This window comes from Marinomonas posidonica (assembly GCF_043643765.1).
GTDB classification, from domain to species: Bacteria; Pseudomonadota; Gammaproteobacteria; order Pseudomonadales; family Marinomonadaceae; genus Marinomonas; species Marinomonas posidonica_A.
In genome coordinates this window covers 124,046-181,716 of record NZ_JBHZSP010000008.1, presented here as the reverse complement: position 1 = coordinate 181,716, position 57,671 = coordinate 124,046, and the positions used below count along the sequence as shown (strand labels likewise).

The 57,671-nt window shown below is 44.7% G+C and carries 55 protein-coding genes, 1 pseudogene and 1 riboswitch; of the genes and pseudogenes, 51 read left to right on the top strand and 5 right to left on the bottom strand.

What is annotated here, in order from left to right:
* The first annotated feature begins 60 nt into the window (after positions 1 to 60).
* From hldE to ACHUFM_RS11015, 7 genes are all read left to right on the top strand, one after another.
* The gene (gene hldE, locus ACHUFM_RS11045; RefSeq protein ID WP_197465400.1) at positions 61 to 1,488 is read left to right on the top strand and encodes a bifunctional D-glycero-beta-D-manno-heptose-7-phosphate kinase/D-glycero-beta-D-manno-heptose 1-phosphate adenylyltransferase HldE; all 1,428 of its coding nucleotides are present in this window, start codon (positions 61 to 63) and stop codon (positions 1,486 to 1,488) included.
* Complete coding sequence (msbA, locus tag ACHUFM_RS11040; protein ID WP_394182299.1) at positions 1,489 to 3,273, top strand: lipid A export permease/ATP-binding protein MsbA; 1,785 nt, start codon at positions 1,489 to 1,491, stop codon at positions 3,271 to 3,273. It abuts the gene before it with no gap.
* A 1-nt stretch (position 3,274) separates the two neighbouring features.
* On the top strand, positions 3,275 to 4,501 hold the full coding sequence (locus ACHUFM_RS11035; RefSeq protein ID WP_394182298.1) for a 3-deoxy-D-manno-octulosonic acid transferase: 1,227 nt from the start codon (positions 3,275 to 3,277) through the stop codon (positions 4,499 to 4,501).
* A 22-nt stretch (positions 4,502 to 4,523) separates the two neighbouring features.
* Positions 4,524 to 4,639: riboswitch (TPP riboswitch) on the top strand.
* A 57-nt stretch (positions 4,640 to 4,696) separates the two neighbouring features.
* A complete protein-coding gene (gene thiB, locus ACHUFM_RS11030) occupies positions 4,697 to 5,710 on the top strand; it encodes a thiamine ABC transporter substrate binding subunit (RefSeq protein ID WP_394182297.1) in 1,014 nt (337 codons plus the stop codon).
* 20 nt (positions 5,711 to 5,730) lie between these two features.
* Positions 5,731 to 7,314, top strand: coding sequence for a thiamine/thiamine pyrophosphate ABC transporter permease (gene thiP, locus ACHUFM_RS11025; protein ID WP_394182296.1), 1,584 nt, complete (start codon positions 5,731 to 5,733; stop codon positions 7,312 to 7,314).
* A complete protein-coding gene (locus ACHUFM_RS11020; protein ID WP_394182295.1) occupies positions 7,301 to 8,008 on the top strand; it encodes a thiamine ABC transporter ATP-binding protein in 708 nt (235 codons plus the stop codon). Before thiP ends, ACHUFM_RS11020 begins: the two co-directional genes overlap by 14 nt.
* A 59-nt stretch (positions 8,009 to 8,067) precedes the next feature.
* The gene (locus ACHUFM_RS11015; RefSeq protein WP_394182293.1) at positions 8,068 to 8,931 is read left to right on the top strand and encodes a DMT family transporter; all 864 of its coding nucleotides are present in this window, start codon (positions 8,068 to 8,070) and stop codon (positions 8,929 to 8,931) included.
* Here the strand turns inward: ACHUFM_RS11015 and ACHUFM_RS11010 are convergent.
* The 3 genes from ACHUFM_RS11010 to ACHUFM_RS11000 are packed head-to-tail and all read right to left on the bottom strand — an operon-like array spanning position 8,928 to position 11,506.
* Positions 8,928 to 9,827: a DMT family transporter gene (locus ACHUFM_RS11010; RefSeq protein WP_394182291.1), complete on the bottom strand. Its 900-nt coding sequence runs from the start codon at positions 9,825 to 9,827 to the stop codon at positions 8,928 to 8,930. The two genes, ACHUFM_RS11015 and ACHUFM_RS11010, sit on opposite strands and share 4 nt — an antisense overlap.
* A 21-nt stretch (positions 9,828 to 9,848) precedes the next feature.
* The gene (locus tag ACHUFM_RS11005; RefSeq protein ID WP_394182289.1) at positions 9,849 to 10,745 is read right to left on the bottom strand and encodes a DMT family transporter; all 897 of its coding nucleotides are present in this window, start codon (positions 10,743 to 10,745) and stop codon (positions 9,849 to 9,851) included.
* A 14-nt stretch (positions 10,746 to 10,759) separates the two neighbouring features.
* Positions 10,760 to 11,506, bottom strand: coding sequence for a MipA/OmpV family protein (locus ACHUFM_RS11000; protein ID WP_394182287.1), 747 nt, complete (start codon positions 11,504 to 11,506; stop codon positions 10,760 to 10,762).
* 228 nt (positions 11,507 to 11,734) lie between these two features.
* On the opposite strand from ACHUFM_RS11000, the gene rpsF reads away from it, so the two are divergent.
* The 6 genes from rpsF (at position 11,735) to ACHUFM_RS10970 (ending at position 16,873) form a co-directional block, all read left to right on the top strand.
* Positions 11,735 to 12,139: a 30S ribosomal protein S6 gene (rpsF, locus tag ACHUFM_RS10995; protein ID WP_113874172.1), complete on the top strand. Its 405-nt coding sequence runs from the start codon at positions 11,735 to 11,737 to the stop codon at positions 12,137 to 12,139.
* 23 nt (positions 12,140 to 12,162) lie between these two features.
* A complete protein-coding gene (gene rpsR / locus ACHUFM_RS10990) occupies positions 12,163 to 12,393 on the top strand; it encodes a 30S ribosomal protein S18 (protein WP_013662377.1) in 231 nt (76 codons plus the stop codon).
* Between the two features lie 18 nt (positions 12,394 to 12,411).
* Positions 12,412 to 13,275, top strand: coding sequence for a hypothetical protein (locus ACHUFM_RS10985; protein WP_394182284.1), 864 nt, complete (start codon positions 12,412 to 12,414; stop codon positions 13,273 to 13,275).
* A gap of 19 nt (positions 13,276 to 13,294) precedes the next feature.
* Entirely contained in the window at positions 13,295 to 13,738 is a 444-nt protein-coding gene (rplI, locus tag ACHUFM_RS10980) for a 50S ribosomal protein L9 (RefSeq protein ID WP_113874174.1), read from the top strand.
* Between the two features lie 122 nt (positions 13,739 to 13,860).
* Complete coding sequence (gene dnaB, locus ACHUFM_RS10975; RefSeq protein WP_394182282.1) at positions 13,861 to 15,237, top strand: replicative DNA helicase; 1,377 nt, start codon at positions 13,861 to 13,863, stop codon at positions 15,235 to 15,237.
* A gap of 73 nt (positions 15,238 to 15,310) precedes the next feature.
* Positions 15,311 to 16,873, top strand: a complete 1,563-nt coding sequence (locus tag ACHUFM_RS10970) for a methyl-accepting chemotaxis protein (protein WP_394182280.1) — start codon at positions 15,311 to 15,313, stop codon at positions 16,871 to 16,873.
* A 75-nt stretch (positions 16,874 to 16,948) separates the two neighbouring features.
* On the opposite strand, the gene bioA is transcribed toward ACHUFM_RS10970, so the two are convergent.
* Both bioA and ACHUFM_RS10960 read right to left on the bottom strand, forming a co-directional pair.
* Positions 16,949 to 18,235, bottom strand: a complete 1,287-nt coding sequence (gene bioA / locus ACHUFM_RS10965) for an adenosylmethionine--8-amino-7-oxononanoate transaminase (protein ID WP_394182278.1) — start codon at positions 18,233 to 18,235, stop codon at positions 16,949 to 16,951.
* A 67-nt stretch (positions 18,236 to 18,302) separates the two neighbouring features.
* On the bottom strand, positions 18,303 to 18,794 hold the full coding sequence (locus ACHUFM_RS10960) for a ComF family protein (protein ID WP_394182276.1): 492 nt from the start codon (positions 18,792 to 18,794) through the stop codon (positions 18,303 to 18,305).
* A gap of 290 nt (positions 18,795 to 19,084) precedes the next feature.
* Here ACHUFM_RS10960 and bioB point away from each other — a divergent pair, with 290 nt between their 5' ends.
* From bioB to ACHUFM_RS10770, 38 genes and pseudogenes are all read left to right on the top strand, one after another.
* On the top strand, positions 19,085 to 20,155 hold the full coding sequence (bioB, locus tag ACHUFM_RS10955; RefSeq protein WP_394182274.1) for a biotin synthase BioB: 1,071 nt from the start codon (positions 19,085 to 19,087) through the stop codon (positions 20,153 to 20,155).
* Positions 20,139 to 21,320 carry an 8-amino-7-oxononanoate synthase gene (gene bioF, locus ACHUFM_RS10950; RefSeq protein ID WP_394182272.1) on the top strand — a complete coding sequence of 394 codons (1,182 nt, stop codon included), beginning with the start codon at positions 20,139 to 20,141 and terminating at the stop codon, positions 21,318 to 21,320. Before bioB ends, bioF begins: the two co-directional genes overlap by 17 nt.
* Before the next feature lie 12 nt (positions 21,321 to 21,332).
* Positions 21,333 to 22,136 (top strand): alpha/beta fold hydrolase, encoded by an 804-nt coding sequence (locus ACHUFM_RS10945; protein ID WP_394182271.1) that lies wholly within the window; start codon positions 21,333 to 21,335, stop codon positions 22,134 to 22,136.
* Entirely contained in the window at positions 22,120 to 22,932 is an 813-nt protein-coding gene (bioC, locus tag ACHUFM_RS10940) for a malonyl-ACP O-methyltransferase BioC (RefSeq protein WP_394182269.1), read from the top strand. The genes ACHUFM_RS10945 and bioC overlap by 17 nt, the downstream gene beginning before the upstream one ends.
* Before the next feature lie 12 nt (positions 22,933 to 22,944).
* Complete coding sequence (gene bioD / locus ACHUFM_RS10935; RefSeq protein ID WP_394182267.1) at positions 22,945 to 23,625, top strand: dethiobiotin synthase; 681 nt, start codon at positions 22,945 to 22,947, stop codon at positions 23,623 to 23,625.
* A 90-nt stretch (positions 23,626 to 23,715) separates the two neighbouring features.
* Complete coding sequence (locus ACHUFM_RS10930) at positions 23,716 to 24,186, top strand: helix-turn-helix domain-containing protein (protein ID WP_063333810.1); 471 nt, start codon at positions 23,716 to 23,718, stop codon at positions 24,184 to 24,186.
* Complete coding sequence (locus ACHUFM_RS10925) at positions 24,186 to 25,340, top strand: sensor histidine kinase (protein ID WP_394182264.1); 1,155 nt, start codon at positions 24,186 to 24,188, stop codon at positions 25,338 to 25,340. Before ACHUFM_RS10930 ends, ACHUFM_RS10925 begins: the two co-directional genes overlap by 1 nt.
* 1 nt (position 25,341) lies before the next feature.
* The gene (locus ACHUFM_RS10920; protein ID WP_394182262.1) at positions 25,342 to 26,691 is read left to right on the top strand and encodes a sigma-54-dependent transcriptional regulator; all 1,350 of its coding nucleotides are present in this window, start codon (positions 25,342 to 25,344) and stop codon (positions 26,689 to 26,691) included.
* 66 nt (positions 26,692 to 26,757) lie between these two features.
* Complete coding sequence (gene fliE / locus ACHUFM_RS10915; protein ID WP_394182260.1) at positions 26,758 to 27,120, top strand: flagellar hook-basal body complex protein FliE; 363 nt, start codon at positions 26,758 to 26,760, stop codon at positions 27,118 to 27,120.
* Positions 27,121 to 27,147: 27 nt separating this feature from the next.
* On the top strand, positions 27,148 to 28,821 hold the full coding sequence (gene fliF / locus ACHUFM_RS10910) for a flagellar basal-body MS-ring/collar protein FliF (RefSeq protein WP_394182258.1): 1,674 nt from the start codon (positions 27,148 to 27,150) through the stop codon (positions 28,819 to 28,821).
* The gene (fliG, locus tag ACHUFM_RS10905) at positions 28,821 to 29,834 is read left to right on the top strand and encodes a flagellar motor switch protein FliG (protein ID WP_063333805.1); all 1,014 of its coding nucleotides are present in this window, start codon (positions 28,821 to 28,823) and stop codon (positions 29,832 to 29,834) included. Before fliF ends, fliG begins: the two co-directional genes overlap by 1 nt.
* Positions 29,835 to 29,841: 7 nt before the next feature.
* A complete protein-coding gene (locus ACHUFM_RS10900) occupies positions 29,842 to 30,645 on the top strand; it encodes a FliH/SctL family protein (RefSeq protein WP_394182256.1) in 804 nt (267 codons plus the stop codon).
* A gap of 2 nt (positions 30,646 to 30,647) precedes the next feature.
* Entirely contained in the window at positions 30,648 to 31,979 is a 1,332-nt protein-coding gene (gene fliI, locus ACHUFM_RS10895; RefSeq protein ID WP_013795338.1) for a flagellar protein export ATPase FliI, read from the top strand.
* A 54-nt stretch (positions 31,980 to 32,033) separates the two neighbouring features.
* The gene (gene fliJ / locus ACHUFM_RS10890; RefSeq protein WP_113874189.1) at positions 32,034 to 32,468 is read left to right on the top strand and encodes a flagellar export protein FliJ; all 435 of its coding nucleotides are present in this window, start codon (positions 32,034 to 32,036) and stop codon (positions 32,466 to 32,468) included.
* A 45-nt stretch (positions 32,469 to 32,513) separates the two neighbouring features.
* Positions 32,514 to 34,409, top strand: coding sequence for a hypothetical protein (locus ACHUFM_RS10885; RefSeq protein ID WP_394182253.1), 1,896 nt, complete (start codon positions 32,514 to 32,516; stop codon positions 34,407 to 34,409).
* A gap of 9 nt (positions 34,410 to 34,418) precedes the next feature.
* Complete coding sequence (locus ACHUFM_RS10880; protein WP_394182251.1) at positions 34,419 to 36,296, top strand: hypothetical protein; 1,878 nt, start codon at positions 34,419 to 34,421, stop codon at positions 36,294 to 36,296.
* Positions 36,297 to 36,326: 30 nt separating this feature from the next.
* On the top strand, positions 36,327 to 36,632 hold the full coding sequence (locus ACHUFM_RS10875; protein WP_113874192.1) for an STAS domain-containing protein: 306 nt from the start codon (positions 36,327 to 36,329) through the stop codon (positions 36,630 to 36,632).
* Between the two features lie 5 nt (positions 36,633 to 36,637).
* On the top strand, positions 36,638 to 38,347 hold the full coding sequence (locus ACHUFM_RS10870; protein WP_394182249.1) for a SpoIIE family protein phosphatase: 1,710 nt from the start codon (positions 36,638 to 36,640) through the stop codon (positions 38,345 to 38,347).
* A gap of 45 nt (positions 38,348 to 38,392) precedes the next feature.
* On the top strand, positions 38,393 to 40,261 hold the full coding sequence (locus ACHUFM_RS10865; RefSeq protein WP_394182247.1) for a flagellar hook-length control protein FliK: 1,869 nt from the start codon (positions 38,393 to 38,395) through the stop codon (positions 40,259 to 40,261).
* A 129-nt stretch (positions 40,262 to 40,390) separates the two neighbouring features.
* Complete coding sequence (locus tag ACHUFM_RS10860) at positions 40,391 to 40,900, top strand: flagellar basal body-associated FliL family protein (protein ID WP_113874195.1); 510 nt, start codon at positions 40,391 to 40,393, stop codon at positions 40,898 to 40,900.
* 5 nt (positions 40,901 to 40,905) lie between these two features.
* Complete coding sequence (gene fliM, locus ACHUFM_RS10855) at positions 40,906 to 41,883, top strand: flagellar motor switch protein FliM (RefSeq protein WP_113874196.1); 978 nt, start codon at positions 40,906 to 40,908, stop codon at positions 41,881 to 41,883.
* A gap of 1 nt (position 41,884) precedes the next feature.
* Entirely contained in the window at positions 41,885 to 42,352 is a 468-nt protein-coding gene (gene fliN, locus ACHUFM_RS10850; RefSeq protein ID WP_394182244.1) for a flagellar motor switch protein FliN, read from the top strand.
* A gap of 22 nt (positions 42,353 to 42,374) precedes the next feature.
* A complete protein-coding gene (gene fliO, locus ACHUFM_RS10845) occupies positions 42,375 to 42,779 on the top strand; it encodes a flagellar biosynthetic protein FliO (RefSeq protein ID WP_394182242.1) in 405 nt (134 codons plus the stop codon).
* Positions 42,776 to 43,516 (top strand): flagellar type III secretion system pore protein FliP, encoded by a 741-nt coding sequence (gene fliP / locus ACHUFM_RS10840; protein WP_394182240.1) that lies wholly within the window; start codon positions 42,776 to 42,778, stop codon positions 43,514 to 43,516. The genes fliO and fliP overlap by 4 nt, the downstream gene beginning before the upstream one ends.
* 2 nt (positions 43,517 to 43,518) lie before the next feature.
* Entirely contained in the window at positions 43,519 to 43,788 is a 270-nt protein-coding gene (gene fliQ / locus ACHUFM_RS10835; protein ID WP_013795350.1) for a flagellar biosynthesis protein FliQ, read from the top strand.
* On the top strand, positions 43,788 to 44,570 hold the full coding sequence (gene fliR, locus ACHUFM_RS10830) for a flagellar biosynthetic protein FliR (RefSeq protein WP_113874199.1): 783 nt from the start codon (positions 43,788 to 43,790) through the stop codon (positions 44,568 to 44,570). Before fliQ ends, fliR begins: the two co-directional genes overlap by 1 nt.
* Positions 44,563 to 45,699 carry a flagellar biosynthesis protein FlhB gene (gene flhB, locus ACHUFM_RS10825; RefSeq protein ID WP_394182238.1) on the top strand — a complete coding sequence of 379 codons (1,137 nt, stop codon included), beginning with the start codon at positions 44,563 to 44,565 and terminating at the stop codon, positions 45,697 to 45,699. The genes fliR and flhB overlap by 8 nt, the downstream gene beginning before the upstream one ends.
* Positions 45,700 to 45,733: 34 nt before the next feature.
* The gene (gene flhA, locus ACHUFM_RS10820; RefSeq protein ID WP_113874201.1) at positions 45,734 to 47,851 is read left to right on the top strand and encodes a flagellar biosynthesis protein FlhA; all 2,118 of its coding nucleotides are present in this window, start codon (positions 45,734 to 45,736) and stop codon (positions 47,849 to 47,851) included.
* 101 nt (positions 47,852 to 47,952) lie between these two features.
* Complete coding sequence (gene flhF / locus ACHUFM_RS10815) at positions 47,953 to 49,350, top strand: flagellar biosynthesis protein FlhF (RefSeq protein ID WP_394182236.1); 1,398 nt, start codon at positions 47,953 to 47,955, stop codon at positions 49,348 to 49,350.
* A 96-nt stretch (positions 49,351 to 49,446) separates the two neighbouring features.
* Positions 49,447 to 50,184 carry an RNA polymerase sigma factor FliA gene (locus tag ACHUFM_RS10810; protein ID WP_394182234.1) on the top strand — a complete coding sequence of 246 codons (738 nt, stop codon included), beginning with the start codon at positions 49,447 to 49,449 and terminating at the stop codon, positions 50,182 to 50,184.
* Positions 50,185 to 50,239: 55 nt separating this feature from the next.
* Entirely contained in the window at positions 50,240 to 50,620 is a 381-nt protein-coding gene (locus ACHUFM_RS10805; RefSeq protein ID WP_012071097.1) for a chemotaxis response regulator CheY, read from the top strand.
* 10 nt (positions 50,621 to 50,630) lie between these two features.
* Positions 50,631 to 51,416 carry a protein phosphatase CheZ gene (locus tag ACHUFM_RS10800; protein ID WP_394182232.1) on the top strand — a complete coding sequence of 262 codons (786 nt, stop codon included), beginning with the start codon at positions 50,631 to 50,633 and terminating at the stop codon, positions 51,414 to 51,416.
* Positions 51,417 to 51,428: 12 nt separating this feature from the next.
* Positions 51,429 to 53,747: a chemotaxis protein CheA gene (locus ACHUFM_RS10795; RefSeq protein ID WP_394182230.1), complete on the top strand. Its 2,319-nt coding sequence runs from the start codon at positions 51,429 to 51,431 to the stop codon at positions 53,745 to 53,747.
* A gap of 30 nt (positions 53,748 to 53,777) precedes the next feature.
* Complete coding sequence (locus ACHUFM_RS10790; RefSeq protein ID WP_394182228.1) at positions 53,778 to 54,842, top strand: protein-glutamate methylesterase/protein-glutamine glutaminase; 1,065 nt, start codon at positions 53,778 to 53,780, stop codon at positions 54,840 to 54,842.
* Positions 54,842 to 55,579, top strand: a complete 738-nt coding sequence (locus ACHUFM_RS10785) for a flagellar motor protein (RefSeq protein ID WP_394182226.1) — start codon at positions 54,842 to 54,844, stop codon at positions 55,577 to 55,579. The genes ACHUFM_RS10790 and ACHUFM_RS10785 overlap by 1 nt, the downstream gene beginning before the upstream one ends.
* The gene (locus ACHUFM_RS10780) at positions 55,572 to 56,387 is read left to right on the top strand and encodes an OmpA family protein (protein ID WP_394182224.1); all 816 of its coding nucleotides are present in this window, start codon (positions 55,572 to 55,574) and stop codon (positions 56,385 to 56,387) included. Before ACHUFM_RS10785 ends, ACHUFM_RS10780 begins: the two co-directional genes overlap by 8 nt.
* Before the next feature lie 71 nt (positions 56,388 to 56,458).
* Positions 56,459 to 57,232 (top strand): ParA family protein, encoded by a 774-nt coding sequence (locus ACHUFM_RS10775; protein WP_394182223.1) that lies wholly within the window; start codon positions 56,459 to 56,461, stop codon positions 57,230 to 57,232.
* 9 nt (positions 57,233 to 57,241) lie between these two features.
* A pseudogene (locus ACHUFM_RS10770) lies at positions 57,242 to 57,671 on the top strand (chemotaxis protein CheW); the annotation flags it as partial.

The following is a 57,671-nucleotide window of genomic DNA, read 5'->3' as shown; positions in this document are numbered from 1 at the left end:
CCAACTTAATGGGGGAGTATGATAAGATGGGCGCTTTGAAAAATCGATGATTAAATGGCTATGATCTCCTCTTATTTGAATTTTAAGGATAAACACATTCTAGTTGTTGGGGATGTGATGTTGGACCGTTATTGGCATGGCGGGACGTCTAGAATATCGCCAGAAGCGCCTGTACAAGTGGTAAAAGTCTCTAATGTTGAAGACCGTCCAGGTGGTGCTGCCAACGTTGCATTGGGGTTGGCTAAACTAGGTGTTCCGGTTACTTTGGTTGGTGTCGTAGGGCAAGATGAAAACGCCGATATTCTTGAAAAATGCCTAGAAGCGTCAGGAGTAAAGTGCCGTTTTGTTCGTTCTGATACGCTTCCAACCATTACCAAATTGAGAGTGATGAGTCGTCATCAGCAGCTAATTCGTTTGGATTTTGAAGAGCGTGAAGACAGCTTGTCACAAAACAAAGCGTTAGCTGAAGTGGTTGAGAGTGTGCTGCCGACGGCTGATGCGGTCATCTTTTCTGATTATGCGAAAGGCTGTTTAGCAGACGTTTCGAATTTGATTCAATTGGCGAATAAGGCCAATGTACCCAGTTTGGTTGATCCAAAAGGCCATGATTTTTCTATTTATCAAGGCGCCACATTGGTTAAACCGAATTATTCTGAATTTGAAACCATTGTCGGACCTTGTCTGTCAGATCAAGAAATCCAAGATAAAGGTATGGCCTTAAAACAATCCTATGGCTGGCAAGCCTTATTGGTAACTCGTGGTGAAGATGGTTTAGTCTTGTTTGAAGATGGAAAAGCGCCTTTCTCACTTGCTACTACAGCAAAAGAAGTCTACGACGTTACCGGTGCTGGTGACACTGTCATTGCAGTATTAACGGCTATTTATATCACCAGTAAACGTTTTGTTGATGCCGTTGAATACGCCAATCAAGCTGCTGGTTATGTAGTGGGTAAGTTGGGAACGGCGTTTATCACGGCAGAACAACTTGAAGCCATAATGTATCAGCGAACTCATTCCACAAACTTTGGCGTGTTGTCACCAGAAGCGTTACAGCAACAAATCAAGATGGCGCAATCAAATGGGGAAAAAGTGGTTTTTACTAATGGTTGTTTTGATATTCTTCACCCAGGGCATATTGCCTACATGAAGCAAGCAAAAGCCTTAGGAGATCGATTGATTGTCGCAGTCAACACGGATGCTTCTGTGAAGCGTCTGAAGGGAGATAAGCGACCGATTAATGATTTGACTCATCGCATGGCGGTTCTTGAGGGAGTTGGTGCCATTGATTGGGTGACTTGGTTTGATGAAGATACACCGAAAGAAATTATTACGGCTTTGACGCCAGACGTTTTAGTGAAAGGTGGAGATTATACCTTGGATACAATTGTCGGTGCTGACCATGTGTTACAGCAGGGTGGCGAAGTAAAAGTATTGTCTTTTGTTGATGGTTACTCCACTACATCGATTATTGAAAAAGCGAATCTATAAATGCAACAGCCAGACAAGATGACATCAGAAATGGAAAACCCTCCACAGTCAGGAGCAAAAATTTACCTTCGACTCTTGAGTTATGTCGGTGCCTCATGGGGGTATTTGTTATTAAGTTTTATCGGCTATGCTTTGTATTCTTCCATGGAGCCTGCTCTAGCGGCCTTGTTAAAACACATAGTTGACGTTGTTTCAGATGGCAAAATTACAGAAAGCCGTATTCTGATTCCTGCGGCCATTTTAGGGGTTTTTATTGTCCGAGGTATCGGTACTTTCTTGGGTGGCTACTTCATGGCGCAAGTTGCCAATAAAGTTGTGTTTGACCTTAGAACCAGTATGTTTAACAAAATGGTGCAAATGCCATCCAGTTATTTCCACTCAATACCAACGGGGCGTTTACTGGCAAAGCTGACTTACAACACTGAACAGGTAATCGGCTCTATCACCCAAGCGATTCGTATTATTTTGCGAGAAGGGCTTACTGTTGTTGGCTTGTTGGGGTACATGATTTATATGAACTGGAAGCTAACACTACTGTTTTTGTTGGTTATTCCTTTAATCGGTATTATTGTTTCATACGCTTCAAAGCGTTTTCGTCGTCTGAGTGCTCGCATTCAAAATGCTATGGGTGGTGTAACGGATGTGGCATCGGAAGCCATAAAAGGCCATGAAGTGGTGAAAATTTTTGGCGGTAGCGAGTATGAAATTGAGCGTTTCCGACAAGCGGCTCAAGAAAACCGTCGATCGCAACTGAAAATGGAAAAGACTAAGTCGCTTAATGTGCCGATCGTCCAGTTTATTCTGGCGTTAGCAATGGCGATTTTGATTTGGTTTGCACTTAGTCCAACCATTAGTCAGCACATGACGCCAGGAGACTTTATCGCTTTCTTGACCGCGGCAGGTATGCTGGGTAAGCCAATTCGTCAATTAACCGATGTTAACAGTGTTTTGCAAAAAGGCATTGCGGCTTCGCAAAGTATTTTCGAATTTTTGGATATGTCGGTTGAACCTGATGATGGCAAGATTCTCGCACAATCCCTAAAGGGGGATATTGAGTGGAAAGATATGTCTTTCTCCTATCCAAATGCGGAAAAACAGGCTCTTAAGAAGATTACGCTATCCTTGCCTGCAGGGAAAACTCTAGCATTGGTCGGTCGTTCTGGCAGTGGTAAGTCGACTATGGCCAATTTGATTCCACGTTTTTATAACTTGGATGAAGGTGAGTTAAACATTGATGGCGTTTCCATTTCAGATTACCAATTAGATTCTCTAAGAACCAACATTGCTTTGGTGAACCAGCAGGTTGTTTTATTTAATGGCACCATACGTGAAAACATTGCTTACGGGCATTTGCGTGATGCTAGTGATGATCAAGTGATTGAGGCGGCAAAAGCGGCCAATGCGTGGGGCTTCATTCAAGAGTTGGATCAGGGTTTAGCGACCATGGTTGGTGAGAATGGAGTCTTACTGTCTGGTGGTCAGCGTCAGCGTATCGCTATTGCACGAGCCATTTTGAAAAATGCGCCCATTCTCATCCTGGACGAAGCAACGTCAGCATTGGACACAGAGTCTGAGCGGGCGATTCAAATGGCCTTGGATGGATTGATGGAAAATCGTACCACGATTGCCATTGCTCATAGGCTATCGACCATTGAAAATGCCGATATTATTGCGGTGGTTGACCATGGTGAAATTATTGAGCAAGGTTCTCATGCTGATCTATTGGCGATGAATGGCGCTTATGCTCAGTTACATAACCAGCAATTCAGTGAGACGGCTGACTGATATGTGGTTGTATCGTTTCCTTCTAGCTTTACTAACTCCTATCATTTGCTTGAAGGTTCGACGCTTTAAAAAAAATTACCCAGCCTATCGAGCAAAAGAAGCATTTGGTCGTTGGGGGAATGTGGAAGCGGACTTGTGGATTCATTGTGCTTCCGTCGGAGAGGTGTTGGCTGCTCGACCTCTCGTGACACAGTGGCGAAAGAAATACCCGCATCAAACTTTGTTAATAACCACTATGACGCCAACCGGTGCAGCGCAAGTAGCACAGGTGTTTCCATTTGCTTTGCATCGTTATTTGCCGATGGATTGGCGTTTGTCGGTGAGACGGGCATTGCGGCATTTAACCTGTCCTCGATTGTTAATCATAGAAACTGAGCTCTGGCCAAATTTGCTTGAACAAGCGAAATCAAAAGGTTTGCATATTAGCATTGTAAATGCCCGAATGAGTGAGCGCTCGTATCAGCGTTATCAAAAGTTCTCGGTCATTTCTCACCACCTTTTTGCCTTGCCAGATCAGTTTTTAGCTCATGCGCAAGCGGATGCTCAGCGCTTTAAGGAATTGGGTGCGAAAAAAGTGTATGTTACTGGTAGCATTAAATTTGATTTGAGTGTGCCAGAGGAAGTGAAGCAACATCAATGGCGCGATGACTTTGACAAAACCTTTGTCTGGGTTGCGGCCAGTACTCATCAAGGTGAAGATGAGATTATATTGCAATCACATAAAGCGTTGTTGGAGAAGCAGCTGAAAGCATTGTTGATCCTTGTACCGCGACACCCTGAGCGTTTCGAATCTGTACTTGCTTTGGCGCAAGCCTCATTTTCTCGCGTGGGGTTGCGAAGCCAAGTGGCTTTCAATAAGTGGTCTGAATACGATGTGATCATTGGTGATTCAATGGGAGAGCTGATGCAGTATTATCAAACGGCGGATTTGGCTTTCGTTGGTGGCAGTTTGGTGAAGCGAGGTGGACACAATCCAATTGAGCCAGCGTTATTAGCCAAAGCGATCATTGTGGGTCCTCATGTGTTTAATTTCCAAGACATTACCGATCAGCTTCTGTTAGAAAAAGGAGCATTGCAGTGCCAAGACGAAATGCAATTAACCGAGTTCGTGTTGGCATTAGCGTCACAATCATCACAGCGTTTACGGATTGGCCAGTCGGCGCTGCGTTTTGCTGAAAAAAGCCAAGGTGCCGTGACCAGGGTTTTGAATGAAATAGACTTTCATTAGGGGACTCTTTACAATAATCGCTCATTATCTCATGGGGTGCTTGGTTGATATAAAACCAAAGCTGAGAAGCGAAGGCTCGCTAACCCATTGAACCTGATCCAGATTATGCTGGCGTAGGAATTGAGGTAGCAAGTCTGTTTATCCTATCTTGCCGTTTCACCTATACGCCGCTCACTTATTCTTAGGAGCGACACCTTGAAAAAACTTTCTTTTCGCACTTGTTCTAGTATTGCCTTAGCGACGGTTACGCTGTCTTTTTCAGTGCTTTCGTCAGCGGCACAAACGCTTAATGTTTATACCTATGATTCCTTTGCATCCGACTGGGGGCCAGGTCCGAAGATCAAAGAAAACTTCGAGAAACAATGTGATTGTGAGGTCAATTTTGTCGCTTTGGATTCCTCCGTTGGTATTCTGTCTCGTGTGCAATTAGAAGGTAACGCTTCATCTGCCGATGTGCTATTAGGTCTGGATTTGAACTTGATGCACGCCGCCAAAAAAACAGGCTTGTTGGCTGAGCATGGCGTTGATACCTCGGTGGTAAACTTGGAAGGTGGTTGGTCTGATAAAGATTTTGTGCCTTTTGATCATGGACATTTTGCGTTTATTTATAATTCGGAAACATTGGTTAATCCTCCTCAAAGTTTGGCAGGGATTGTAGAAAACCAAGATTTAAGAGTGATTTATCAAGACCCTCGTACGAGTACGCCTGGTTTGGGGTTATTACTTTGGATGAAGTCTGTGTATGGGGATGAAGTTGCATCTGCATGGTCGAAGTTAGCGTCTCACACTGTCACGGTGACTAAGGGCTGGTCTGATGCATATGGTTTGTTTTTGAAAGGTGAAGCGGATGTTGTGTTGAGTTATACCACGTCACCTGCTTATCACATCGTGGCGGAAGGCGAGAGCAAATATCAAGCGATTGAAACGAAAGAAGGTCGTTATCCTCAGGTTGAAGTGGCGGCGATGATGAAATCGGCTCCTAATAAAGCCTTAGCGGAGCGTTTCATGTCATTTATTTTAACTTCCGATTTTCAATCGACAATTGCGACGGGAAACTGGATGTTGCCTGTGATCGATCTAGAGCAGCCTTTGCCTGATGCTTTTGCGTCGGCGATGAAGCCTGCGACGAATTTGGTGTTACCTGCGGACCAAGTGGCCGAGCAACGCAAAGCTTGGGTGAATGAATGGTTGAATGCGACCACGGAATAAGCTGAATTAGTTTGAATCGAATGATTGGAATATCAAGCCTGCTTCCCGCTATGTTGGGAGTGGGCTTGTTTGTTTTTATGGGGGCTTTTAGCCTGATGGCTTTATTACGCTACAGTGATGTAGCTGAATGGTCGTCTTTTTTGTCTCAGCCTTATTTATGGCGTTTGATTCGCTTTTCTTTATGGCAAGCTTTATTAAGCAGTTTGCTTAGTCTTGTTATTGCGGTGCCGGTAGCATCCTGCTTATTTCATCGCTCTTTTTGGGGGCGATCTTTTTTGTTGCAGTTATTTTCCGTGTCTATGGTGGTGCCCAGCATTGTTGCTATTCTGGGGATCGTTGTGGTGTATGGGAGAACGGGTTGGTTGGCACAGATTTCTGGTATTGAGTTTCCATTATATGGTTTGACCGGCATTTTGTTGGCGCACGTGTTTTTTAATATGCCATTGGCGGTTAGGCTGTTATTGCAGGCTTATGCATTGATTCCAACAGGGCAGTGGCGTCAAGCTTACCAGTTAGGTTTTGATCGATGGTCTGCCTTTCGCTTTATCGAATGGCGTTATTTGCGTAAAGCCTTACCCGGTGCATTTGTATTGATCTTTATGCTTTGTTTTTCCAGTTTTGCCGTGGTACTCAGCTTGGGAGGTGGTCCTAAGTCAAGTACCCTTGAGGTTGCCATATATCAAGCATTAAGGTTTGATTTTGATTTGAATAAAGCCAGCTTTTTAGCCCTATTGCAGGTGCTGATTTGTACTGTTATCGCCCTTTTGGTGTACAAACTGGCCCCCGTTAATCATCAGGATTCAAGTTTGTTAGCGCAATCTCGTTTTCCGATTCGAGACTCTTATGGTGCCAAGGCCTTAGACGTGATCGCATTTCTATGCGTACTGGTATTTGTATTGCCGCCTTTTATTGCTATTTTTGATCCGATGTTTTCCACACAATTCCTTCAGACATTAGGGTCCTTGAGGCTTTGGCAGGCGGTTTTAGTATCGCTCAAGATTGCTTTTCCTGCCGCTTTTATAAGCTTACTGCTGGGGCTGAGTTTTAGTATGCTGGCACGTTATTGTATGGGAAGGGGAAAACTCGATATCTGGTCAATCAAGTTAGAGCAATTAGGTAATCTAATTTTAATGGTACCTGGTTTGGTCATCGCGACAGGCTTGTTTTTATGGTTGAGAGATTTGGGGCTGAGCTTTTCATCCAGCTATTGGATCGTGGTGTGGATTAATGCCGTGATGGCTTTGCCGTTTGTGTTACGTTGTATGATGCCCTGTTTTTATCAGCAAGAACGTCGATTTCGGCATCTGTATTCCAGTCTAGGGGTCCAGGCTTGGTCTCGTTGCAAAATAGAATGGCCGCTGGTGCGAAGCTCTGTTGCACAGGCATTTGCGTTTGCTTTACTACTATCGTTAGGAGATATGGGGGTGATCGCGTTATTTGGCAGTCAAAGCATGGTTTCGTTGCCTTTGTATTTGTTTCAATTGATTGGTGCTTATCGCTTAGAAGAAGGGGCCTGTGTTGCCGTGGTGTTGATATTGTTGTGCTTGGGATTGTATGTGTTGTTTTCTCGTATTGTTGGGGGGAAGTGGCATGCTCAAGGTTGATTTAAAATACGATTGGGAGCGTTTCCACGCACATTATCAAGTTCAGATTGATCAAGGTATCACAACGTTACTAGGGGCCAGTGGTGAAGGTAAAAGTACCTTGTTGCACTTGCTGGGCGGCTTTTTACAAGGTCATGGTGTATTGGATTACCAGAGCGAATCTCTGTTGGCTTTGCCTGCTTACCAGCGCCCCATTTCGACCTTGTTTCAAAGCGATAATTTATTTCCGCAGTTGACAGTATGGCAGAATGTGGCCATTGGATTGTCACCGCATCTTCGTTTAAACGAAGAGCAATGCGAAAGGGTGGCTTGGGCATTAGAGCAAACACAGTTAGCCGCCAAAGTGGATGCTTATCCTCAGGCCTTGTCGGGTGGACAAGCGCAGCGTGTTGCCATTGCCAGAGTGCTGGTGAGAAAAAAAACAATCCTATTATTGGATGAGCCATTCAGTGCTCTTGATCCAGCGCTCAGAGAGGAGATGCTGTTTTTAGTGAAGCAAATGACGGAAGACTTTTCGTTAACCACCTTATTGGTTTCTCACTTGCCTAGCGAGGCGTTGTTGGTTGGTGGTCGCGTTATTCTGATAGAGCAAGGTCAGGTTGTTGCCCATGAAGCGTCGGACGTTTTAGCCAGTAAGCAGACTCCCATCGCGTTTTCGCAATATTTGGGTGAGCCGAAAAGCTCGACAAGCTAGATGGATTAAGTTACATATTGCTTAATTATTTAGTGAATTGAAGTAGGCGCTTAGTCTTAATGGACGATAGAGAGTTAATCAAAAAGGGGATTTTAGCGACCATTGCTTATGCCTTTGTTATGTCTTTGACGGCCATGGCGGCCAAGCAAGCGCAAACGACTATTGCGGTATCCACACTGGTTTTTTGGCAAAGCCTTTTTTGTGTCTTGATTCTTTTGCCACAAATGCGTGGTCGCTGGAAAAGGCGTCCTTGGTCGGTTTGGCGTATCCATTTATTACGTAGTTTTGGCGGCTTTATTGGCTTTCTGTTTTATTACTGGGCGCTGAATCATATTCCACTCGTTGAAGCCTCTTTATTGCGAACTTGTGCACCTTTGTGTGTGCCATTTATTGTGTTGGCAATGCATGGTATTCGTATCCCTAAAGCCAGATGGTTTCCTTTGTTGGTCGGCTTTGCTGGGGTTGCGTTCGTTATTCAGCCGACTCCGAGTCATTTAAATCCTTGGCATCTGGTCGGGTTTGTGTCTGCAATCGGCTTGGCCTTATCTATGGTGACAACTCGTATGTTGTCCCATCAGGTGTCTGGTCAAGAAACCTTATTAGTATATTTTGCAGTCTCTTGCCTGCTATCCATACCCTTGATGTTTTGGCAGGGGGATGGGGCAGCTGTGCCATTGGATGTTTGGCCTCTTGTTGGGGCGGTCGTGATAACCCTCTATGTTGGCATGTTTTTGTATAACATGGCTTATACGTATGCTCCCGCCAGTATCGTTTCGCCCGTTAGTTATATTGGTGTGGTCTTTAGTGGTTTTTGGGGACTCGTGATTTGGCACCATGTACCCGATATTTACGCCATTATGGGCGTGGTACTGATTTTTCTGAGTATCTTAATCAGTACCAGAATCGCACGGAATAGAGGTTAGTTCGTTGTGCTTTGTGGCTTTTTATTGTTTAAAACGGTTGCCACAAAGATGCCTGTGAAAATCAATAATATGCCTACGTAATGAAAGCTAAACAATCGCTCACCTAGAAAGATCACTGATAGACTGATGCTGAAGACGGGGAGTAGATGGATGAAGTGTCCTGCTGTGGCGGCGCCAAGTTTTTGAATGCCAATGTTCCAGCATAAGAATGCGCCAATCGAAGCAAAAATTCCCATGTATATGATGCTGCCCCAGTTGGCGTGAGTGAGTTCACTCAGTGCGGTTTCACCAAAAAGTAAAAAGAGCGGAGCCTGAATGCAGGTACCAATAAGAGCGGTGCAGGTAAAGAAACCAATCAATGACATGTCTTTTGGGCGGCGGATAATCATCACAGAGTAAATGGCCCAACTAACGGCCGCTGTTAATATCCATAGGTCACCTTTTGATATGGAGAGATGTGAAAAGGTGTCTAAACTGCCTCGGCTAACAATGATGATGGCGCCCATGGTTGAGATGATGATGCCTGTATTTTGTCGCCAATTTGTTGTGTTACCTAGCAAAATTCGAGCGGTGATGAGAATCATCACTGGCATGATGGAGTTCAATAAGACGGCATTAGTGACAGTTGTTGAAGTTAAACCGATGTACAAAAATAAGTTGTAGTTACAGATCCCTAACCAACCAAAAAGAATGAGCAAAGGCCAGTATTGGCGAATGATGTGTCTTTCCTGGTAAAGCTTTTTATAAGCGAAGGGGAGTAGGATTAGGCAAGCTAAGCTCCAGCGTAGAAATGATATCGTATAAGGGTCAATGCCAGTAGAGACGGTCATGCGGCCTAAGACATAGTTACCTGACCAAAAAAGTATGGGCAGTAGCAAATATACAAATGCTGGCATTGGTGCTTCCCTTTATTATTTTTAAGATGGCTTTCTTTTAGACCAATTTTGTACAAATAAGCCGAGCAAAATACAGCTAAGACCGACTAATGTCGAGGCTAAAATGGGTTCGTTAGCTAGTTGTGACAGCCAAACAATAGACAGTAATGGCGCTAAGAAAATCAGGTTAGCTACTTGGCTGGCATTATTGGTGAGTTTCAGGGCCCGATTCCATAAAACAAAACTGACTCCCATCTCAAATAAACCGATATAAACGGCCCCCCAAATACCTTCTGGTTGCCAATGTGTTAGCTCACCTGTCGATGCAGCAAAGATCAAAATAATGGGTAAAGCAAAGGCAAAGTTGAGTGTCAGTCCAATTAAATTGGGTCGAGTGTCTTTTGTGTTTAATAGCCAATAAAGCGCCCAAATGACGGTGCTCAGTAGTGCGAACCCTACACCAGTGAGATTGGAAAACGCCAGTGTGGTGATTTCGCCTCGGGTGGAAATGTACAAAACACCAAAATAACAACAGGCGGCGGCTAGGTAATCAGCGAGCGTCAGTCGTTGCTTCAAAATAGGGACGGCCATAAAACTTAACATAATCGCCCAAGTGTAATTAATGGCTTGCGCTTCCTGTGCCGGCAATAGGTCATAAGCCTGCAATAAAATGAGGTAATACAAGAAAGGGTTAATAACACCATAGAATAAAGAGGCTTTCCAAGATTGTCTGGCATGATATCTAAGTTGGCTTAGTTGACCGTTATAGCCAAGTGCGGCAAGTAGAAAAATCAGAGAGACAGCGCAGGCAATCAGTAAAAGTTGTGTCGGGGACAGGCTTTTTAATGACAGGGAAAACGCCGTGGCGACTGTTGACCAGAGAAGAACGGCCCCCAGCCCAAAGGCCATGGCTTTTGTATTGTTTGAGATGGATCGCATGGGATTTGATGGCCTTAAAAGTTGTAGATAATGCCTGCAATAATAGAATTAGAGCGCTTTTGGTCGATAATAGGGCTGTCTAATACATTGTCGCTGTATTGGTTGTGTTTAACAGCGAGCATGAAGTTTGTATTGGGTGTGAGTTTATAAATGCTTCTTAAACCAATACTGGAGACGGATGTGGCGTCGGAGTTGAAAGCGGCAATGTTTCCAGAAGTACGGTCTGATTCTGTTTGGGAGACACCGTATAAATATTGACTCATTTTACGACTGGTATATTGATAACTGATAGACGGAATAAATACCCAGTTACCGTTTGGTATGGGTAGGCCAATAGCTAAATGGAGGTAATAACCATCGTGTGTGCCACTAATATCTTGAGCTATTTTGGTGGAGAGTAAGCCTAGCCGGTATTTAGCGAATGCCATGATACTGTCATCGCGGTCATTGAGTTGTTGGATAGCACTATTGTCCGAGTCATCAGGATCAAAGCCTGCTGTTTGATAGGACAGTCCCGCTGACAGCGCTTGCATTTTGGTTTGTGGAATCAAATGGTAGCCGATGTCGGGTATGGTGACGTAAAAGCGTTCACCTTTATAAGAAAGGTTTGGGATGAGTCGAGTGTCGGTTTCAACGCCTTTATAAATGGATTCAGACACGGCACCTAACAGGCCAACACTGCCGTCCGCTTTTACTGTGGTGGTTAATGATAGAGTAATGAATGCGGATATCAAGCTGTACTTTAAAAAGTGTAATTCCATGTTTTTTTCCATCATAAAGCGCGACAAAGTAGAGTGATTCTATGGCCTTTTAATCAGGCTGTAAAATGTGCTTAGAGAGATTCTGTGAAGGTATTGGAAATGTTGTTTAATGCGTTTACTTAATGGTCGACTTTGCTATATAATTCGCGTCCCTGTAAATCAATACTCCTTGTCTCACAGCTTTTTAACAGGGGAAGCGTGGAGACTAAGAACCCATAAGGAGCTTAAATGCGTCATTATGAAATCGTCTTTCTGGTTCACCCAGATCAAAGCGAGCAAGTACCAGCAATGGTTGAGCGCTACACTAACCTAATCACAGAAGATGGTGGTCAAGTACACCGTTTCGAAGATTGGGGTCGTCGTCAACTTGCTTACCCAATCAATAAAATTCACAAAGCACACTATGTTCTTATGAACGTTGAGTGTTCTGATAGTGTTTTGTCTGAACTAAACGAAACGTTCCGCTATAACGATGCCATCATCCGTAACTTGGTGATTCGTCGTAAAGATGCGGTAACAGAAGTTTCTCCTATCAAAGCATCTGAAGGTCGTGAAGAGCGTCGTTCTGCACCACAGCGTGAAGAGCGTAACGTTGAAGCGTCTACAGAAACTACTGAAGAATCTGAAGATTAATCTATTTGAATTAGGAGATACTCATGGCTCGTTTTTTCCGTCGTCGTAAGTTCTGCCGTTTCACAGCAGAAGGCGTTAAAGAGATCGATTACAAAGATCTAGACACACTAAAAGGTTACATCACTGAAACTGGTAAAATCGTACCTAGCCGTATTACTGGCACTAAGGCTCGTTACCAGCGTCAGTTAGCGACTGCTATCAAACGCGCTCGCTACATTGCTTTGCTTCCTTACACTGATAGCCACTTTAATTAATAGGCAAGAAGTACCTTAATGAGCGGTTTAGCTAAATGGGTAATGGATAGACGTCGTAACGCCATCATTGGTGTGTTGGCGTTTGGATTGATCCCGATTATGTTTTGGCTGGCGGCTGCCATTTTAGGCTTAGTGGTACTTCGTAAAGGTGTAAAAGAAGGAATACCGGTTTTTGCTTGGGGCTGTTTGCCAGGTTTTGTTATCTGGATGCTTCAAGGTGATGCGACAGCATTACTGGTTATGTTGGATGTGGCGTTGTTAGCTTATTTGTTAAGAGTAACAATGTCGTGGAGTTGGGTGTTATTAGTCGGCAGTTTACTGGCGTCATTTAATACCTTGATTCAACCCCTGCTTATGTCTGATGTTTTGAACTTTGCTGTTGACTTGGTTCAGACTGTTTTACAGAGAGAAGCGGTTGAAATACCCGAAAGATCTATGATCTTTTCCCAGGCGGTGATGGCAGTGTCCATTTTCCAAGTGGTGATTGCGGTTCTTGCGCTTTTATTGGCGAGAAAATGGCAAGCGGGGCTCTATAATCCAGGAGGGTTACGTAGCGAATTTCATCAATTAAGATTGCCTGTGGCATTCAGTCTAGTGCTCGGCGCTATGATATTGATTGGTGAGAGTGTAGGAGGGGCATTTTCTGTGCTTTCTCAAGCCGCCGTACCTGCTTTGATATTGCCAGGGTTAGCATTAGTACACGGTATTTTAGCAAAAAAAGAAATTGGGGTTGTTGGACTGATCGCATTTTATCTGGTGGGATTTTTTATCCTGAATGTTTATTTTGCGAATCTTTTGATCGCGCTCTGCGTGATTGATAGTTTTGTTGATATACGTTCCAAGATCCAAGGTAAGGCGTCCAACTCAAGTGATAGCGAATGATTAATTAGAGGTGATCGAGATGGAAGTTATTCTACTCGACAAAGTAAACAAGCTAGGCGGTATTGGTGACGTTGCAGTTGTTAAACCAGGCTACGCTCGTAACTTTTTGATTCCAAACAAAAAAGCTGTAATGGCTACAAAAGCTAACTTGGCTAGCTTTGAAGAGCGTCGTGCTGAGCTTGAAGCTCAAGCAGCAGAGCGTAAAGCCGCTGCTGAAACGCGTGCTCAATCACTAGAAGGTAAAACTTTCACAATCGCAGCGAATGCTGGTGATGAAGGTAAGCTTTTTGGTTCTATCGGTACTCGCGACATCGCTGACGTTATTTCTGCAGAAGTAGAAGTATCTAAAGCAGAAGTTCGTCTACCTGAAGGTACAATCCGCCACACAGGTTCTTTCGAGATCGATCTTCAACTTCACTCTGAAGTTGTTGTTACTGTGACATTGGCTGTTACAGCTGAATAATTTATTTCGATAAATTATTTGCTAAAAAAAGGGTGTCTTGCTGATTGCAAGATGCCCTTTTTTTGTGGCCGTGATAAGCTAATCCCATTGTTTTTTGACCTTTTATAGATGGATATTGTTGCGTGCAATTAGATGATTCTGAAGTGGCTTCTATTAAGTTGCCTCCATATTCGGTAGAAGCTGAACGTTCTGTCGTTGGCGGTTTGATGTTGGACCCACAGGCTTGGGAGAAAGTCTCCGAGCTGGTCATTGCTGATGACTTTTATCGTCCCGAGCATAAGCTGATCTTTTCAGTAATTGCCCGGTTAGCAGATGAGTCTGAGCCGGTTGATGTGGTGACCATTGGTGAACGCTTAGATAAGCGAGGGGATCTTGACGCAATTGGTGGGATGGCTTACTTAATCGAAGTGGCTGAAGCGACTCCCAGTGCGTCTAACATTGCTTCGTACGCAGACATCGTGCGCGAACGTTCAATCTTGCGGCGTTTGATTTCGACTACCAATGATATTTCCTCTCGTGCTTTTCATCCTGAAGGGATGACGGCAGCGGAAGTGTTGGATGAGGCGGAGCGTAAGATTTTTCAAATTGCCGAAGGAGGTGAAAAGAAAGGCGGTCCACGCATTGCCTCGGATATTTTGAGTGCGACGGTTGATAAAATTGATGAACTTTATCATCAAGAGGGTGCGATCACTGGACTCAGTACTGGTTTTACCGATCTGGATGCTATGACCGCAGGTTTACAACCGGCGGACTTGGTTATTGTGGCGGGACGTCCATCTATGGGTAAAACGACCTTTGCGATGAACTTAGTTGAAAATGCCGCGATGATCAGTGATCTTCCTGTTATTGTGTTTAGTTTGGAGATGCCTTCAGAGTCCTTGATGATGCGTATGTTGTCGTCGCTAGGGCGAATTGATCAAACGCGTATGCGTTCGGGACAGTTGATTCAAGAAGACTGGGATAAATTGATGTCTGCAGTGAAAATGCTGAAAGACAGAAAGTTATTCATTGATGATACAGGTGGCATTAGTCCGACTGAGATGCGATCTCGCGTGCGTCGTATTGCCCGAGAGCATGGTGGTGTGGCTCTTATCATGGTCGATTATCTTCAATTAATGCAGATTCCAGGTTTTACTGAAGGTCGAACGAATGAGATTTCTGAAATATCTCGGTCTCTAAAAGCCATAGCCAAAGAAATGGATTGTCCTATGGTGGCACTTTCTCAGCTCAACCGTAGTTTGGAGAATCGCCCCAATAAGCGCCCAGTTAACTCGGATTTGCGTGAATCCGGAGCGATTGAGCAGGATGCGGATGTGATCTCCTTTGTATATCGAGATGAGGTGTATCATGAAGATACGCCCCATAAAGGAATCGCAGAAATCATTATAGGTAAACAGCGTAACGGGCCAATTGGTACTTGTCGTTTGGCCTTTGTGGGTAAGTACACTCGCTTTGAAGACTTGGCACCAGACGCGTACCGTGATTTTGATGATGAATAATGTGTAATTAAAAATGAGCTTAGGTGCGATGGCTCGCATCTTAAAATAATAACGATTAGGTCGAGGATGATGTATGCGCAAGATGCCTGTAACTGGAAAGGAAAATGACTTTCCTGAAAGCGATGTTTTAGTATCCAGCACGGATGTGAAAGGGCGAATTACTTTCGTTAATGATGCGTTTTGTGAGGTGGCGGGTTATCAGCAGGCGAGCCTGATTGGTGCGCCTCACAACTTGATTCGACACCCAGACGTGCCATCTGCTGTGTTTGCTGATATGTGGGCGAACCTAAAACAAGGTCGCAGTTGGATGGGGATAGTAAAAAATCGTTGTGAAAATGGCGATCATTATTGGGTGAGTGCACACGTGAGTCCCCTGTTGGATGGCAGCAAAGTCATTGGTTATGAGTCTGTTCGTCGAAAAGCGACTAAGGCTGAAAAACAACATGCTCAATTCATTTATGATCGAATTAATGCCGGAAAAAGTCTTTTACCTTGGTCTACTAAGGTAACCTCGCATTTGGCGAATGCGAGTTGGCCTGTGCTCTTGTGTTTCCTATTGCTGGCGTGTGCTGGCGTGTTGTCTGGAAACCTATTTTATCAAGTGATGGCGCCTCTGTTGGCCTTGCTAGGAGCTGGGTTGGTTTTTCTTCAAGGTCGGTCTGTTAATGAGTTGGTCGCTTTGTTGTCTGAAGAGTCGAAAAATCCGATTGGCCAGTATCTGTATTGTCGTTCTGTGGGAGCTAAAGCCACTATTCGCTTTGACAAAATTCATCAAGAAGCGGCCGGCCATACGTTTCGTTATCGTCTGAAAGAAGGGGCGAATCAATTAAGTAAGCGAGCTTCGGACGCGAAAGCCAGCGTGACCACCAATTTGACGAACTTTAATAAACAGCGCGGAACGTTCCAAGACGTTGTTGCAGCAAGTTCACAATTGCTTTCTAGTGTGACTCAAGTGTCATCCCATATTCAGGTGGCCGTTGAAGCGACAGAAGCGGTTGGCAGTTTAACGCTGGAAAGTCGTCATCTTGCGCAGCAAACAGGGACTACGATTGGTCAGGTTTATCAAGAAGTGGCAGAGGCCAAACAAGTGGTTTCTGTGTTATCTGAGCAAAGCGATAAGATTAACGAACTAGTTCGCTCAATTAGTGATATTGCCGAACAGACTAACTTGTTGGCACTGAATGCAGCAATTGAGTCAGCTCGCGCCGGTGAGGCTGGGCGAGGATTTGCGGTGGTGGCGGACGAAGTGCGAGCGTTAGCCATTCGCACACAAAATGCTACACAAAGTATTCACAGCATGACAGAGGAATTGAAAAAGAAAACTTCTGACGTCACGTCGACCATAGATAAAGGCGCTCTAGTGGCTCAGCAAGGGGTTGAAAGTGTGAATCAGGTCGCAGAAAAAATGAGTGAAATAGAAGCGTCTATTCAGCGTGTAGTGGAGATGACCTCACAAATTAATGTTTCTTCAGAGGAGCAAGCAGAAGTGGCGCGTAACTTAAACGACAAAATGGAATTGGTCGATGAGTTGAGTGTAAATAGCATTGAGCGTGCTGAAAATATTGTGTTAAATATTACTCATATTGAAGAAGAGGCTTATGAGCAAGGTAACCTTGCTGAGCGCATGAAGCAATAGACGTTTTTAGAATGAATTCCTGACTTGAATAAAAGAGCCCTTTGCTGAAATGATTCACAAAGGGCTCTTTGGGGTCTATTGACTGAGAATCGTATAAATGGCTTCTCCCAGCTTTTGAACGTCTTGTTGGCTGATGACATAAGGTGGCATTAGGTAGATGAGTCTTCCAAATGGGCGAATCCAAACTCCCAGTTCAACGAACCTAGGTTGTATGTCATTTAGATTGATTGGCTCATGAAGTTCAACAACGCCAATGGCACCTAGACAGCGGACATCTTTGACGGGGTCCAATGACAAACAAGGCGAGAGGGCTTGATTAAGCCAGTCTTCAAGCTGGGCAACGGTTTCGGTTATGTCGGTAGAATCTAGTAAGGATAAACTGGCGTTCGCAGCAGCGCAGGCTAAAGGGTTGGCCATAAAGGTTGGTCCGTGCATGAATACCCCCCCGTTTTCACTAATGCCAAAAGCCACTTTATCGTTTGTTAGGGTGGCCGCTAAGGTCATGTAGCCTCCTGTTAAGGCTTTACCTACACACATAATGTCAGGGCAAATATTGCTGTGTTCGGTGGCAAAGAGTTTTCCTGTTCGTCCAAAGCCTGTGGCAATTTCGTCAAAGATCAGCAGAATGTCGAATTCGTCACAGAGTGAGCGAATGTGATTCAGATAATCTGGGTTGTAAAAGCGCATGCCGCCAGCGTTTTGTACAACAGGCTCGATGATGAATCCGGCAATCTTGTGATGGTTCTCTGTCAGTACATGACGAATTTCAGCAAGGTATTCTGGATCGACTGGCGAGTTTACCCCTGTTGGCGGTGGTGAGATGAAATGTTGTTGGGTAAGAGCGCCTGTGAACAGGTTATGCATGCCATTTTCGGGGTCGCAAACAGACATGGCAGCGAACGTATCGCCATGATAGCCGCTTCTGGGTGTGACAAAGAATTGTTTATCGGCTTTGCCTTGGGTGTGCCAATACTGAATCGCCATTTTTAAAGCCACTTCCACAGAAACGGAGCCAGAATCGGAGAAGAAAACGCGTTGTAATGGCTCTGGCGTCATGTCGATCAGCTGTTTAGCAAGATGAATGGCTGGTTTGTGCGTTAAACCACCAAACATCACATGGGAAAACTGGCTTAACTGCGTTTGTATGGCTTGGTTCATGACCGGGTGATTGTAGCCATGAATGACACTCCACCAAGAAGACATGCCATCAATGAGGGTCTTGCCATTGCTTAAAGTGATTTCACAGCCTTGAGCGCTGTCGACCAAAAACTGTGGGCTTGGATGGCTCATGGAGGTGTAAGGGTGCCAGAGTAGTTGTTTGTCTAGGGCTAAATAGTCGTGTTGTGATAGCTCATTTTGCATAATGTGACGCCTTTGTAGGTTCTGCGGGCATACTAAACAAAGCCAATATAAATGACCAGAGGGTAAGTTAATGGGGTTTGTCTGGTGTTCTGGCGATGACCCAAACATCAATGCGTTTGGCGCCGGCTTTCATTAGTTGTTTGCAGCAGGCCTCGATTGTGCTGCCTGTCGTCATAACATCATCAAATAACGCCACATGTTCCGCAATCTGGCCTTGTATCTGATAGCTTTTGTTGGGGGCGGTTAATCGAGCTTTACGAGGTAGGGTGTGCTGCGCTTGGCTGTGTAGAACCTTGATGATCGGGTTTGTCTTGGGAAGGCTTGGCGTCGCTTTTCCAAGTATTGGTTGAAGTTGTTTGTGCAGCTGCTTGGCCATAAGTTGAGTTTGGCAAAAGCCTCGTTGTCGAATGCGCTTGGGGTGGCTTGGCACAAAGAGCAGTTGTTGTGGCCAGAGTCGAGATTGGTATTCGGCCACTAAATTTTGGCACATGCGCTCTGTTAGTGGGCGAATAAAATGCCCGCCGTGGTTAAATTTGATCTGATGGATAAGGGTTCGCATGGTGCCACTAAATAAATAAGGGGCTACGCAAACTTGATAGCTTGGTTTGTTGCTTTGACATTGTCCGCAGATCAATTGTGTTTGGTTGCTAGGGCGTTTGCATTGCTGGCAGCAGATTAGGTTGGGGTTAAGGCCTTTTTGGCAGTGATGGCAAAAGATGTGTTTGCTAGGGGATTGGCATAAATAGCACTGTCTAAAAATTAACCTGTAGTAAATCTCTTTAAATTTTGTAGTTGACAGCAATTTCCAGTCCATTAGTATTGCTCCATTATTTCATGTTCGAGGGTATTATGTCTGTTTCAAACACCGCTTCAATGAATTCTACTGGTCCACGCTTTGATTGGACTCATGCAGAGATAAAAGCTTTATTTGATCTTCCGTTCATGGATTTGATGTTTCGTGCTCAGACCGTCCATAGAGAACATTTCGCACCTAATGAGGTTCAGGTAAGCACCCTCTTATCCATTAAAACAGGTGCTTGTCCGGAAGACTGTAAATATTGTCCGCAAAGTGGCCACTATAATACAGAGCTTGAAAAAGAGAAATTAATGGAAGTGAGAAAGGTGCTTGAAGAGGCGGCTCTTGCAAAAGAAAAGGGCGCTAGTCGTTTCTGTATGGGCGCGGCTTGGAAGCATCCTTCGGAAAAAGATTTTCCTTACGTATTGGAAATGATCAAAGGGGTTAAGTCGCTTGGTTTAGAGTCTTGTGTGACCTTAGGTACCTTGAATGATGATCAGGCTAAACGTCTTTCGGATGCCGGTTTGGATTATTACAATCATAACTTAGATACTTCTGCGGAATATTACGACAGCATTATCACCACGCGTAGTTATCAAGATCGTTTGGATACTCTTTCTCGTGTTCGTGATTCGGGCATCAAGTTATGTTGTGGCGGTATCATGGGAATGGGGGAGGAGCAAAAAGACCGCGTTGGGTTGTTGCGTCAATTGTCGCAAATGCAACCACACCCAGAAAGTGTGCCGATCAATATGCTGGTAAAAGTAGAAGGTACACCGCTTGAGAATGTGGATGATTTAGACACATTTGAATTCATTCGCACCATCGCGGTTGCTCGAATCATTATGCCTAAATCTCATGTGCGTTTATCGGCTGGCCGCCAAGGAATGAATGAGCAGACACAAGCGTTATGCTTCATGGCTGGCGCAAACTCCATTTTCTATGGCGAGAAACTGCTAACCACAGGTAACCCTGAAGCAGATAAAGACATGGCGTTGTTTGCAAAATTGGGTATCAACCCAGAGAAGCGAGAAGAGCATTCTGACGAAGCGGTGGCTGAAGCCATTGCTGCTCAAGTCGTCAAACAAGAAGATGCTAAGTTTTTTTATGAAGCCAGCGTTTAATACGCCTTCATGGGTGTTGGCGGCGCTTGATGAAAGGCGTCGTCAAGACCTGATGCGTCACACGGTTACCTTAGATAGTCCTCAAATTCCCCATACTCAAATAAATGGTCGACCTTATACTGCGTTTTGCTCTAACGATTATTTGGGGTTAGCAAATCATCCTTTATTGATTCGTGCCATGCAGCAAAGTGCTGAAGAGTATGGTGTTGGTGGCGGTGCTTCGCATTTGGTTGCGGGACACCTGGCTCCCCACCAAAGGCTGGAGGAAGCGTTAGCGGATTGGCTTGGATACGAACGTGTTTTGCTATTCAGCACAGGTTATATGGCCAATCTAGGGGTTATCTCTGCCTTAGCAAATACACAACGCCCAGTCATTCAGGATAAATTAAATCATGCTTCTTTAATTGATGGTGCTCAGTTAGCGCAGGCGCCACTGCGTCGCTATCTTCATGCTGACCCTTTGAGTGCTAAAAAGCTGATGGCGAAATCCGAGCAAAGTGGGTTGTTGGTGACGGACGGCGTTTTTAGTATGGACGGAGACATAGCACCTTTATCGGAGTTGTCGACTTTGGCTTCTTTGCATGATTGGACTTTTATGGTTGATGATGCGCATGGATTAGGGTGTTTGGGTAAAGAGGGGCGAGGTAGTTTAGCGTTATCCGATTTAGGGATGACACAAGTTCCATTATTAATGGGGACGTTTGGTAAAGCATTTGGAACCTCTGGTGCTTTTGTTGCGACGACACAGGATTTCGCGGACTATTTGACTCAGTTCGCTCGCCCTTATGTGTATACCACATCCATGTCGCCAGCCATGGCTGGCGCAAGTATGGCTGCATTGCAGCTGATCTGTTCTCAAGAAGGGGAAGATCGGAGAGCGAAATTGACTGGGCATATCGATTATTTTCGTCAGCGTATGAAGGATTTACCGGTTGAGTTGATGGCGTCTGAAACCGCTATTCAGCCAGTTGTGATAGGTGATAGCTCGGCAGCCTTGGCGGTGAGTGAGCAGCTGAAAGCATTGGGGGTCTGGTGTACTGCGATTCGGCCGCCGACTGTTCCAAACGGTAAGGCGAGATTGAGAATTACCCTGAGTGCTGGACACTCAACGCAAGATTTAGTGTTATTATGTGACGCACTTGAGCAAGTATTAACGGCTAAATAATTGAGGGGTAGCATGCGCACACCTATTGAAACGGAAGCTTTTGGCGACGAGTCTAAACAAGCGATATTTATGGTGTCTGGTTGGGCCATGCCAAAAGAGGTAATGGCGAATTTTGCGCGACGCTTGAGTGAGCGTTTCTATGTTGTGGTAGCGAACTTGCCTGGAATTTCTCTTGATGAACAGTGGATCTCTCGTACTCGCATTGGGCCAAATTATGATATTGATGCGCTGACTGAACAGCTAATTGATGTGGCCCCTAAAGAGGCTTGGTGGTTGGGGTGGTCCTTGGGTGGGATGATCTCAACTTATGTAGCGGCTCGTCGTTCCAGTTGCGTTAAAGGGCTTATTACTGTTTCCAGTTCCCCTAGTTTTGTACAGCGAGATAGTTGGTCTGATGCTATGCCATGCGTCGATTTTGATGGCTTTGCTTCCTTGGTTGATCAGCAGCCAGAGCAGGGCCTTAAGCGTTTTGTGATGTTGCAGGCTAAAGGGGCGCAGAACGAACGTCAATTGGTTAAGCAATTGCAGTCCTTATTGCCTGTCGTTACCTTGAATCAGGCGGCTTTAATTGGTGGTTTGCGTATGCTTAAGTCACTTGATGTGCGTCGTGAACTGTCTTTATTGGATAGACCAAATTTACACATATTTGGTGGTAAGGATGCGCTCGTGTCTGCGCAATGTTTAGAGCAGCAGACGGACGTAAACCCTCTACAAGAGACTTTGATTATGCCAAATTGTGCCCATCAAGCGTTTCTGGAAGAGGAAGAGGCTTGTGTGCAAACAGTTGAAAACTTTATAGATGCTAATAACTCCTAACCTTTCTTCGGCAAGCGCCTATAAACGGCAGCTTGCAAAGCGTTTTGATCGTGCTGCTTCGTCGTATGATGCTTACGCTCAGTTCCAATTGGATGTTCTCAACAGGTTACTACCTTGTTTCCCTGATTCTCCAACCCATACCATTATGGACTTAGGGACGGGAACTGGCTTGGCTTTACCCTCGTTAATGACCAAATGTGCGCCAAACCATTGTGTGGCTCTCGATTTGTCTCCGGCTATGTTGGCGGTGTCACGTGCTCGTATGTCTGATGATTATCCAATTCATTATGTCTGTGCTGATGCGGAAACCTTTCCTTTTGCTGCAAGCTCTTTTGATGTGATTTTTTCCAGTTTGGCGATTCAGTGGTGTTTGCAACCGGAACGTTTGTTTCGTTCTTTGTTTACGGCTAGCCGTCATGAAGGGCGTTTGGTTTTCTCGACCTTATTAGAGGGTTCTATGCCGGAGTTATCGACCGCTTGGTCAGGTGTGGACGGACGTGAGCATGTTCATCAGTACATCACTGAAGAAACGTTAAAAAAACAGCTCTTAGACGCATCATGGCAAATTGAGTCATTATCCGTCGAGCGGGTTGATATGTGGTTTGATTCGCCTGACGCCGCTGTGGCGTCTTTAAAAAAGGTTGGCGCTAGTCTAATTTCAACGCAAAAGCCGCAAGCAATATCTCCTTCTACTTGGAAGGCTTTTTTGCAACAGTATGAAAAACAGCGTCAAGTGAAAGGAATTCCATTGAGTTATCAGGTGGCATTTGTTGTCGCCCGTAAGCAGGTTAGCTAGGTCGAGGTGGTTGTGAGAAAACGATTTTTTGTTACTGGAACGGACACAGATGCAGGTAAAACTTACTTTACCGTAGGTTTGTTAGCGGCCGCTCAAAGAGCGGGGCAGAAAGCGATTGGTTTAAAGCCTGTGGCGGCTGGAGCTGAATTAATTGATGGTGTAAAACGCAACGATGATGCTTGGAGAATTCAACAGGCTAGCAGTGTTTCATTGGCTTATGAGCAGGTTAATCCGGTTTTATTGGAGGCTGCTATTGCGCCTCATATTGCTGCGCAACAAGAAGGGCGACTCGTCACTTCGTCACGGTTGGAAGGTTTTATTAAAGGGGCCTTGTTAACATCGCATGATTTGGCTTTGGTTGAAGGGGCTGGTGGTTGGCGCGTGCCGTTAAATGATAGAGAGCTTTTGTCTGATGTGGCGAAATCAATCGGTTTTCCTGTGATTTTAGTGGTTAACATGAAGCTTGGCTGTATTAATCATGCTTTGTTAACGGCAGAATCCATTGTTCGAGATGGATTGAGTCTGGCCGGATGGGTTGCTAATACGGCTGGGCCGGATAAGATGGCCTGCTATGATGAGAATTTAGCGACCCTGCAGACTATGTTGTCGGCGCCGTTATTGGGAACCTTGTCTTGGTGTGAAAATGAACAAATGGCACAAGCAGAATTTGATAACTTGCTATCCGCATTATAAATTTCCCTTCAAAGCTTGAAAGTCTTGGATAAACACGCATTAATACTAACTATATTAATGCGAAGATACAGTAACGGTTGAGGTGGTAAGGTGAAAGCTTGGTTATGTGGTTTAGATGACGACGAAATTTCCAGTGTTTCCAGTATACTTACTTTTATCGGTATCGAGCACAGTACCTCTCTAACGGCCTTTCAATTACCTGATTTTGTGGTTCTCGGAAGTCAAGTTCAGTCATTTGAACTGGATGAAATGGTGCCGGTAATTTCATTGAGTCATTCCTTAATTGCGCCTGATGGTGAAAACGTATGGTTGTGTCCTTTGCCTTGGCGATCTCAGGCCCTGTCTTCTATATTAAAAGAAATCAAACAATTACATACTTTTCCGCAGGCATCAGGCGTCAATTTGAATCTGCATGTTCGACATTTAGAAGCGTTATTAATTCGTCAGGCTTTGGTATCAACCCAGGGGGTGGTTTCTAAAGCGGCGCAGAATTTACAAATACAACGTACTACTCTAATCGAAAAAATGCGTCGCTATAATATTGACAAATCGGAGTTTTAGTGACTAAAGATGAAGAAATAGCGGAGCTTAAAGCCGCTTTTAAGGCGTTTTCTGAGTCTTCGGATGTGTTGGCAAAATCTTACTTGGACCTACAGCAAGAGGTGGTTCGTCTGCAAGAGCAGTTGCAGAAGTCAGAGCAAGATAAGCGCCAAGAACAAGATAAAAATCGAGTGTTAGTTCTGCAGTTTCAACAACTGTTTGAGTCCATGCCGGTGGGAGTTTTGCTGTTAAATGAAGAGGGTGTCATTGTGATGGCGAATCCGGTGGCCGAGCGTTTGTTTAATTTGTCTTTGATTGGTGAAGCTTGGGGAGAGATTGTGCCCCGCAGTTTTCGCCCACAAGAAGACGATGGTCATGATGTGTCCATGGTGACGGGACGCAGAGTTAGGGTAGAGACCGCTTCGCTGGGGAATGTGCCTGGACAATTGGTGATTCTAGTGGATTTGACAGAAGCCTACTTTTTACAGAAAAAGCTTAATCATCATGAACGTTTGTCGAACATGGGTAAAATGGTGGCGGCGTTAGCTCATCAAATTCGAACGCCATTATCGTCAGCCTCACTGTATGCAGGGCATTTACAGAAAGCCGATTTAGCCCCAGTGATGCGACAAACGTTTGCCAATAAACTGGCGGATCGATTAGGAAATATTGAAAAGCAGATCCGTGATATGCTGATTTTTTCTCGCAGTGAAATTAAGTTAGATGAAACCATTCTATTGAATGATTTTGCTGCAGATCTAGTCTCTCAGTGCGAAGAGGTGTGCGAGCAAAAAAATGTCACGTTGGATTTATCTGGTCCTGAATTTGCTCACAACGAAGTCATTCAGTGTAACAAAGAAACCTTGCTGGGAGCGTTATTGAATCTGCTAAATAATGCCATTGATTCACAGCATGCAGGCAGTAAGGTTCGATTGTCTTGGCGCACGGTGGGAGCAAGCGCTGTATTTGTGTTTAAAGATCGTGGTGTTGGCATGTCAAAAGAACAGTTGGAACATGTTCAAGAAGGTTTTGTCACCACGAAGCAGCATGGTACTGGGTTGGGTTTGATGGTTGTAAAAGCCATCGCCAGAGCACACCATGGGCAGTTTGAAATTGATAGTATTGAAGGGGCTGGGACAACGGCCAGTTTAACCATTCCTCTCGTAAGGGTATAGCATGTCGGATGTGAAATTATTAATTGTTGAAGATGACAAGGGATTGGCGGAAGCGTTAGAAGACACGCTCATGCTAGCAAGTTACCAATGTAAAATGGTGTACAGTGCTGAAGAGGCTGTGATTGCGTTAAAGCACAGCCAGTTTGATATGGTGGTGTCGGACGTTAATCTACCCGGTATGGATGGTTATGGGCTGTTGCATCATGTGGTGGATGCATACCCTGAGCTGCCTATTATGTTGATGACGGCGTATGGCGACATTGCCCATGCCGTTGAAGCCATGCGTGATGGCGCAGTAGATTATCTTCTTAAGCCGTTTCAAGAAGAAGAGTTATTAAATGCCATTGCCAAATATACCGTGAAGCAAGCTTCATCCTCGACGAGTCAACCTATTGCAAAAGATTCTGCGAGTTTGGCGTTGCTGGATTTGGCAAAGCGTGTTGCTGTAACCGACTCTACCGTATTGGTGTGCGGTGAAAGTGGTACAGGTAAAGAGGTTCTTGCCCATTACATACATAACCAATCCTCACGTCGCAATGCGCCTTTTGTTGCTATTAACTGCGCGGCCATTCCGGAAAACATGCTCGAGGCTATTTTATTTGGTTATGAGAAGGGCGCTTACACGGGGGCGGTGTCGTCTCAAGCGGGTAAGTTTGAGCAAGCCAATGGCGGTACCTTATTGCTGGATGAGATTACTGAAATGGATGTGGGCTTGCAAGCCAAACTATTGCGAGTGTTGCAAGAGCAGGAAGTAGAACGACTTGGTGGTAAAAAATCGATTCCGCTTGATGTGCGCATTATTGCTACTACTAACCGAGATCTGGCTGAGTATGTAAAAGAAGGTGGCTTTAGGGAAGATTTGTATTATCGTCTGAACGTTTTTCCGTTGCGTTGGTTACCTATTCGAGAGCGTAAAGGGGATATATTACCGATTGCAGAGCATTTGTTGCACAAACATGCCACTAAAATGCGTATATCTGCAGCGACATTAAAGCCTTCAGCCCAAAGTAAATTGGAAGCGCACCCTTGGCCAGGGAATGTTCGAGAGCTGGATAATGTGATTCAGAGAGCGTTGATTTTAAGTCCTAATGGGCAAATTCATGATGAGCACATTGCCTTCGATATGATGGCAGGTGCACCAACCCCAAGTGAACCGGTTTCTGAAGAGGAAGAAAGTGCGGCGTCGATTTTAGGGAAAGGCGTGCAACAACATGAATTTAGGATTATTGCTCAAGCTTTGATCGATGCTAATGGGAAGCGAAAAGACGTTGCTGATAAATTAGGGATTAGCCCTAGAACACTGCGATACAAAATCGCTAAAATGCGAGAAAGTGGTATAGACGTCGATTGATTTTTGTATCTTGTTTTAATTAGCTTTATGCTAAGCTTATGAAATGTGATTTTTTAGGTGAAAAGCATGATTTCGGGTCGACCGGATATTAATCAAGTGTTATCCCAAATGAGGGATCTCCGTTCGCAGGTTCAGGCACCTGGTTCGGCGGTGTCTGATGTTGCAAAGGCTGCTAGCAATGTGGAAGCTGGTCAGGCGGTTGAGCGTGCTGATTTTGCTGAAATGTTGAAAAGTGCCGTTGATAATGTAAATTCGTTACAACAAGATGCGACGCAATTAGCCCAATCTTATGAGCGCGGTGACGAAGGGGTGGATTTACCTCAAGTCATGATTGGTCTACAAAAGTCCAGTGTCTCTTTTGAGGCGATGACTCAGGTACGAAACAAACTTGTAGACGCGTACGAAAAAATCATGAACATGCCGATTTAGGCTAGATAAACCGCTTGGCGCTTTTTAATGGATAATGTCCCTGCAGAACAATCGGAGCGTAAGCTCTATTTAGAATTAGTCACAGGCTTTAATAAGCTAACGGTGATACGTCAGTTGGCCTTAATGGTCGGCTTGGCTGCCTCTATAGCAATTGGCTTGGCGGCTGTGTTATGGACTAACGGCCCAGACTATAAACCTGTCTTAAGTAGCATTACGGATTACAACGCGGATCAGATTGTTGAAATTCTGAGCGTTAATAATATTCCCTTCAAATTGGATGAAAATACAGGCGCTTTACTGGTTGAAGCCGATTATTATCATCAGGCCCGATTAAAATTAGCGGGTTCTGGAATTGTGTCAGACAATATTGTTGGTCTGGAAATTATGGACCAGGAACAAGGTCTAGGGACGTCCCAGTTTGTTGAGACGACTCGTTATCGTCGTGGTTTAGAAGGTGAGTTGAGTCGCACCATTTCCAGTCTGCAAAGTATTAAATCCGCACGAGTCCATTTAGCCATCCCAAAAGAATCCGTTTTTGTGCGGGATACGAGAAAGCCCTCCGCTTCTGTGTTTCTGGAACTATACCCAGGTAGACGCCTTGATCGTAGTCAAGTCGATGCGATTGTGAATTTAGTGGCTTCGAGTATTTCGCAGCTGAGTGATAAAGATGTCACTGTGGTGGATCAGCGTGGCACCTTGTTGACGGAAAAAGACTCAAGCTCAGAGTTATCTGTGGCTGGTAAGCAATTTGACTACGCACGTAAAGTGGAAGATGTGTTGCTGCAACGAGTGAATAACATTCTGGGTCCGGTAGTCGGTCAAGGTCGTTTTAAAGCGGAAGTGTCGGCCGATGTGGACTTTACGGCCATTGAAAAAACCGATGAGCAATACAACCCAGATTTATTAGCATTGCGAAGTGAGCAAACACTCAAAGAGAATCGCAGTGCTGGCGTTTCGGCTAGTGGTATTCCAGGTGCATTAACGAATCAACCACCAGGTGCCGTTTCGGCTCCGGAAGCGGTAGATGAAAATGGTGCGCCAATTGGTGGTAACGGTACCGCTGCTAATGGTCAATCGCGAGAAGAAACGACACGTAACTTTGAGCTTGACCGCAGCATCAGTTATACCAAGCGCCAACAGGGTACGGTTCGACGTTTATCCGTCGCCGTAGTCGTTGATGATTTAGCCAGCTTAGATGCGGATACATCAACGATAGTTCGAACACCTTGGAGTGATGATGAACTGGGGCGTTTGACCTTGTTGGTTCGAGATGCGGTTGGTTATGATCCCTCTCGTGGAGATAGTGTCAGTGTGATCAATTCGCCTTTCGCACTTCCTGACCCAGAAGAGCCAGTGATTGAACCCCCATTCTATAAACAGACTTGGTTCTTAAATCTTTTGCAGCCAACTTTAGTTGGTATGTTTGTGTTGATTCTTTTACTGATCGTGGTTCGACCAATATTGAAAACCCTCAGTGAGCAAAACAAAATTGCAGTTGCAGAGGACACGGAAGCCGCTATATTCTCAGATGAGACGGATGAAATTTCAGATGATCAAGTGTCTCTCGTGAGTGCTGAGGATATTCTCGTACCAGGTTCCCCTGAGAAAATTGATCGTCAACTTAATGCGATACGCGGTTTGATTGCTGAAGAGCCGGAACGTGTAGCGCAAGTTGTTAAACAGTGGGTAATGGAAAGTTAATGAGTGATACAGGCCAAGGTGCAGATTTAACCTCAGTTCAAAAAGCCGCAGTGCTATTAATGTCACTGGGGGAATCTGATGCTGCTCAGATCCTAAAACACATGGGCCCCAAAGAAGTCCAAAAAATTGGTCAGACCATGGCGCAATTGGCCAATGTTCAACGTCATCAGGTTGAAAAAGTCCTAGACGACTTTCTAGTCTTGGTAGGCGATCAGACCGGATTAGGGCTTGGGGCAGATGGTTACATTCGTAATATGCTTCGTGAAGCCTTAGGTGAAGAAAAAGCCGGTAGCTTAATTGATCGAATCTTGCTCGGTGGTAATACCACCGGTTTGGACACATTGAAATGGATGGAATCGAGAGCCGTTGCGGATGTTATCCGTTATGAGCACCCGCAGATTCAAGCCATTGTTATTTCCTACCTCGATCCTGACCAAGCCGCTGATATTTTGGCTAACTTTGATGAACGGGTGCGTTTGGATATTGTATTACGTGTGGCGGCTCTTGAAACGGTTCAGCCAGCGGCTCTGCAAGAATTAAATAACATTCTAGAACGTCAATTCTCAGGTAATAATTCAACACAATCGACCACTATTGGTGGGGTGCGTACTGCGGCGAATATCATGAACTTCATTGATAGTTCGGTTGAAACCGAGCTGATGGAGTCTATCCGAGATGTGGATGAAGACCTTGCCAATACCATCCAAGATTTGATGTTTGTGTTTGATAACTTATTAGAAGTCGATGACCGTGGTATTCAGGTTATCTTGCGTGAAGTGGAATCAGAGACATTGATTTTGGCGTTGAAAGGGGCAGACCCAGATATGCAAGAAAAGATCTTCAAAAATATGTCCTCCCGAGCTGCGGATATGCTGAAAGACGACTTGGAAGCCAAGGGCCCTGTTCGTGTGAGTGAAGTGGAAGTGGCGCAGAAAGAGATTTTGGCTGTTGCTAGACGCCTTGCTGATAACGGTGAAATCGTTCTCGGCGGCGGTGGCGAGCAGATGGTTTAATTAAAGTATGTCAGATAAGGATAATAAAGAAGAGCGTAAGTTAACAGCTTACGAGCGTTGGGAGCTCCCGCATTTAGAAAGCACCGATGTAAAAGAAACAACTGGTCCCGCCATATTGGTTCAAAAAGATACTGTGATGACCTCGGAAGAGGTGGATCAAGATTCGCTTATCTACGAGCCTCTCACGGCCTCTCAATTGGAAGAAATCCGTTCTGCTGCTTATGATGAAGGCTTTATACAAGGCGAAGAAGAAGGTCATAAAAAAGGCTATGAGGGTGGCTTTTCAAAAGGCGAAGTTGATGGTTATGAGAAAGGCCAAGCCGATGGTTTGGCGGCAGGGATAGAAGAAGGTCGTCAGCTGGCACAAGAAGAAGCGAAAGTTCAATTTGCTCAAGTAGAGCAATTGCTTCAAGCCGTTGCTGCTGAGATTACTCAGCCTTTGGAGGCCAGCCGAGCGGCCGCGGAGAATTTGCTCTATCAAACTATGGTGCGAATGGTCGAAAATGTCTGTCTTAGCAAGATGCAAGAAGATGGTCAGGTCGCTCTAAAAGAGCAGTTGGTCAGAGTGTTTGATGAAATTGGCGAGTACGAAGGTCGTATCCGCATCCGTTTGAACTCCGGTGATGTCGCGGTATTAGATGCGATAGGAGTGAGGGATAGACTCACAATACAGGTAGAAGAAGACGATGCCATGGTCAGTGGTGGTTTTGTTTTAGATTCGAAATCCTTTTATATAGACGGACGTGTAGAACAACGCTTAGCCGCAGTTTACGAAGAGCTCCGTCATCTTACTTCGGTTGAGCAGGATTAATCGTGCCCACTCTTGAAGAAAGACTTGCCAAATTAAATAACGCATTCACTTCACCATATCAGCCTCAGTTGGAAGGTAAGGTAACGCGCATGGTTGGCTTAACCATGGAAGCGGTTGGTTGCGTCGTGGCACTGGGAGACCGATGTGCTGTTCAGGTTGGCAAAGAACGTTGGGTGGAATCCGAAGTGGTTGGGTTCACCGGAGATCTAACCTATTTGATGCCAACGGAAGCCATTGAGGGCATTTCACCTGGCGCTCGTGTTCGCCCTCTATTAGATGAAAGCAAAATGCCGGTTGGGGATGAATTGCTAGGGCGTGTTGTTAACGGCTTAGGTAAACCTTTGGATGGTAAAGGGCCGATTAATACGCAAGATTCAGTTGGTCTTCATGGCGGCATTATTAACCCTTTACAGCGCAAACCCATCACCGAAACCTTGGATGTGGGCATCAAAGCCATTAATAGTTTGTTGACTGTGGGCAAAGGTCAGCGGCTTGGTTTGTTTGCTGGTAGTGGTGTTGGTAAGAGTATTTTGCTTGGCATGATGACGCGTTTTACTGAAGCGGACATTACCATTGTCGGTTTGATTGGTGAGCGTGGACGAGAAGTCAAAGAATTTATAGAACAAATTCTTGGTGAAGAGGGGTTGGCCCGCTCAGTGGTCGTCGCTTCGCCTGCTGATGATTCAGCCTTAATGCGACTTCGAGCCGCTATGCTAGCGACTCGTATCGCGGAATATTATCGAGATCAGGGTAAGAATGTCCTTCTGCTGATGGACTCTTTGACGCGTTATGCACAAGCTCAGCGAGAAATTGCTTTATCGGTTGGCGAGCCGCCAGCAACGAAAGGATATCCACCTTCGGTTTTCTCGAAGTTACCTCAGTTAGTGGAGCGTGCTGGAAATGGGCATGAAGGCAGCGGCTCGGTCACGGCGTTCTACACGGTATTGACTGAAGGTGATGATCAGCAAGATCCGATTGCCGACGCTTCGCGAGCGATTTTGGATGGTCATATTGTGTTGTCGAGACGGCTTGCAGAAGAGGGACATTATCCTGCCATTGACATAGAGGCCTCGATTTCTCGAGCAATGCCGCAAATTGTTAGCGAAGATCATTTGTACGGTGCTATGCGAGTGAAGCAGTTGTATTCTAAGTTTCAACAAAATCAGGATATCATTTCGGTGGGCGCTTATGCTCAGGGCAGTGACCCTGATTTGGATCAGGCTATTGTGCAAATGCCGGAAATACGCAGTTTCTTGCAGCAAGCATTAGGAGAGAGCTTTACCATAGATCAAAGCTTAGAGGCTTTGGTTACTGCGATGACTAAAGGGCAGTAGACGTAAGCTTGTAAAAGCGTCTACTATTTATTGAGTAAAATAAATAGGCTGCTCATGAAGAAATCTCACCGAATGCAAATATTGGTCGATCTTGCTAAACGCAAAGAGGACTCTGTTGCTCAGCAATTGGCAAGGGATAAAGCCAAGGTGCAGCACGACATGCAAAAACTGGCTGAACTCAAAGAATATGCTCAACAATATGAGTCTGAGCGTAACTTGCTTGGTCTAAGTCCGTACTTAACAACCAATTATCAGCATTTTGTCGATCGAGTTCAGCAAGCTATTGCTCAACAAGAAGCGGCCGTTGGGCGAGCAGAGCAGCAAGCGGACATGAGTATGCGACTGTGGCTGCAAGCTCGCTCTAAAACAAAAAGCATGGATGTGCTAAAAGAAAAAAATATAAAAATTGAGCAAACCATCGAAGATAAAAAAGAGCAGCGTCAAAGTGATGAATTCGCTATGCGGCGTTTTTTTGATGCAAATCGATAGCGAAAAATCGGTCTGAGAGGATAATGACAATGGTTAAGACTTGCTATGTCAGAATGTGATTTAGGGAGAATGGATATTTCTTTCCCTATGGCTGACATTGAACGTGCTGTTGTTCGTTATGCCATCACACCTCGTTCTTCTTTGTTGAGCTTGCGGTCGGCTTTGGATTGTTTTGCTCTCAATGTTGTGGATCTTGATCTGCCATTATTCCATCAGCGTTTTGTTTCACTTCAGCGTCTTGTGACGCAATTAATCACTTCAGGCTCACCTTATCGATCTGACTGTCAGTTGGTGATGTTGACGGCAAGCGATGCATTATTCCAGCTAGCAATAGCTGCGCCATTGGGACGAGACTATTTGCAAGCGCAAAGTCATGCCCTGTCCGAACACCAGCCTTGTTGGCAACAGCTTAATAACCTGCTATCTCAAATTGAATTAGTTACTGAAAAATATTGTTTTGAAGGGCGTATAACGCCTTCTTCACACGTGTCGATAGAGTCATTACTTCGTGCGCTGGCAGAGTTTGGTCAAGTGTCTTTTCAGGTTGAGGAGATTGAGGAGGAGGGAGTGAGTGGTGTGTTTTACTTGGAATCCACTCTTGCGATGGCAAGGCTGAATGAGCAATTTCCGCAATTAGGTTGGCGTCAGCGTGAATCTGCGCCTGTTGTGCTATCTGATGGCCTTTCTCCTACTTTAAATAATGCCTCTTCTCACATTCATGGGCAGGTGATGAAATTAATGAGGTCTGGCTTTCTGCCTTGGTTTCAGCTCAAAAAATTGTCTTATTCCGAGCGCGATCAGCTTTTGAACTATTATGACGTTATGATGAAAGAGGCTTTTTATCGGCCTTTTGCAAGTTGTTTAGTATTGTCTGAAGAGGGAATAGGTGAGGAGAAAGAAGATGGCAGGCTTGTTCCTTTTGATGGGGCTGAACAAGTTACCTTATCGGTCGGTGAGCAAGCGTACCCGCTTCGTCTTGGTGGTCATTATTATGCTGCTGTTACCAATTTGAATAAGAGGGATTGGCAAAAGCCTTATCTTAGTTTGAGCCTAGGAGAAGACGTATTACTGAGTACGCTCTATCAAATTAACTATTTGTCTCATACTTATGTATTTGATCAGAAAGAGAGTTTTCTTCATAAAGTGGCATGGGAGACGCTGCTTTGGCGTGGTGATGTGGCATATGTTGAGTTGGCATCAGGTCAACAAGTCAGATTGCTTTTATCATTGGATGCCTTTTCTGGCCCGGATGCGGTTTGTTTGTTATTTGACCAGCAGGGGTTGCAAGATATTCTAATCGTTGCGGTGGCTGGATTTCATGTGGCGATTCCTTTTTGCTCTGTGCGACGTGTAGAGGCGTTTCCAATGCTTATTAAGCATGAGGTTAAAGGTGTAAAAAACATTTGGCAGGATAAATCGGGACAATTGCTACTTGAGCCCTGGTTAAGTGAGGTTGAGCTTAATTCGAAAAAGTTGCAGAAAATAAGGACCGAAGCAGTTTCGAGTACCGTCAAGAAGGGGTATTATTTGGGAAGAAGCCAAAAGGCTTGCTTGATTGTGTCTGCAGAATTGGTAGCGGATATCATCGCAAATCAAATGCCAGCTTCCTTCTTCTTCGTTAATGACCTGGAACGAGAAGAACGGTCGTTTTTGGCGAGCCGGAATCAATGCATTGAACTGATTGCTATGGATACATTAGAGTCAGGGTTTAGAGAAACAAACTCTCAGCTCGGTTTTTCTGTTATTCTTGAAGATGAAGGTGTCTCCGTTGCATTGCAATTTGTTTCGTTTGATTGGTGTGAAGAGCCGCCATCACTTGAGCTAGGGAGTGGCCGCGAGCTTAGTAACAACCTAGAACATGAAGGTTTTGTTGTACTAGATAGAAAAAACTATTTGTCTTTTGTCACTGATCATTTGTCATCAGTGTCAGCTTGTAAGTGATTATTAACTATGAATACATTGCATTCACCGTTTGGTGCGCCGCGAAAAGAGTTAATTAATGGGCTGCAGAAAACAGTTGTGATTTTACTGTTCTTTCTGTTGTTGGCTTTTGCTGGTCTGTATCATTTGATGAATAGCAATTTGCAGCAACAAAATGCCAAACAAGAGCAACTGTCAGAATTGTTAGGGTTAGTGCACAGCGCTGAAGAGCATTGGTTAGAATGGTTGTTAATAGAGGATCTTAACGCTATTGATAGTAGTTTGGATACTTCGCCTGCAAGTCATTACTATCAGTTATTAATTAGTGAATATAGGCTCATTGAAGATCAGCTTACGTCGTTTCATGAGGCCCAAGACGCTGACTTGTCTGGTGCGATGATGCTCTTGAATCGGTTTTCAGGTCGAGAGTTAGATATTTATCCACTTTCCAATGCAGAGCGTATCCAGGCTTATCAAGAATTCGAAAACTTAGAATCCTTGGGTGACCAATTAGTACAAATTGGAGTGGCGTTGGATTATCAGCGTGAGTTATTTGTCGGTCGAATGGTCTGGGCGCCAGTTGGTTTATTTGTTGTGATTGCTTTTGTGGTTATTGTGCTTGCTGCTCGATTAAATCGTCAGCTGACATCAGGCTTTGCGACCATTCATCATGTTATTGATCACAGGAAACATGGCCATGCCTCTGTGTTGCCAGATCGTCCTTTGGTTGATGAATTGACCGACTTGAGCCATTTAATTGACCATGAAATTTCTTCGCGAGATATGGATATTCGTCAGCAGTTAGGCCGTTTGTCATTAATTGATGAGGCCATGTCTGTCATTGAATTGCCATTTTTCATGGTCAATGAAGAGCGAGACATTGTCTGGCAAACCCAAGGTGCTGAGCGATTGTGGAATAAAAATACTTCGCTCTTTGAGTCCATGTTTGGAATTGATCCTGGGCTGGATTCGCCGGTTGGTGAGCAAGTTGCGGAATCTATTTTATTGTCCGATGAGGCATTGAGATTGTCTTTGTCTGATGGCGTATATGAGTTGACAGTAAAGCAATTCGAGGTCGAAAGTGAAGTGTCTCGTATGCGTTATTTGATTCAGATTCAGCATAAGTCTGAAACCGCTGAGTTTGATGTTTTGTACAATTGTTTAAAACTCATGTCGAAAGATGTTTGGGATGCGCCGATCCGCCTTTCTCGTGAGAACTCACCTTATGCTCCTTTTGCGCAGTCTCTTGAGCAGATTCGCATTAAAGTAACCGATATTATTCGTGCAAGTAATAAGTCCATGATGACTACAGATCAGGCTGAAAAGATTACTAAATTACAACAAATAGCATCCCTAATTGACGCAAAAACAGACCACAATGATTCTGTAGTAGAAAATGCTCCGTCAATTGTGCCCATGCCAATGCCTGAACTGAATGTGCGTCAAGTGATGGATCTTTCGGATCAAATCCAAGATTCTCTGCTGTTAGGGTATGAGATGATCATTCAGCGTTTATTGCTGGTGGAAAAGGATTTGTCCTCTAACATTATTTTGCTAGAGAGTGTTAGCCGTTGTCTGAATGAGGTCAGGGCGGGGGTATTATCGAGCTTGGCAGCAACAGAAGGCGAAAGTGATGCAATTCGTCATCGCTTTGCAATTGATCTTGATCATGACATAAGTGAAGTTCAAGGGCAGGTGCAGGAAATGTCCTCTTTGATAGGGACGACCTTATCTTTGCTAGAGTCCGATCGAAGTGTAGGCAATGCCAGACTCATGAGAGTGCGAGAAACAGTTGAAGACATCGTTAAACGAATTGAAGTAATAACGACAGATACATCGGCAGAGTTAGAAGATAAGAGTCAAAAAACAGCCGATGTTGATTTAGATGAAGAATGGGAAGAGTGGTAGTGCTTTTCATGACGGCTTGCGAGGTGTTCAGTGGTTGAGAGCTCTTTTGATGATAAAACAGAATGTCTGACGATTTTGGTCGATGGGCGTTTTGATTATAGCTGTCACAAGTTGTTTAAAGAGGCATTTGTTTCAGCAAAGAAAGCCGCCAGTGTCTATGAAATTGATTTATCTAGAGTAACCTATTTAGACAGTTCCGCTTTAGGTATGCTTTTATTGTTAAGGGACCATGCTGGTGGTGAAAAAGCGGATGTGCGACTAAAGAAGCCGAATGGCGCTGTATTGGACATTCTTAAAATTGCTAATTTCCATCGACTTTTTGACATCGAAGAGTAAGTTGTATGGAACAAATCTTGAACATTCTCATCGCGGATGACAACCCATCTGATCGAATCCTGTTAAAAGCGATTCTGAGCCAATTTGGTCATAATGTTATTTCAGCGGTAGATGGTCAAGATGCAGTTGAGAAGTTTGACCCAGACACCATCCAATTGGTTTGTCTGGATGTTAAAATGCCGCGTAAAGACGGCTGGGAAGCGGCTCTAGAAATACAGCGAGCCGCAGGCGATTTGTTTGTCCCGATTATTTTTCTTTCCGGCGTGGCGGATCCAATCGCTTTGTCCAATTGTCTGCGCATTGGGGGCACAGATTTTATATCTAAACCCTACAGTCCCGCACTTATTACCGCAAAATTAAATGCCATTGTACGTCTTTTGGTGATGCAAAAAACACTGGAAGAACAAAGGGATGCTATGTCTCTTTACAATGAGCAGTTGGTGCATGATCAGAATGTCGCCAAAGTCGTTTATGAAAATATTACCCATTCCAATTGCCTAAAAGATCCTGCCTTATCAACGGTTCACTATGGCACTCACACATTTAATGGTGATGTTATTTTGGCGGCTTACAAACCAAATGGTGGAATGCATTTGTTGTTGGGCGACTTTACAGGTCATGGCTTGTCTGCGGCGATTGGCGCTTTGCCGCTGGCGGATATCTTTTTTGATTGGACCAAAAAAGGTTTCTTGATGCGGCAAATTATTCCCGAAATTAATGCCAGATTAAAAAGCATTTTGCCGGCTAATATGTTTTGTAGTGCTGCGTTTGTGGATATCAAAGTCAATAACAAAAGCATTGAAATCTGGAATGGCGGTTTGCCTGATTTGTTATTCTTTTCTCAGCAATCAAAAGCACCAGCTCGTTTTGAATCAAAAAATTTACCTCTTGGTATTTTGCCACCAGACGTTTTTGAGTGTCAGATTGATCCTGTGACGTTTGTTCCAGGTGATCGTCTAGTGGTATTTTCTGATGGCGTTTATGAAGCGCAGGATAAGTCTGGTGCAATGTTTTGTCACTCTGTTTTGAATCCTTTGTATGAAGGGGAGATAGCGGATGATCAAGCACTGGATTGGATGGTTGAGCAGCTGACTAAGGAAGGGGTGTTAGAAAACCCGCACGATGATATTTCATGTTTGTCAGTTCGTTTGGATACCAATATTGGCATTGAGTCACCGGATCGTGGTGTGCCAACCAGTCATCATGAGGCACCTGCAGACTTCTCATTTGAGTATGTGCTTAATGCTGATTCATTGCGTAATACCGACCCGTTACCTTATGTGTTGCAAATTATTACCACGGTTCCTGGGTTAAGTAGCTTTTCTAGTCAGATTTTTATGATTCTGTCTGAGCTGTATTCCAATGCTCTAGAACACGGTGTACTTGGTCTTAGTTCCTATAAGAAAAGTTCTAGTGATGGCTTTTCTCAATACTACGATGAACGTGAACAAAGGTTGGCAGCCCTCAAAGAAGGGTATGTTAAAATTTCAGTGAAAGTGACCTCAAGTGGTAACGAAAGAGTCTTGGCTTTGTATGTCGAGGACAGTGGTTCTGGCTTTGATTATCAGAACATCAGTTTTGATATGTCTAGTAGTGAGCTTTTGTATAATCGTGGTCTGGCGTTGTTGGATCAGTTGTGCCATAAACTCGAATTTAGCAAGGGCGGACGTGGCGTAACAGCCTATTATCACTGGCAAGTAGGCCAAGAGAGTTAGGTTGGCCTTGCAATTGCATAACCCTTCATATCTTTGGAGGATATTATGCGAACAGATTCTAATACCCTATTACCGATTGCTTCCGGTTCTGCTTCAAAAAAATCGTCGATGATCAGAGCGCCTGAAAAACAGGGGGCGGCTTTTTCAGAGGATTTTAACCGAGCAAAAGATGCAATGTCAGGCAGTAAATATGACGACAAGCACCGAGTCGCTCATGCTGACGATCCGCGAAAATCCTCCCTTATATCCGAGAAAACAAGCCATCAACCCAATAGAGATGAGCGTATCAACTCGTCTGAAAAAGAGATTGTTAGCGCTTCGAAAACGACGCCACCTTCAGCACAGAATAACCCGGTCGATTCGCAATCGGCTGACTCCGAATCTGGATCAGTTAACACTGAGAAAGGAGCGCAATCTGTTGCTTCTAGTACTGACCAAGTTGCTGAAAGCGGCAAAAAATTGCAGTTAAGTGGCGAAGCTTCTCCTGAAACAAATAACACCACCAAGGGTGAAGAGGCTCTACTACTTGGTGAGAGCGTGGTTGCAGGGAGTATTGCGGCTGGAGCGCTCGCCAAGTCATCTGAGGCTGGGGTAGCAAAGCTTAATGAGGGGCAAATTGCACAAAATGCTGATGAGCTGTTGTCAGTCGTTGAGGGGGGGCAGACTAAGGTCTCCCTTAATAAGGCCTCAGGAAATGGCATTGCCTTGACCAGTGATGAAGTGTATCAACAAGGTTTGATGAATCCTAGTCAAACTGAAAATGCTCTGTTGGACAACGACTCTGTTGTTCAGCAACCTAATGTACAAGCCTTGTCAGCAATGAATGAGGCAATGCCTCAAGAGCTAGGTCAGGTTGCAGTGCCGGTTAACGGCGCGACGAGTGGTCAAGTTGATGTTCTTCTTGCTGATCAAGTTGCTGAAGCGCCTGTGCTTGAAGGTGGTGATCTAAAGAAATTGAATGAGTCTGGTGTTATTGCAATGGCGCCAGTGGCGGCAGCGGTTGCGACTGGGGTGAATCAAGTCATGGCCCCGGGACAAGATGTGGTTGTTGGGAGTGATGAGGAATTGTCTTGGGTGCTGGATCAAATGAGCTCTACACCGAAAAAAACATCAACGGATGGTGTGGTGACGGGGTTATTAGCTGAGGCTTCGGATGCTGAACGAATTAAGTCGGTAGGTCTTGCTGGTGCCGGTTTAGCGCTTGGCGTGGCGGGTAAGTTGAATGCGGATTCTACCAATGGTTCAGCAACAGACTTGTTGCAAGAAGCTGATTTAACGTTAGATGACATGATTGGAAATGAACCGCTGGAACTCAGAAAGAAAGAGCATGAAGCCATGTTAAGTCGTATGGCTGGAAATGTGGATGTTAAAATGGATGATGTGGGTGGACTGGGTTCATCGTTCAATCAGCAAATTGGTAGAGCGGCCGCTTCTGTTGGCATTGCGAGTCAAGTAGCCAGCGCTAATCAACCATTAAATATGGCGATGAGTGTACCACCAGGGCATCCTAATTGGGCGGCTGAGATGGGGCAGAAAGTGGCTTGGGTTGCTCGCGAGGGTGGCCACACAGCGCACATTCGCTTAGATCCTCCAGAGTTGGGGAGTCTGACGGTAAAAGTATCAGTAGACAGTGACTCCAATACACAAATCAACTTTGTTGCAGCAACGGCCCAGGCTCGAGATTTATTAGAAGGGCAAATGGGGCGCTTGCGTGATATGTTAGCCCAGCAAGGGATGGATTTAAGCCGTGCTGAGGTTGATGTGTCGCAACAAGATGCTTCAGGTACTCAAAAAGACGCTGGTCAGACTGGTTTGGCGAATCATTCCGATGTGAATGGCGAAGACGAGGCGGATGAGGTTATGCCTGGGGTGATGTCTTATGTCTCCGCTACTGGGGTAGATTATTACGCTTGATTCAGCGGTGTGGATGGATAAATGATTAAGAAATAGATGGTGCTCTGTATTATTCTTTGTAGAATATAGAGTTAGTTGTTTAGCGTGAGTGTACGTTAAAAAAATTGATTGCACCTAAGGTTTAGGAATATGGCTGAAGAAGACGGTTTAGATGTAGGCTCCGAGGAAGGCAAGCCGGGTGGTAAGAAGAAACTTATTATCATCATTGCTTTAGTAGTGGTGTTGTTAGGTGGTGGTGCGGCTGCGTATTTTTTGATGTTTAGCGGTTCTGATGCGCCTGCAGATTCCGCAGAGGCTGAGGCGGCTGCTTTGGCAAGTGAACCCTCGATTTATTTGCCTCTCGAGCCTGCGTTTACAATTGATATGATGGTGGAAGATCGACAGCGTTATGTGCAATTGAATATGACGGTCAAGTCGAAGAATGAAGAGCAAATGGAGGCGGTGACTTCTCATATGCCTTTGATTCGTAACAGTCTGGTATTACTGTTTTCCAGTCAGTCATTTGATGAATTAAAAACCACTGAAGGTAAAGAAGCATTGAAGCTTGCAGCGTTGGATGCCATTAATGGCATTCTCGAGCAAGAAACTGGGCAAGGCGGTATAGATGGTGTCTTGTTTACTAATTTTGTGATGCAGTAAAGATTATGTCGGCTCAAGATCTATTATCCCAGGACGAGATTGATGCGCTCTTACACGGCGCAGATGAAAAGCCTGCTGACGATGATAATGCAGATGAGAACGGTGTCGCGTCCTATGACATAACCAGTCAAGAGCGTATTGTTCGTGGGCGAATGCCGACGTTGGAAATGATAAATGAGCGTTTTGCACGTTACACGCGGATCAGTTTGTTTAACATGTTGCGACGTACCGCGGATGTCTCCTCTGGTGGTTTGCAGGTCATGAAATTTGGTGAATATGTCCATACTTTGTACGTACCAACCAGTTTGAATTTGGTGAAATTTCGTCCGTTACGCAGTACGGCTTTGTTTATTTTGGACGCTAAACTGGTTTTCAAACTGGTGGATAACTTCTTTGGTGGTGATGGTCGACACGCCAAAATTGAAGGTCGTGAGTTTACGCCTACCGAAATTCGTATTGTTCAGTTGATGTTAGAACAGGTGTTTGTGGATCTTACAGAAGCATGGGCTCCTGTCTTAAAATTAGAGCTTGAATACATCAGTTCGGAAGTGAATCCGGCGATGGCGAACATTGTTAGTCCGAGTGAAGTGGTTGTGGTATCGACGTTTCATATTGAATTGGATGGCGGTGGCGGTGAGCTGCACATTACTTTACCGTACTCTATGATTGAGCCTGTTCGCGAGTTGTTAGATGCGGGTGTACAGAGTGATGTTGATGAGAAAGACGATCGTTGGGGTAAATCCCTAGAGCAAGATGTGCAAGATATTGGTGTTAAACTCTCAGTGAATGTGACGAATAAAAAGACTACACTGGGAGAGGTTTTGAAGTTTAAAGCGGGGGATATTATTCCCGTAGAAATGCCTGAATACATTACCGTTCGTGCTAATGGTGTGCCGAGCTTTAAAGGGAAATTGGGCGTCAGTAATGAACGCTATTCGATTCAGGTGACAGAAAATATTAAATCGAGCAAGGTAACGAAATAACATGGCAGAAGAGCAATCACCAGATCAAGAAGGAATGGATGAAAACTTGGCGGATGAGTGGGCCGCCGCTATGTCTGAAGCAGGTGAAACTGGCGATTCGGATGAAGGTGCTGTGGATGATGAGTGGGCCGCCGCCATGAATGAGCAGGAGGCGGAGCCAGTCAAACTAGAGACACTGACTGCACCGAATGTGCCTGAGGGCGGTGTAGGATCAGATTTGGATCTGATCATGGACATCCCTGTTGTATTGTCGATGGAGTTAGGTAATACAGACATTGCTATTCGTAATTTGATGCAACTCACACAAGGCTCCGTTGTCGAGTTAGATCGTTTTGCTGGTGAGCCGTTAGACGTATTAGTGAATGGTACTCTTATTGCTCATGGTGAAGTGGTTGTTGTGAATGATAAATACGGTATTCGCTTGACGGATGTTGTGAGTCCTTCCGAGCGTATTAAACGCCTTAAGTAAGTAGACTACTTTGATTTTATCAATGTTCAATAAAGTTATACTGGCCAGTGGTGTCATTTTGTATGCTGCTGGCGTTTCTGCATCTGGTGCACAGGAAATGTCTGTTGCTTCATCTATGTGGAAAGTGGTTGCCTCTTTGGTGTTTATTATCGCTTTTATTCCCGCTTGTTTGTGGTTGGTGAAACGCTTTCAATTAACGCAGATGAAGTTAGGTCGTCAATCTGACATTAAGATATTGAGTGTTCAGTCTCTCGGCACAAAAGAAAAAATCATGCTGCTTGAAGTGGAGCATGAAAAAATTCTGATTGGCGTAACGGGACACACCATTTCGCATCTTAAAAGTTTTCCTGTAAGGGGCACTTCCTTTACCAATGAGTTGGCTGACGCTCAACAGCAATCCGCATCGGCGGAGGATAAGGATAAATGATTCGTCTGCTGTTTGTGTGTTTTTTGCTAATCATGCCAAGTTTGTCTTGGGCTGAAGTGGGGTTGCCAGCCGTTAAGCTTGTAACCAATCCTGATGGCAGTCAGGAGTATTCGGTTTCCCTACAAATTCTTTTCATCATGACAGCTTTGACGCTGTTGCCTGCTGCCTTAATGATGATGACCTCGTTTACTCGCATTGTGGTGGTGTTGGCGATTTTGCGTCAGGCCATTGGTTTGCAGCAGACACCGTCTAATCAGATTATGATTGGCATGGCCTTGTTTCTAACTTTGTTCATCATGACGCCGACTTTGGATCGAGTGAATGAGGTGGCGTTGCAGCCGTATTTGAATGAGCAAATGACATCTGTGCAAGCGGTTGAAGCTGCGTCAGGGCCAATTCGAGATTTTATGCTGGCGCAGACTCGAGAAGATGATATTAACTTGTTTGTGAAGTTGGCGGGTCGAGAAGGCACTATTGATTCGTTGGAAAGTTTGCCTTTTACCATTCTCATGCCAGCCTTCGTGACCAGTGAGTTAAAGACCGCATTCCAAATTGGCTTTATGATTTTTATTCCCTTTTTAATCGTTGATATGGTGGTGGCCAGTGTCTTGATGGCTATGGGTATGATGATGTTGTCACCTATTATTATCTCCTTGCCATTCAAAATTATGCTCTTTGTCATGGTAGATGGTTGGGCTATGATTATGGGGACATTAGCAGCGAGCTTTGGAATTTAGTTATGAACCCGCAAGTGGTATTGGATCTATACGGACAAGGGTTTTACCTTATTGTCTTGATTGTCGGTGTGGTGATGATGCCAAGTTTGCTGGTGGGTTTGATGGTGAGTGTGTTTCAAGCTGCAACACAAATAAATGAACAGACTTTATCGTTTTTGCCAAGGTTAATCGTGACAATCTTAGTGATCATGCAGCTTGGGCCTTGGATTCTAACGAAGTTGATGGATTTCACCACCAATCTGTTTATTAATATCCCAATGATAATCGGCTAATGCTTGAGCTTAATACCGAACAGCTACTCGAATTAACCATCAGTTTTCTATTGCCATTTTTTCGTATCGGTGCGTTTTTTATGGCTTTGCCACTCTTTGGGAGTCGCTTGGTCAGTCCTCCAGTTCGAATCTGCTTTGCCTTTATTGTGTCTATCATTATCACTCCTGTGATTAATGTGCCGCCTTATGATCCTATTTCGCCTGGTTATATTTTGTTGATTGCAGAGCAATTGGTGATTGGCTTTGTACTTGGGTTTGTGGTCACAATTCTATTCCAGTTATTTTCATTGGCAGGTCAGTTGGCTGCTATGAAGGCGGGTTTGGGGTTTGCCATGTCGAATGATCCGGCCAACGGTATTTCAGTCGCCACATTGGGGCAGTATTACCTTTCGATGGTGGCGTTGGCGTTTCTGGGGACCAATGGTCATTTGGTGATGATTGAGTACTTGGCAGAAAGTTTTAACTATTGGCCAATTGGTGGTGGTTTTGATAGCCAGCGATACTGGCAGCTGGTGCTGCTTGGTGGTTGGATGTTTGAGAAAGCGTTGTTGATTGTGTTGCCTTTGGCGATAGCGGTTCTTATTATTAACTTGGCATTTGGGGTAGTAGCAAAAGCGTCGCCTCAGTTAAATATCTTTGCACTTGGTTTTCCGATTATCATGCTATTTTCCTTGTTTTTCTTTTGGATTATGTTGGAAGAGTTTTTACGCATCTATACTCTATTCTTTGAAGAGATGACAAACTGGCTTAAGGTTACTTGGGGGATTCAGGTTAATGGCTGAGAATGAAGACGGTAGTGAAAAAACGGAAAGTGCCAGTAGTAAGAAACTTCAAGATGCTCGTAATAAAGGTAATATTCCTCGTTCTAAAGATTTGAGTACCGCGCTCTTATTGATCGTCGCAGCTGTCACTTTGTATGGTACTGGTACTTTGTTAGTGAAAGATTTGACGATCCTATTTGACTTTAATTTTTTGGTTGATCGATCGGATTTGTTTGATCTTAATCGTATGATCTTTCACCTTTATGAGTCGGTGGTAGCCATGATGGATTCAATGGTGCTATTGATGTCTGTGCTCGCAGCGGCTGGCATCATTGGTAGTATCGCCTTGGGTGGCTTGAACTTTTCATGGGAGCCTTTGATTCCCAAGCTGAGTAAAATGAACCCTATTGCTGGTCTAAAGCGAATGTTTTCGGTTCAGTCTCTGGTTGAGCTGTTAAAAGCCATTGCTAAAGTAGGATTGGTAACAGTGATTTCAGTATTAGTGGTACTGCACTTTTTGCCAGAAACTATTGGATTGACTTTTCAAACTATTGAACTGGCGATGGAGCACGGCATTGATATCATTATTTGGTCATTTATTTTTGTGACCTTGGCTTTGGTGTTTATTGCTGCTATTGATGTGCCTTTTCAGGTTTGGTCGCATAAAGAAAAATTGAAAATGACCAAGCAGGAAGTAAAAGATGAATTTAAGCAACAAGAAGGTGACCCCTTAGTACGAGGCCGAATTCGTCAATTACAGCGTCAGGCAGCGATGAGTCGAATGATGTCTGATGTGCCTGAGGCGGATGTCATTATTACCAACCCGACGCACTTTTCGGTAGCGCTAAAATACGACCAAGTAAGTGGTGAGGCCCCTGTTTTGTTGGCTAAAGGTGGGGATTTTATTGCGTTGAAGATTCGGGAAGTGGGCAATCATTATGATATCCCTGTGATACAATCACCGGCATTGGCTCGTGCGGTTTATCATCATACGGAAATCGGTGAGGAAATACCGCAAGGTTTATTTAAGGTGGTAGCGCAATTGTTGGCGTACGTTTATCAGTTACGTAATGCTCGGACCGGTGCGCCAATGCCAGATGTTATGCCCAATTTAGATGTGCCTGATGAATTTCAATGGGATGGTAATTGATCATGTTTTTAATTTTAACTGCTAGGGATATTGTGTGAATTTCGACCGGAGCCGTGTTGCTGGACAAGTTCAGAGTATTTTTAGCGGGAACTTAGGAATACCTGTTTTATTGTTGTCGCTGCTGGCGATGATGATCCTGCCTATACCGGCGTTTTTGCTGGATGTGTTATTTACCTTCAATATTGCTTTGGCCATTGTCGTACTGTTGGTGGCCATTTATTCAATGCGTCCCTTGGATTTTGCCGTGTTTCCAACGGTATTATTGGTCTCTACCCTGATGCGTTTGGCCTTGAATGTCGCCTCTACTCGCGTGGTTTTGTTGAATGGTCATGAGGGTGGTGACGCGGCTGGTAAGGTGATCCAGGCGTTTGGTGAAGTTGTTATTGGCGGTAACTATGTCGTCGGTTTTGTGGTCTTCGCCATCTTGATGATTATTAACTTCGCGGTTGTCACTAAGGGTGCGGGTCGTATCTCGGAAGTGAGTGCTCGTTTTACCTTGGATGCGATGCCCGGCAAACAAATGGCCATTGATGCGGATTTGAATGCCGGCATGATTGATGCGGATCAAGCCAAGCAGCGTCGTACTGAGATAGCATCTGAGGCCGAGTTCTATGGTTCTATGGATGGTGCCTCGAAATTTGTGAAAGGGGATGCGATTGCTGGCCTGTTGATTCTTGGGATTAACATCATTGGTGGTTTGTCCATCGGTATGGCGCAGCATGATTTGTCTTTTACTGAGGCGATTGAGCGATACTCTTTATTGACCATTGGGGATGGCTTGGTCGCACAGCTACCTTCTCTTATGTTGTCTACTGCCGCGGCGATTATGGTTACCCGAGTCAATGAGACGGGGGACATGGGGTCGCAGGTTGTTAAGCAGATGTTTGGCTCTTCCAAAGCCCTCTACATAGCGGCAGGCGTAATGACGATTATGGGTATTGTGCCTGGTATGCCGCATTTTGCCTTTCTTTCCTTGGCAGCTTGCTTAGGTGGGTTGGCGTATTTTATTGAGTATCGCAAGAAGCAAAAAGCCAAAGAAGGTCAAAAACCGTCAACGTCTGCTTCAGGTGATGCGCCGGTGCCGGCTGAGGCAAAAGACTTGAGTTGGGATGATGTCGCCCCTGTCGATATGCTCGGTTTAGAGGTGGGTTATCGCTTGATTCCTTTGGTTGATAAAACGCAAGGTGGTGAGTTGTTGGCGCGTATCAAAGGGGTACGCCGAAAATTGTCTCAAGATTTGGGTTTTTTGGTGCCAAGTGTGCACATCCGAGATAACTTAGATCTGATGCCAAATGCTTATCGAGTGACCTTAATGGGGGTGAGCTTGGCGGAAGCGGAAGTGCACCCAGATAAAGATTTAGCGATCGATCCAGGTCAAGTGTTCGGCACTATTGAGGGGGTGCCTGGCAAGGATCCATCTTTTGGTTTGGATGCGGTTTGGATTGATCCAAAAAAACGGGATCAAGCGCAAACTTATGGTTATACTGTAGTGGATGTAAGTACAGTGGTAGCCACTCATGTAAATCAAATTATGCACAAGCATGCTTATGAGTTGATTGGTCATGATGAAGTTCAGCAATTGCTTAGTCTGTTAAAACAATACAATCCGAAGTTAGCAGAAGAGCTTGTACCGAATACCGTCCCTTTGAGTGTGTTGTTAAAAGTGTTACAGAACTTGCTCATTGAAGGTGTGCCACTGCGAGATATGCGAACCATTGCTGAGGCGATAATGGGGGTGCAACCGAAAACTCAAGACCCTATGATATTAACCGCTGCCGTCCGAACGGCTTTGTCGCGATTAATTATTCAAACTTTAGCGGATGGTGTGGAAGAAATTCCAGTATTAACTCTGGAGCCTCAGTTGGAAAAAATGCTGATGCAAACAGTACAGCAAAGTCAGCAGTCGGGTATCAAAAACGAAGAGGCGCTTATTCTCGAACCGCAAATGGCGGAACAATTGCAAACCTCATTGCGTCAATCTGCTGAGCAACAAGAAGCGATGGGGAATACGCCAATTCTCATTGTGTCCGCTCCAATCAGGCCGATGCTCGCTCGCTTTATGCGGTATGGTATGGTGAATATGGCTGTGTTGTCTTATCAAGAGGTGCCTGATCATAAGCGCATCACTGTAGTTGGTGTAATTGGCCAATAAAATTTGCCTATTAATGGTAAATATTGTGGCTATATTTATCTGAATCTTTCGGGTAAGCTATGGATTTGTAAGAAAAATAAGCTGGAAGGATTAGGTTATTCATGCAAATTAGGCGGTTTCGAGCACCTGACATGCGGCAAGCGATACGGAAAGTCCGTGACGCCGTAGGTCCAGACGCAGTGATTTTATCAAATCAGCGTCTCCCAACAGGGGAAATAGAAATTGTAGCGGCTCTCGATTATGACGGCTCTATGCCGACGTCTATGACTAAGGGAGCGACATCTACTCGCTCTGATTATTCTCGCCAAGCATCCGTTGATAACGCTTCCTCTAGACTTGATGCAACACAAGATCCGAGCGCGGATTATTTAGAACGTATTGAGCGAGCAAAGCAACAAACCAGTCCTGACGCTCAGGCTCCTTCTGCTCCAGTTGATTCAAAGTATGGCCACCCAGCAGAATCACCAATCTCAACACAGCAAACCTCTTCTAGCTCACCGCGTCACAATCAACCTAAATCGACACAGTTTGATATGCCAGCGACCGCGGACGGTGAATTGCCTGAAGTGGAGGAAGCTTTGTCTATTCGCCATTCTGATAGTTCGAGACAACTTAAAGAAATGGAAAAAGAGTTGCAAAGTGTTCGTGCTATGCTTGAAGAGCGACAAAAAGAAGATTCGTCAAATAAAGGTAAGCGTGATAGCTTGGAAATAAAGGCGCGCCAGCAACTAAAAGGTTTGGGCTTGTCTGATTTAGTGGCGTCACGTTTAATGGATGATATTGATTTAAAGGGCAGGGAAGATGATTGGAATCGCTTGTTGGCCCACTTAGCGGATTACATTCCAGTGCGTTCTAGTCCGTCGGAATTGAGTGGTTGTATTGCTTTTATGGGGCCGACAGGTGTTGGTAAAACCACTTCTATTGGTAAAATCGCAGCCCAACATGTTTTGAAGTATGGCTCAGACGGTGTAGTGCTGATTACAACAGATACTTATCGTATTGCTGCTCATGAGCAGTTACGCACCTTTGGTCGCATTTTAAATGTGCCTGTTGAAGTGGTGAATGAGTATTCTGATTTAAATGAAGTATTGGCCAAGTATGCTCATTATTCTTTAGTATTGGTTGATACGGCGGGTATGAATCCTCGCGATTCAAATTTAGAGCGACAGCTGCTAATGATGAAGCGAGCCCGAGCGGGTCTCAAAAAATTGTTAGTTTTGCCTTGTACGAGTCAAAGGCAAGTGTTGAAAACGGTTGTTGATGTTTATTCTCAAGTTCAGCTTGATGGGTGCGTGCTAAGTAAACTGGATGAATCGGCTTCTTTGGGAGAAGCAATAAGTGTGGTGATTGAAGAGGGTTTACCTGTAGTATATCTGGCAGATGGCCAACGTATCCCAGATGATATTGAGCCAGCTCGAGCACATAACTTAATCAGCCGAGCGGTATACACTGCAGAACATTATAGCCAGCTCTTTGGGTCACTAAAGTATGGTAGTTAGTAAAATTATGTTATTTCTGAAAGCGTTGCGCCAAACTATGTAGTACAGTTTGATTGCGCAACTAACTTAACTGTAAAAGGTTGCTCAAACGATTTTATGCAAACCAAGAGTGGATACAACACCTATTCAAAGAAGGCAACGTTATCGATTGATGCGATTGTTGAGCAGTATGGGTATTTGGTAAAGAAAATTGCTTATCATCTTTTAGCTCGTCTGCCGGATAGTGTGGATATAGATGATCTGACTCAAGCGGGCATGATGGGGTTAATAGAAGCCTACAAGCGGTTTGAGTCAAGCAAAGGTGCCAGTTTTGAAACCTATGCTGGAATTCGTATTCGCGGTTCTATTATGGATGAAGTCAGAAAGTCTGACTGGGCACCAAGATCTGTTCGTCGTAATGGTCGTGCAGTGACAAATGCAATCAAAGAATTAGAAGCTAAGTTAGGAAGAGATGTTTCCGATATGGAAGTAGCAGCCCATATGGGGATTGGAATGGATGAATATCATGAGATGTTACATTCATCTATGTCTACTCAGTTATTTAGCTACGAAGAGATGCTGGATTCTGATACAAATCATTTCGATGGGGCCGAAACTGACAGTGAAAATGCCCCATACTCTTTGGTAGAAGAAAACGGTTTTCAGGGGCAATTGGCCAATGAGATCGAAAATCTACCAGAGCGAGAAAAGTTGGTTTTGTCTTTGTATTACAATGATGAGCTAAACTTAAAGGAGATTGGCGCTGTGTTAGGCGTTAGTGAGTCAAGAGTCAGTCAGATCCATAGTCAAGCGGCTATGAGATTACGATCAAGATTAAGCGATTGGCGAGATTAAATTATGAGTTGTGGATATATACCTTTGGGGTGTGGAGGTTGCATTGGATAAAAACATGAAGATCCTGATTGTTGATGATTTCTCGACAATGAGACGAATCATTAAAAACTTGCTACGGGATTTAGGGTTTACCAATACAGTTGAAGCGGATGATGGAACGACTGCGTTGCCTATACTTCAAGCTGGTACAATTGATTTTTTGGTAACGGATTGGAATATGCCAGGAATGACAGGTATTGAGCTTTTAAGGGCTGTCCGTGCCGATGAGAAGCTGAAAAGTATTCCTGTATTGATGGTAACGGCGGAAGCGAAACGTGATCAGATTATTGCAGCCGCTCAGGCTGGAGTTAATGGTTATGTTGTTAAGCCCTTTACCGCTGTAGCACTGAAAGAGAAAATTGAGAAGATATTCGAACGAATCGATGCTGCCAAATAGGGATATTTAGATGTCAAACGTATTGGGATCTGGACTAGTGGATTTTGAAAAACAAGTAAAAGATGGCGCAGTGGAACTTTTAAACCATATTGAAGTCGGTGATTTCAGTAGTGCGATTAAAATAATCCAAGAATTAAGTGAAGCTCGTCACAATAGCTTTTATAACGAAGTTGGTTATCTGACGCGAAGTCTGCATGATGCTATTCGTGATTTTCAAATAGACTCGATGGACCTTGTGGTCGGTGAAGGGGCAGACTCTGCTACTAAAATCACTGATGCGTCTGACCGACTAAATTACGTCATCGAAACGACTAGTTCAGCGGCCAATAAAACCATGGATATGGTGGATAGCAGTGTCCCTGTGGCAAGTGAGTTACAAGCTCAGGCAAGAGAGCTGCGTAAAGACTGGGGGCGCTTAATACAACGAGACCTCACCCCGCAAGAATTCCGTGATTTGTATAAAAGAATTGATGTGTTTCTAACCTATGCAGATGAAAGTGCGACTACTTTGCATTCTAATTTAAACACAATTCTTCTAGAGCAAGGCTACCAGGACTTAACAGGGCAGGTGATCTCTAGAGTGAATGAACTGATCCGTGATGTAGAAGAAAAACTTGTGCATCTGGTTGCTGTCGCTGGACGTGTTGACAGTATCTCTGGCATTGAGCATCAAGAGAAAGAATCTGAACAGGATGATACACGCGGTCATGGCCCGTCTATTAATAAACAAAACAACCCTGAAGTACTGAATAGTCAAGACGAAGTAGACGACTTGCTATCAAGTCTTGGTTTCTAGAAGGAGCTGAGGATGAGTTTCGAAGTCGATGAAGAAATTCTACAGGATTTTTTGGTAGAGGCAGGAGAAATCCTTGAGCAGCTTTCCGAACAATTAGTAGATCTAGAGCAAAATCCTGATGACAAGCCTCTATTGAATGCAATATTTCGAGGTTTTCACACTGTTAAAGGTGGGGCGGGTTTTTTACAGTTAACTGCTTTAGTTGACTGTTGTCACTATGCCGAGAACGTTTTTGACATCTTAAGGAACGGGCAGCGTCAAATTGACTCTGAGTTGATGGATACGGTATTGCAAGCGTTAGATGCCGTAAACGAAATGTTTGATACTGTTCGCGCAGGTGGAGAGCCTGAGCCTGCGGATCCTGAGCTTATTGCCACTTTGAGTACCTATGCGGTACCGCCGACAGAAGACGAGTTGGCTGGTGCTGTAGAGGAAGAGGCCGATGAAGTAGAAGAGACAGCTGCTGAAGAAGTTGAGGTAGAAGCGCCTTTAGCTGAACAGGAGCAAGAAGCTGATGCTTCCGTTGATATTTCTGACGACGAATTTGAATCTTTATTGGACGCATTAGGTGATGACTCATCTCCAGCTTCTGAAAACTCCGCTTCTGAAACATCCCCAGCAAGTGATGATGACATCACTGAAGACGAATTTGATGCTTTGCTTGATCAACTTCATGGTAGTGGTGCGCCTGGTCTAGACGACGAAGAGGCAAAAAATACGGCACCTAAAGCGAATGATTCAGCGCCAGAGTCTGACGAAATTACTGAAGATGAATTTGAACAACTGCTGGATAGTCTTCATGGCGAAAGCGCACCTGGGGTAGTCGATGCGAAAGCGTCGACGGATCAGTCTGCGAAGGATGATAAAGCCTCAGCATCGCAACCTAAAGCAGACAGCGCGCCAGCTAATGGGGAATCAGATCTCATTACTGAGGATGAATTTGAATCTTTATTAGACAGTCTACAAGCAAAAGAAAGTGAGCAAAAAGCGCAAGCCAAAGCTTCACCAGCGAGTGATGACAAGCCCAAGGCCGAGCCGAAAAAGGCTGAACCTGCGAAACCCAAAGCAAGTCCAGCGGCACCAAAAGCAGCACCCAAGCCAAAAGCTGCAGCGAAAGACGCTGATGCTCCAGCGAAAGAAAAGACAGCCAACGCCCCCGTTACTCAAGAAGCCACCGTGCGAGTTGATACCAAACGACTTGATGACATTATGAACATGGTAGGTGAGTTGGTACTGGTCCGTAACCGATTGGTACGTCTGGGATTGCAAAGCGAAGATGAGTCCATGGGGAAAGCCGTGGCGAATCTGGACGTGGTCACAGGTGACTTACAAAATGCTGTGATGAAAACCCGTATGCAGCCGATTAAAAAGGTATTCGGGCGTTTCCCACGAGTGGTACGAGATCTTGCTCGTAACATGAAGAAAGAAGTTAACTTAGTACTCAAAGGTGAAGAGACGGATCTAGATAAGAATCTAGTCGAAGCCCTTGCCGATCCATTGGTTCACTTGGTGCGTAACTCGGTTGACCATGGCGTTGAATCTCCTGAAAAGCGTGAAGCGAATGGCAAAGCCCGAATGGGTACCGTTATTCTCTCTGCAGAACAGGAAGGCGATCATATCTTGCTGTCTATTGAAGACGATGGCGCGGGTATGGACCCAGATGTGCTACGTAAAAAAGCCGTAGAAAAAGGCTTAATGGATACGGACGCTGCAGAGCGTTTGTCCGATGATGAAGCGTTTAATTTGATCTTTGCGCCTGGCTTCTCTACCAAAGTTGAAATTACCGATGTGTCTGGTCGTGGTGTGGGAATGGATGTGGTGAAAACTAAAATCTCCCAGCTCAACGGTACATTGGATATTAAATCAGTATTAGGACAAGGGTCTCGCTTTATTATTAAAGTGCCTTTGACCTTGGCGATTATGCCAACCTTGATGGTGACTTTGTCTGATCAAGCATTTGCCTTCCCACTGGTTAGTGTAAATGAAATCTTCCATTTGGATTTGAAGAAAACCAATATCGTAGATGGTCAGCAAGTGGTGGTAATTCGTGGTAAAACCTTACCCATATTCCACCTTAAAAGCTGGTTAGTGAAAGGCACGAAAACAGATGAAAATCCTTCTGAGGCTCACGTTGTTGTGGTTCAGGTAGGGATGAATGAAGTCGGCTTTGTTGTGGATCAACTGGTCGGACAGGAAGAAGTTGTTATTAAACCATTAGGGAAAATGTTGCAAGGTACTGCAGGTATGGCAGGAGCAACAATTACCGGTGACGGTCGTATTGCATTGATTCTGGATGTGCCCAGTATGCTAAAAAGTTATGCATCAAGGTAACAACTAAGTTTTTCATTTTGGAGATGTAATATGCCGGTGAAAGTACTGGTTGTTGATGACTCAGGCTTTTTCAGACGCCGATTGGTAGAAATATTCGAGGCAGACCCTAGGTTATCCGTCGTCGGCACAGCGAACAATGGTAAAGAAGCGATTGATAAAGTTCAGTCGCTTTCGCCTGACGTTGTTACCATGGATTATGAAATGCCCGTGATGGATGGCATCGCAGCAGTGTCAAACATTATGAAAATTAAGCCAACGCCTGTGCTTATGTTTTCATCTTTGACACACGAAGGTGCAAAAGTCACCCTCGATGCTTTAGAGGCTGGTGCGGTGGATTTCATGCCAAAGAATTTCGAGGACATCTCTCGTGATTCTGCGGTGGTAAAAAAAGCGTTAGTCGATAGAGTGCTTGCTGTAGCACGTACTCGTCTTTCAGGCAGTGCTGCGAACATTGAGCCTCTCGCGCCACGTCAAACCCACAAGCCAATTGTAACGGAACGAGGCGTTATTATTCCTCGTGCCCGTAAGCGTGTAAGTCTTGTGGCCATTGGTACATCGACAGGTGGGCCGATGGCACTTCAAGCCGTCTTAAGTAAAATCCCCGCCGATTTTTCTGCGCCTTTGGTGTTGGTGCAACACATGCCAGCCGCCTTTACTGGTGCTTTTGCAGAGCGTCTTAATAACATTTGTCAGATTAAGGTGAAAGAAGCCCAAGACGGTGATCGGTTAGAGCCGGGGGTTGCTTTACTTGCTCCAGGCGGTAAGCAAATGATGATAGACCCTAGAAATGGTGGTTGTGTCCGTATTTTAGATGGTGATGAGCGTTTGAATTACAAACCATCAGTGGATGTGACCTTTGGTTCTGCATCTAAATGCTACCCAGGTAAAGTATTGTCTGTGGTTATGACTGGTATGGGTGTTGATGGCCGTGAAGGCGCTCGTATGTTGAAAAACTCGGGTTCTAAAGTCTGGATTCAGAGTGAAGATACTTGTGTTATCTACGGTATGCCAATGGCGGTTGAAAAAGCCAATTTGGCAGACGAGACAATTGATTTGAATCACATTGGTGAACGAATTGTACGTGAGGTTGGTTAGTGGATTTTGTCACCTTAGCAGGCCTATTAATCGCGTTCAGCTCGGTATTTCTTGCTAACTGGTTAGGCGGCGGAGAAATATTTCTGCTGCTTAATTTGCCATCTGCCATCATTGTGATTGTTGGTAGCATCGGAGCGACATTAATCCAGAGCAGTATTCAGGAAGCAATACGCGCTTTAGTGTTAATGAAATGGAGTTTATTCCCTCCTATCTATGACTTTAACTCCGCTCGTTCTTCCATTAATAATTTAGCTCATAAAGCACGTCGTTTATCGTTACTTGCTCTAGAGTCAGATGTGAATTCAATCAATAATCCTTTCTCGACTCGCGCCTTGCAAATGGCGATCGATGGAACGGATCCCAATATACTGTCCGACCGTCTTCATGATGATGCAGTGCGTATCCACGAGAGGCGCATGAAAAGTGTTAACTTCCTAGAATCCATCGGCGGCTATGCGCCTACCTTAGGTATCATGGGATCTGTGTTAGGCTTGATTCAAGCAATGGCGAATCTCGACAGCCCAGAAGCATTAGGGCATGGTATTGCTGTAGCCTTTGTCTCAACACTTTACGGGCAGGGGTTTGCGAATTTAGTGATCTTTCCAATTGCGAAAAAACTCGCTACGTATGTCGATAAAGAGTTACTTTACCACCAGCTACTAATTGACGGTATTTGCGGTATTGCCATTGGTAAACACCCTTACCGACTTGAACTCGAGTTGGCGACGTATGAGTGATGCTGAGTCTCGTGCCTCAAGACGTCGTAAACTGGTCAAGCCAGCTTCGACAAGCGCGCCAGGAAAAGATCGCTGGATTTTATCTTATGCCGATTTTATTACTTTATTGTTTGCCTTCTTTGTTGCCCTTTACTCTCTGTCGTTAAAAAACGCAGATGATGAAGAGCGTCTTAAAGAAAGTTTGCAAGGGGTGTTTGATGCGGTGCAAAAGTCAGTTAAGCCCATTAATATTGGTGACCCTATTGTGGGTGAGCCCGCCGACTCCGAATTAGTTGAAAGCATCCCCATTCCTGAAAGTCCGCCAGTGGTCGAAGAAGATCAATCGTCAGCTGTGTACGCACTATTAAGTCGATTGGTTGAGCAGCAGTTTTCAGGTTTGCACCAATCCGGTCAAATAGAGGTGTCAGAGTCTGCTGATTGGGTTAGTTTAGAAATGAAATCGGCTTTGCTGTTTGGGCAGGGAGAATACGAGCTTACAAATGAGGCCGTGGCGTTACTTATTATGGTTGCGAACCTTCTTCAGGCCTATCCATCGGCCGTCATTGTAGAGGGGCACACAGATAATGTCCCCATCAACTCCCAGCGTCTTGGTAACAATTGGAATTTATCCAGTTTGAGAGCTTCCGCTGTTGTTGATGAACTAGTTTATCGTGGGCTCAATGCAGAACGAATTGCACCAATGGGTTTTTCCAGTGAACATCCCAAAGTAAGAAACACCAATGACTTTGCTCGTCAGCAAAATCGTCGGGTTATTATACGAATTAGTAAGCGAAGGGCTGATAATCTGTATGATTACTTGTTTAAGTAGTCAATTACTGTATATGATTGATTGCAAAGAATTCGTAAGCATAGAAATAGTTTGGATAGCGGAGAGTCAGAGTGCACATTTGGGCAGTGGCGAATCAAAAAGGTGGCGTAGGAAAGACGACAACAGTGGTGTCTTTAGCGGGGCTATTGGCGGATGCTGGGCACCGCGTCTTGATGATTGATTTGGATCCTCATGGGTCTTTAACCAGTTATTTTCGTTTCGACCCAGATTCCATTGAAAACAGTGCTTACAACCTTTTTCAAGTGTCCGGAAAAATCCCGGAAGATTTACCGCCATCGTTAATTTTAGAAACAGGCCACCCTAATCTTTCTCTGTTGCCTTCTTCGACGGCTTTGGCAACCTTAGAACGCCATGCGCAAGCGCAGGGTGGAATGGGGTTGGTCATGTCAAAAACCCTAGCGATCCTGTGGGATGATTACGATTATGTGCTAATTGATAGCCCTCCTGTATTGGGTGTGCTGATGATTAACGCCTTGGCTGCGTGTCAGCAATTGGTTATTCCGGTACAAACGGAGTTTTTGGCGATCAAGGGGTTGGAGCGAATGGTTCGAACTTTGACTATGATTAATCGTGCGAGAAAGCGTCCTGTACCCTATGTGATTGTGCCGACTTTATTTGATCGCCGTACGCAAGCATCTAACAAGAGCCTGCGGAATTTGAAAGATTTGTATGAAGAGCTTGTGTGGCATTCGGTAATACCGGTTGATACAAAATTGCGGGATGCCAGTACAGCGGGCATAGCGCCATCGGCGTTAGATCCAAATGCTCGAGGAATCAAAGCGTACTCCAGTCTGATGGATTCTCTGTTGAATCCAGCGGGATAGTAAGAATTTATGAAAGACACGAAAAGTAAAGAAGATGCCTTAATTGGACCACAGGCCGCGGTTCAGCGTTATTTGGATGATTTGCTGCAAGAAGCAACGTCAGAAGTGTATGTGTCTGAAGAGGATTCACACACCTCAGCAACCGATCTAATCGAAGAGGAGGTTGTTGAGACTTCTGAAGAGCCAGAGGTTGATGTTACTGAAAGTGAATCACAGAGCGCAGAAGAAGTGGTTGCAGATGGAGAATTATCCGAAGCGGATTGGTCTTCATTGGATGCGTCTTTTAAGGACTTTGAAGATGCGGTATCTGAACATGTAGATAACTTGACGGAAACGCAAACAGAAGAGAATCTTATAGAGCCAGAGCCAGAGCCAGAGCCAGAGCCAGAGCCAGAGCCAGAGCCAGAGCCAGAGCCAGAGCCAGAGCCAGAGCCAGAGC

Excerpts from the sequence above, each read along its gene's own strand:
- hldE (WP_197465400.1), top strand. The coding sequence starts at position 61 with ATGATCTCCTCTTATTTGAATTTTAAGGATAAACACATTCTAGTTGTT.
- msbA (WP_394182299.1), top strand. The coding sequence starts at position 1,489 with ATGCAACAGCCAGACAAGATGACATCAGAAATGGAAAACCCTCCACAG.
- ACHUFM_RS11035 (WP_394182298.1), top strand. The coding sequence starts at position 3,275 with ATGTGGTTGTATCGTTTCCTTCTAGCTTTACTAACTCCTATCATTTGC.
- thiP (WP_394182296.1), top strand. The coding sequence starts at position 5,731 with ATGATTGGAATATCAAGCCTGCTTCCCGCTATGTTGGGAGTGGGCTTG.
- ACHUFM_RS11020 (WP_394182295.1), top strand. The coding sequence starts at position 7,301 with ATGCTCAAGGTTGATTTAAAATACGATTGGGAGCGTTTCCACGCACAT.
- ACHUFM_RS11015 (WP_394182293.1), top strand. The coding sequence starts at position 8,068 with ATGGACGATAGAGAGTTAATCAAAAAGGGGATTTTAGCGACCATTGCT.
- ACHUFM_RS11010 (WP_394182291.1), bottom strand. The coding sequence starts at position 9,827 with ATGCCAGCATTTGTATATTTGCTACTGCCCATACTTTTTTGGTCAGGT.
- ACHUFM_RS11005 (WP_394182289.1), bottom strand. The coding sequence starts at position 10,745 with ATGCGATCCATCTCAAACAATACAAAAGCCATGGCCTTTGGGCTGGGG.
- ACHUFM_RS11000 (WP_394182287.1), bottom strand. The coding sequence starts at position 11,506 with ATGGAATTACACTTTTTAAAGTACAGCTTGATATCCGCATTCATTACT.
- rpsF (WP_113874172.1), top strand. The coding sequence starts at position 11,735 with ATGCGTCATTATGAAATCGTCTTTCTGGTTCACCCAGATCAAAGCGAG.
- rpsR (WP_013662377.1), top strand. The coding sequence starts at position 12,163 with ATGGCTCGTTTTTTCCGTCGTCGTAAGTTCTGCCGTTTCACAGCAGAA.
- ACHUFM_RS10985 (WP_394182284.1), top strand. The coding sequence starts at position 12,412 with ATGAGCGGTTTAGCTAAATGGGTAATGGATAGACGTCGTAACGCCATC.
- rplI (WP_113874174.1), top strand. The coding sequence starts at position 13,295 with ATGGAAGTTATTCTACTCGACAAAGTAAACAAGCTAGGCGGTATTGGT.
- ACHUFM_RS10970 (WP_394182280.1), top strand. The coding sequence starts at position 15,311 with ATGCGCAAGATGCCTGTAACTGGAAAGGAAAATGACTTTCCTGAAAGC.
- bioA (WP_394182278.1), bottom strand. The coding sequence starts at position 18,235 with ATGCAAAATGAGCTATCACAACACGACTATTTAGCCCTAGACAAACAA.
- ACHUFM_RS10960 (WP_394182276.1), bottom strand. The coding sequence starts at position 18,794 with ATGCGAACCCTTATCCATCAGATCAAATTTAACCACGGCGGGCATTTT.
- bioB (WP_394182274.1), top strand. The coding sequence starts at position 19,085 with ATGTCTGTTTCAAACACCGCTTCAATGAATTCTACTGGTCCACGCTTT.
- bioF (WP_394182272.1), top strand. The coding sequence starts at position 20,139 with ATGAAGCCAGCGTTTAATACGCCTTCATGGGTGTTGGCGGCGCTTGAT.
- ACHUFM_RS10945 (WP_394182271.1), top strand. The coding sequence starts at position 21,333 with ATGCGCACACCTATTGAAACGGAAGCTTTTGGCGACGAGTCTAAACAA.
- bioC (WP_394182269.1), top strand. The coding sequence starts at position 22,120 with ATGCTAATAACTCCTAACCTTTCTTCGGCAAGCGCCTATAAACGGCAG.
- ACHUFM_RS10920 (WP_394182262.1), top strand. The coding sequence starts at position 25,342 with ATGTCGGATGTGAAATTATTAATTGTTGAAGATGACAAGGGATTGGCG.
- fliE (WP_394182260.1), top strand. The coding sequence starts at position 26,758 with ATGATTTCGGGTCGACCGGATATTAATCAAGTGTTATCCCAAATGAGG.
- fliF (WP_394182258.1), top strand. The coding sequence starts at position 27,148 with ATGGATAATGTCCCTGCAGAACAATCGGAGCGTAAGCTCTATTTAGAA.
- fliG (WP_063333805.1), top strand. The coding sequence starts at position 28,821 with ATGAGTGATACAGGCCAAGGTGCAGATTTAACCTCAGTTCAAAAAGCC.
- ACHUFM_RS10900 (WP_394182256.1), top strand. The coding sequence starts at position 29,842 with ATGTCAGATAAGGATAATAAAGAAGAGCGTAAGTTAACAGCTTACGAG.
- fliJ (WP_113874189.1), top strand. The coding sequence starts at position 32,034 with ATGAAGAAATCTCACCGAATGCAAATATTGGTCGATCTTGCTAAACGC.
- ACHUFM_RS10885 (WP_394182253.1), top strand. The coding sequence starts at position 32,514 with ATGTCAGAATGTGATTTAGGGAGAATGGATATTTCTTTCCCTATGGCT.
- ACHUFM_RS10880 (WP_394182251.1), top strand. The coding sequence starts at position 34,419 with ATGAATACATTGCATTCACCGTTTGGTGCGCCGCGAAAAGAGTTAATT.
- ACHUFM_RS10870 (WP_394182249.1), top strand. The coding sequence starts at position 36,638 with ATGGAACAAATCTTGAACATTCTCATCGCGGATGACAACCCATCTGAT.
- ACHUFM_RS10865 (WP_394182247.1), top strand. The coding sequence starts at position 38,393 with ATGCGAACAGATTCTAATACCCTATTACCGATTGCTTCCGGTTCTGCT.
- ACHUFM_RS10860 (WP_113874195.1), top strand. The coding sequence starts at position 40,391 with ATGGCTGAAGAAGACGGTTTAGATGTAGGCTCCGAGGAAGGCAAGCCG.
- fliM (WP_113874196.1), top strand. The coding sequence starts at position 40,906 with ATGTCGGCTCAAGATCTATTATCCCAGGACGAGATTGATGCGCTCTTA.
- fliN (WP_394182244.1), top strand. The coding sequence starts at position 41,885 with ATGGCAGAAGAGCAATCACCAGATCAAGAAGGAATGGATGAAAACTTG.
- fliO (WP_394182242.1), top strand. The coding sequence starts at position 42,375 with ATGTTCAATAAAGTTATACTGGCCAGTGGTGTCATTTTGTATGCTGCT.
- fliP (WP_394182240.1), top strand. The coding sequence starts at position 42,776 with ATGATTCGTCTGCTGTTTGTGTGTTTTTTGCTAATCATGCCAAGTTTG.
- fliQ (WP_013795350.1), top strand. The coding sequence starts at position 43,519 with ATGAACCCGCAAGTGGTATTGGATCTATACGGACAAGGGTTTTACCTT.
- fliR (WP_113874199.1), top strand. The coding sequence starts at position 43,788 with ATGCTTGAGCTTAATACCGAACAGCTACTCGAATTAACCATCAGTTTT.
- flhB (WP_394182238.1), top strand. The coding sequence starts at position 44,563 with ATGGCTGAGAATGAAGACGGTAGTGAAAAAACGGAAAGTGCCAGTAGT.
- flhF (WP_394182236.1), top strand. The coding sequence starts at position 47,953 with ATGCAAATTAGGCGGTTTCGAGCACCTGACATGCGGCAAGCGATACGG.
- ACHUFM_RS10810 (WP_394182234.1), top strand. The coding sequence starts at position 49,447 with ATGCAAACCAAGAGTGGATACAACACCTATTCAAAGAAGGCAACGTTA.
- ACHUFM_RS10805 (WP_012071097.1), top strand. The coding sequence starts at position 50,240 with ATGAAGATCCTGATTGTTGATGATTTCTCGACAATGAGACGAATCATT.
- ACHUFM_RS10800 (WP_394182232.1), top strand. The coding sequence starts at position 50,631 with ATGTCAAACGTATTGGGATCTGGACTAGTGGATTTTGAAAAACAAGTA.
- ACHUFM_RS10795 (WP_394182230.1), top strand. The coding sequence starts at position 51,429 with ATGAGTTTCGAAGTCGATGAAGAAATTCTACAGGATTTTTTGGTAGAG.
- ACHUFM_RS10790 (WP_394182228.1), top strand. The coding sequence starts at position 53,778 with ATGCCGGTGAAAGTACTGGTTGTTGATGACTCAGGCTTTTTCAGACGC.
- ACHUFM_RS10780 (WP_394182224.1), top strand. The coding sequence starts at position 55,572 with ATGAGTGATGCTGAGTCTCGTGCCTCAAGACGTCGTAAACTGGTCAAG.